The organism is Klebsiella sp. D5A (genome assembly GCF_001620885.1).
GTDB classification, from domain to species: Bacteria; Pseudomonadota; Gammaproteobacteria; order Enterobacterales; family Enterobacteriaceae; genus Klebsiella; species Klebsiella variicola.
Map to the genome: position 1 here is coordinate 115344 of NZ_LOAR01000013.1, position 56032 is coordinate 171375.

Genomic DNA, 56032 nt, shown 5'->3' on the forward strand with positions numbered 1-56032 from the left:
GGAGATTGGCGGTCTGCTGACCTTCGGCATCCCGGCGTTCAAGCTGGATAAATCGCTGCTGGCCCGGCGGCGGGCCATTTTCAGCGAGATGGGTATCCGCTTTGAGCTCAATTGCGAGGTGGGGAAAGATATCCCCATGGCGACGCTGCTGGCCGACTATGACGCGGTGTTCGTCGGCGCCGGAACTTATCGCTCCATGAAGGCGGGGCTGCCGAACGAAGAGGCCCCCGGCGTCTACGATGCGCTGCCGTTTCTTATCGCCAACACCAAACAGGTAATGGGGCTGGCGGCATCGGCTCAGGAGCCTTATATCAACACCGCCGGGCTGAACGTCGTCGTGCTGGGCGGCGGCGATACAGCGATGGACTGCGTGCGCACCGCGCTGCGTCACGGCGCCCGCCAGGTGACCTGCGCCTATCGGCGGGATGAAGCCAACATGCCGGGCTCGAAAAAAGAGGTCAAAAACGCCCGCGAAGAGGGGGCGGTCTTTGAGTTTAACGTCCAGCCGGTGACCCTGGAGCTGGACGAAAGCGGGCGGGTGAATGGGGTACGTTTTCTGCGCACCGAACTGGGCGCCCCGGACGCGGGAGGAAGACGCCGCCCGACGCCGATCCCCGGCAGTGAGTTTGTTATGCCGGCGGATGCGGTGATCATGGCCTTTGGCTTCCACCCGCACCGCATGCCCTGGCTGGAAGCGGCGGGCGTGGCGCTGGACAGTCAGGGGCGCATCAAAGCCGGCGTCGAGAGCCGTTACCGTTACCAGACCAGTCAGGAGAAGATCTTTGCCGGCGGCGATGCCGTGCGCGGCGCAGACCTTGTAGTGACGGCGATGGCGGAAGGCCGTCACGCGGCGCAGGGGATCCTGGATTATCTGGCGCTGAAAACGACGCCGCTTCACTGACGACAAACCCGGCCCCGCAGCGTAGTATGAGGGCGTCCTTTTACGCTGTGGGGTCGGTATGTCACTCAATATTCACGTCATTAAAGATAAAATCCTCTCTGAGAACTGGTTCGTACTACGCAACATGACTTATGAGCTAACGCGGGCGGACGGCAGCGTCGTGCGCCATAAGCGCGAAGTCTACGATCGCGGCAATGGCGCCACCGTACTGCTGTATAACCGCCATAAGCAGACGGTGGTCCTGGTGCGGCAGTTCCGGGTCGCCACCTGGGTCAATGGCAATCATGACGGCATGCTGATTGAAACCTGCGCCGGGCTGCTGGACAACGACGAGCCGGAAGCCTGCATTCGTAAAGAGGCGGTGGAAGAGACCGGCTACGAAGTGGGCGAGGTGCGTAAGCTGTTTGAGTTGTTTATGTCGCCAGGTGGCGTTACCGAAGTGGTGCATTTCTTTATCGCCGAGTACAGCGACGCGCAGCGAACCACCAGCGGCGGCGGGGTGGATGATGAAGCCATCGAGGTGCTGGAGCTGCCTTTTAGCCAGGCGCTGCAGATGGTCGCTGACGGTGAGATCCGCGACGGTAAGGCGGTCATCCTGCTGCAGTATCTGCAAACCTCCGGCCTGATGTCGGGGAACTCTGACAAATCCGATTGAGTAAGCGGCTGCCGTTGTCCAGGATAGGCGCCGTGGTCGGGTTTATCTGGGGTCGGGCGGTTCATGCTTTTTCGCATCATTTATTTCCTCTTTCTGGCGGTGCTGCCTTGCTCGCAGGCATGGTCGGCACCGACGCAGCAGCGCTTCAACGACTGGCAGGTCACCTGTAACAACCAAAATTTCTGCGTCACCCGTAACGTGGGGCTGCATTATGGGCTGGTGATGACCCTCAGCCGCAGCGCCGGAGCAGTGACTGACGCCAGCCTGCGTATCGAACTGGGGGGCACCGGTAATCCGGTGGCGACGCTCGCGCCGATAGCGCCGCGCCTGCTGCTGGATGGCAAACCGGTGTCCCTGACCGACAAGCGCTGGCACATTGAAGATAAGCTCATTAAAACCGCCGACAGCGTGACGATCGATGCATTTCTCCAGCAGGTTCAGGAGGGGAAAGCTCTCTCGCTGGCCAATGGCCTGCAGAGCATCTCCCTGCAGGGGTTGAAAGCGGCTCTGTTTTTTATCGACGATCGGCAAAAGCGGGTAGGCAGTGAAACGGCCTGGGTCGGCAAAGGGGAAGAGCCGCCGCTCAGCGTACCGCCGGCCCCGGCGCTGCGCGCAGTGGCGACCGCGGAAACAGCGCAGTCGCCGCTGGGGCGTGAGGAGCTCAACGATCTGATGGACTACGGTAATGAGCGGATGACCAACAGCAACTGCTCCCTCGATCCCTTCCGCCGTGAAATTCGCGTTACTGCGCTGACGGATGACAAAGTGCTGCTGATGACCAGCTGCGAATCCGGCGCGTACAACACCGTCTGGCTGGCCTGGCTGGTCTCCCGCCAGCGGCCCTATGTCGCCCGTCAGGTGCGGCTGACGCTGCCGTTTCAGCCGCCGGGCGAGGCACCGCGGGAGATCGAGCTTATCAACGCCAGCTACGATGATCGCCGCCATGAGCTGGTGACCCTGGATAAAGGCCGCGAGGCCGGCGATTGCGGGATCCAGACCCGCTGGCGTTTTGACGGCCAGCGGTTCAGTCTCTCCCGCTACGCGCAGCAGCCGACGTGTGATAACTGGCAGGGGCCAGACGCCTGGCCCACGCTGTGGATCACCCGTTAAGCACCTGCTCCGCGGTGGCGACGATATGGTCGACCGTAAAGCCAAAGAACGGAAACAGCTGCTCTGCCGGGGCGGATTCGCCATAGCCGGTCATGCCGACGATCTTGCCTTTTAAGCCGACATATTTATACCAGTAGTCCGCTATCCCGGCCTCGACCGCCACCCGCGCGCTGACGTCCGACGGCAGCACCGACTCGCGCCAGGCCTCATCCTGGGCATCAAACACATCGGTGGAAGGGAGCGAGACCACCCGCACATTCACCCCGTTCGCCAACAGTTTTTCTGCGGCCAGCACAGTGATCTCCACTTCCGAGCCGGTGGCGATGAGGATCAGGTCGGGCTTCCCGCCGGCATCTTTCAGCACGTAGCCTCCCCGGGCAATAGCCTGCACCTGTTCCGGGGTGCGCGGCATCTGCGCCAGGTTTTGCCGCGACAGGATCAGCGCCGTTGGTCCGTTCTGGCGCGCAATGGCCGCCTGCCAGGCGACGGCGGTCTCCACCTGGTCGCAGGGGCGCCAGGTGCTGAAGTTGGGCGTCAGTCGCAGACTGGCCAGCTGTTCCACCGCCTGGTGCGTCGGGCCATCTTCCCCGAGACCGATGGAGTCATGGGTATAGACCATGATCTGCCGGGCCTTCATCAGGGCCGCCATGCGCGCGGCGTTGCGGGCGTATTCCACAAACATCAGGAAGGTCGAGGTATACGGAATGAAGCCCCCGTGCAGGGCGATGCCGTTGGCCACCGCGGTCATGCCAAATTCGCGCACGCCGTAGTGGATATAGTTGCCCGCAGGATCGTCTTTAATCGATGTCGAGCCAGACCAGATGGTCAGGTTACTCGGCGCAAGATCCGCCGAACCGCCCAGCAGTTCCGGGAGATGCGGGCCGTAGGCGTTCAGCGCGTTTTGCGAGGCCTTGCGGCTGGCGATTTTCGCCGGCTCGGCCTGCAGTTTCGCCACGTAGTCGCGGGCGGTCGCGGCAAAGTCTTCCGGCAGGGTGCCATCCATGCGGCGAGTCAGCTCAGCGGCCAGCTCCGGAAACTGCTGCTGGTAGGCGGCGAATTTCTCGTTCCAGGCGTGCTCGGCTTTTTCGCCGCGCGGACGCGCATCCCAGCCCTGATAGATCTCTTTCGGGATCTCGAAGGGCGGATATTTCCAGCCCAGCTGCTGGCGGGCCAGGGCCACCTCTTTTTCGCCCAGCGCCGCGCCGTGAGACTCTTCCGACCCCGCTTTGTTGGGCGAACCGAAGCCGATGATGGTCCGACAGATAATCAGCGACGGCTTATCTTTCACCGCCTGCGCTTCCGCAATGGCCTGTTTAATGGCCTGCGGATCGTGACCATCAATGTCACCGATCACATGCCAGTGATAGGCGCGGAAGCGTTCGGCCGTATCATCGGAAAACCAGCCTTCAGTTTTGCCGTCGATGGAGATGCCGTTGTGATCGTAAAAACCGATCAGCTTACCCAGTCCGAGCGTACCGGCCAGCGAACAGGCCTCATGGGAGATCCCCTCCATCAGGCAGCCATCGCCCATGAAAACCCAGGTGTGATGGTCGATAATCTCATGACCGGGGCGGTTAAACTGTGCCGCCAGGGTGCGTTCGGCGATGGCCATGCCGACGGCGTTCGCCAGCCCCTGGCCCAGCGGGCCGGTGGTGGTCTCCACCCCGGGGGTATAGCCATGCTCCGGGTGGCCCGGCGTTTTTGAGTGCAACTGACGGAACTGCTTGAGTTCTGACAGCGGCAGATCGTAGCCGGTCAGGTGCAACAGGCTGTAGAGCAGCATCGACGCGTGGCCGTTGGACAGAATAAAGCGGTCGCGGTCCACCCAGCCAGGGTTCTGCGGATTGTGCTTGAGAAAATCGTTCCACAGCACTTCGGCAATGTCTGCCATCCCCATTGGCGCACCGGGGTGGCCGGAATTGGCTTTCTGCACCGCGTCCATACTCAGGGCGCGGATGGCGTTGGCAAGCTCTCTTCGGGACATAGTTTTCTCCGTGAGACTAAAGTGACAGTTTGGCGGCAAGCAGATCTTCCAGTTTGCGCTGATCGACGGCGAACAGGCGGATCCCCTCCGCCAGCTTTTCGACCGCCATCGGGTCCTGATTATGTTCCCAGCGGAACTCCGCCTCGCTGAGCGGCACCGGGCGCGGCAGGATCTGGCTGGCAGGGATCAGTTTGCGCACCACCGGGGCGTCGCTGGCCTGCAGCTCTTTTAACAAGGGCGGGGCGATGGTCAGCCGGTCGCAGCCGACCAGGGCGAGGATCTGTTCGGTGCGGCGGAAGCTGGCGCCCATCACGATGGTGGTGTATTTATGCTGTTTGAAGTAGTCATAGATATTGCGCACCGATTTCACCCCCGGATCTTCCTCCACCACGTAAGGATTCAGCGGCTTACGCGCCTGATACCAGTCATAAATACGCCCGACGAAAGGGGAGATCAGATAGACCCCGGCTTCGGCGCAGGCCCGGGCCTGGGCGAAGGAAAACAGCAGCGTCAGGTTGCAGTGGATGCCTTCTTTTTCCAGCGTCTCGGCGGCGCGGATCCCCTCCCAGGTGGATGCCAGTTTGATCAGGATCCGCGACTTATCAATGCCCATCTCCTGATACAGCGCCACCAGATGGCGCGCCTTCTCGATGCTCTTCTCCCGGTTGAAGGAGAGCCGGGCGTCCACCTCGGTGGAGACCCGGCCCGGAATGCTTTTGAGGATCTCCGCGCCAAAATTGACCGCCAGCTTATCGCAGGCGTGAGTCACCTGCGCTTCACGGCCGCCTCCTTGCTTTTTCGCCCAGGCGATGGCGTCGTCAATGAGTCCGCTATAGGACGCCAGGCCGGCGGCCTTCAGCAGCAGGGAGGGGTTAGTGGTGGCATCTTCCGGATGATAGTGGCGAATGGATTCGATGTCGCCGCTGTCGGCGACCACGGTGGTGAACTGCTTGATGCTGTCTAGCTGATTCATAGATAAGTCCTCCTGGAACAAGGTGTTACATGAGTGCTTGCCGGTATGCGGTATAAATAGTGATGAGGTACATAACCAAAAAGCATAGCAGACGGGGCTATTATTGGCGGCGAATCCGGGTAACATAACCGCTATAAATTGATAACAACCAGATCATAGCGATGGCCAGAGTTTGGCGGTGTTCAAAGTTTATCGCCCCGCCAGGAGGGATACTGTCTGCCACTGAAAGGTGAACGACAGGATGGTCATCACGCTTTTCCCCTACGAACGATACGTGAAAGAAAGGAATAGAAAATGGATGAGCAGTTAAAACAGAGCGCCCTCGACTTCCACGAATTTCCGGTTCCCGGAAAAATCCAGGTCTCGCCGACCAAACCTCTCGCCACCCAGCGCGATTTGGCGCTGGCCTACTCGCCGGGCGTCGCGGCCCCCTGTCTGGAAATCGAAAAAGATCCGCTGGCCGCCTACAAATACACTGCCCGCGGCAACCTGGTGGCGGTCGTCTCCAACGGCACCGCGGTGCTGGGGCTGGGGAATATCGGCGCGCTGGCCGGCAAGCCGGTGATGGAGGGCAAAGGCGTCCTGTTTAAGAAATTCGCCGGCATCGATGTGTTTGATATCGAAGTCGATGAGCTGGATCCGGACAAATTCATTAACGTCGTCGCCGCCCTCGAGCCGACCTTCGGCGGTATCAACCTGGAAGATATTAAAGCGCCGGAGTGTTTCTACATCGAGCAGCAGCTGCGCGAGCGGATGAATATTCCGGTTTTCCATGACGATCAGCATGGCACGGCGATCATCAGCACCGCGGCGATCCTCAACGGTCTGCGCGTCGTCGAGAAGAATCTGTCCGACGTGCGGATGGTGGTCTCCGGCGCGGGCGCGGCGGCGATCGCCTGCATGAACCTGCTGGTGGCGCTGGGGATGCAAAAGCACAACATCGTGGTCTGCGATTCGAAAGGCGTCATCTATAAAGACCGTGAACCGAACATGGCGGAAACCAAAGCCGCCTACGCAGTGGAAGACGACGGCAAACGTACGCTTGATGATGTGATCGACGGCGCCGACATTTTCCTCGGCTGCTCTGGCCCGAAAGTGCTGACTCCGGAGATGGTGAAGAAGATGGCGCGCGCGCCGCTGATCCTTGCCCTGGCCAACCCGGAGCCGGAAATTCTGCCGCCGCTGGCGAAGCAGGTCCGCGATGACGCCATCATCTGTACCGGTCGCTCCGACTACCCTAACCAGGTCAACAATGTGCTCTGCTTCCCGTTCATCTTCCGCGGCGCGCTGGACGTCGGCGCGACGGCGATCAACGAAGAGATGAAGCTGGCGGCGGTGCACGCCATTGCCGAGCTGGCCCATGCTGAGCAGAGCGAAGTGGTGGCCTCCGCCTATGGCGATCAGGATTTAAGCTTTGGTCCGGACTACATCATTCCGAAACCGTTCGACCCGCGGCTGATCGTCAAGATTGCCCCTGCGGTGGCGAAGGCGGCAATGGATTCCGGCGTGGCAACGCGCCCCATCGCTGATTTTGACGCCTATATCGAGAAGCTGAGCGAGTTCGTCTATAAAACCAACCTGTTTATGAAGCCTATCTTCTCTCAGGCGCGCAAAGAGCCGAAGCGCGTGGTGTTGGCGGAAGGGGAGGAGACCCGGGTGCTGCACGCCACTCAGGAGCTGGTGTCGCTGGGGCTGGCCAAACCGATTCTGGTGGGGCGCCCTAGCGTGATTGAAATGCGCATCCAGAAGCTGGGTCTGCAGATCAAGGCCGGCGTTGACTTTGAGATCGTCAATAATGAATCCGACCCGCGGTTTAAAGAGTACTGGAGCGAGTACTACCAGCTGATGAAGCGCCGCGGCATTACCCAGGAGCAGGCGCAGCGGGCGGTGATTAGCAACACCACGGTGATTGGCGCCATCATGGTTCATCGCGGTGAAGCGGATGCGATGATCTGCGGGACTATCGGCGAGTACCACGACCACTACCGCGTGGTGCAGCCGCTGTTTGGCTATCGCGACGGCGTCAGCACCGCCGGGGCGATGAATGCGCTGCTGCTGCCGAGCGGCAACACCTTTATCGCCGACACCTATGTCAATCACGATCCCTCCCCGGAAGAGCTGGCGGAGATCACCCTGATGGCGGCGGAAAGCGTGCGTCGCTTCGGTATTGAGCCGCGGGTGGCATTGCTGTCGCACTCCAACTTTGGTTCCGCCGACTGCCCGTCAGCCAGCAAGATGCGCAAAACCCTTGAACTGGTGAAGGCGAGCGCCCCGGAGCTGATGATCGATGGCGAAATGCATGGCGACGCCGCGCTGGTGGAAAGCATCCGCAACGACCGCATGCCGGACAGCCCGCTGAAGGGATCGGCCAATATTCTGGTGATGCCGAATATGGAAGCCGCCCGGATCAGCTATAACCTGCTGCGTGTCTCCAGTTCGGAAGGGGTGACCGTCGGGCCAGTGCTGATGGGGGTGGCGAAGCCGGTGCATATTCTGACGCCGATCGCCTCCGTACGCCGCATTGTGAATATGGTGGCGCTGGCGGTTGTCGAAGCGCAAACCGAACCGCTGTAATCTCGTTTTTTTCCCATTAACGCGCGGAGAGTTTTCCGCGCACAATATCAGGCAGGCCGGCGAGTAAAAACGCTGAGCCTGCCTTTTTAATTCCGCCGCATTATTATTTTCTCTCCTGAGTGATCCACTTCACCTTTTAACCCCACTTGCCGAAATTTGTTATTTGCCGCGCTGAAATACCGTCACCATGAGGACAGATTTCAGGGGGGCAATCAGTCATGGATAAAGAACGCATTATTCAGGAATTCGTACCAGGCAAACAGGTCACACTGGCGCATCTGATTGCCCACCCGGGAGCGGAGCTGGCGAAAAAGATCGGCGTACCCGAATCCGGCGCGATCGGCATTATGACGCTGACACCGGGGGAAACAGCGATGATCGCCGGCGATCTGGCGATGAAGGCCGCCGATGTGCACATCGGTTTTCTCGACCGGTTTAGCGGCGCGCTGGTGATCTACGGTTCGGTCGGCGCGGTGGAGGAGGCGCTCCTGCAGACCATCGGCGGGTTAGGCCGCTTATTAAATTATACCTTGTGCGAATTAACGAAAAGTTAATTGAGAGCGACCATGAAGCGTATTGCCATTGTCGGCGCCGTCGGTGCAGGAAAAACCACGTTATTTAATGCCCTGCAGGGAAATTATTCCCTCGCCAGAAAAACGCAGGCGCTGGAATTTAACGATCGTGGCGACATCGATACACCCGGGGAATATTTCAGCCATCCGCGCTGGTATCACGCCTTAATTACCACCCTGCAGGATGTGGACACCCTGATTTATGTCCACGCGGCCAATGATACCGAAAGTCGCCTGCCTCCCGGGTTACTGGATATTGGCAGCCGAAAGCACCTTATCGTGGCGATCAGTAAAACGGATCTGCCGGATGCCAACCTCGCCGCGGTGCGGCAGCTGCTGGACGGGATGGGGTTTCAGGCGCCGGTTTTCGCCCTCAACGGTTGCGATCCGCAAAGCGTCGCGTCGCTGGAAAATTATTTGAGTGAGCTCAGCCAAAAGGAGGAAGGGCCAGGTGAAGAAACTCATTACCGCTAACGATATTCGTGCCGCCCACGCGCGCGGCGAACAGGCGATGTCAGTTGTTCTGCGCGCCAGCATTATCACCCCGGAAGCGCGCGAAGTCGCCGAGCTGCTGGGATTCACTATCACCGAGGATGATGGCGCCGCGCCGGCGGCGACAGCGGCGGACAGCGACAAAACGGAAAGCCAGCGGATCCGCGAAACCATCCTGGCGCAGTTGCCGGAAGGCCAGTTTACCGAAAGCCTGGTGGCGCAGCTGATGGAAAAGGTGATGAAGGAGAAGCAGTCCCTGGAGCAGGAGGCGATGCAGCCAGGATTTGACTCCGTGACCGGCAAAGGCGGCATCAAAGTGATCGACGGCAGCAGCGTGAAGTTTGGCCGCTTCGACGGCGCCCAGCCGCACTGCGTTGGCTTAACGGACCTGGTGACCGACCAGGATGGCAGCAGCATGGCCGCCGGATTTATGCAGTGGGAGAACGCCTTCTTCCCGTGGACGCTGAACTACGACGAAATCGATATGGTGCTGGAGGGCGAGCTGCATGTGCGCCATCAGGGGGAAACGCTGATTGCCAAAGCAGGGGACGTCATGTTTATCCCGAAAGGCGCCAGCATCGAATTCGGTACCCCGTCGACGGTGCGCTTCCTGTACGTCGCCTGGCCGGCAAACTGGCAATCGCTATGAACGATTTCATTACCGAAGCGTGGCTCAGAGCGAATCATACGCTCAGCGAAGGCGGTGAAATCCATCTTCCTGCCGACGCTCGCCTGACGCCCTCGGCGAGGGAGCTGCTGGAAAGTCGGCATCTGCGGGTCAAATTTCTCGACCGCCAGGGGCGCCTGTTTGTCGAGGATGACGAACAGACGCCGCAGCCGGTGCATGTCCTGACCAGCCGCGACCATCCGCCCCAGGCCTGCTGCGAGCTCTGTCACCAGCCGGTGGATAAAAAGCCGGACACCCTGACCCACCTGACGGCCGATACCCTGGTGGCGAAAAACGATCCGCGGCTGGCCTTCCGTGCGGTGCTGGACAGCACCATCGCTCTGACGGTGTGGCTGCAAATTGAACTGGCGGAGTCCTGGCAGCCGTGGCTGATGGATATCCGTTCGCGGCTGGGCAACATCATGCGCGCCGACGCGCTGGAGGAGCCGCTGGCGGCGCAGTCGATAGCCGGATTCAGCGAGGGACAGTTACACCGTCTGTCCCATCAGCCGCTGCGCTTCCTGGGCCACGATCACCTGGTGCCGGAGGCCCGCCATGGGCGCGAGGTCGCGCTGCTTAATCTGCTGCGCGGCAAAGTCCGCGAGGCGGAGGTGACCGCGGCGCAGGTGTTTATCACGCCGCAATTTGCGGTCCGGCGCGCCGATATTATGCAAGCGCTCAACCGTCTCTCCAGCGCGGTCTACGTGATGATGATCCTGGGCGTGACGGATTCGCCGCCAACCCTCAGCCAGCTGCAGCAGCAGCTGGGAGGTGAAGATGATCATTGACCAATGCCGCAAACTGGCGCTGCGCGCCCCCGCCCGAGTGGTGTTCCCGGATGCGCTGGACGTCCGCGTGCTGAAGGCGGCGCATTATCTGCAGCAGCAGGGCCTGGCGCGTCCGATCCTCGTGGCCAGCCCCTTCGCACTGCGGCAGTTTGCCCTTGGCGAACGTCTGCCGCTGACCGGAGTGCAGATCATTGATCCGCACAGCAACCTGGCGATGCGCGAGGCGTTTGCCGCCGCCTGGCAGGCGCGCGCCGGCGATAAAGCGCCCGCTGACGCCGTCGACAAGCTGGCCGACCCGCTGATGTTCGCCGCGGCGATGGTCAGCGGCGGTGAGGCCGAGGTGTGTATCGCCGGGAATCTCTCGTCAACCGCCAGCGTGCTGCGCGCCGGTCTGCGCCTTATCGGCCTGCAGCCGGGGTGTAAAACGCTCTCTTCGCTGTTTCTGATGCTGCCGCAGTATGCCGGCCAGCCGCTGGGGTTTGCCGACTGCAGCGTGGTGCCGCAGCCGACGGCGGCGCAGCTGGCGGATATCGCGATTGCCAGCGCCGAGACCTGGCAAGCGATCGCTGGCGAAGCGCCGCGGGTGGCAATGCTGTCCTTCTCCACGCACGGCAGCGCCCGGCATCCCTGTGTGGCTAACGTCCAGCAGGCCACGGAGATCGTGCGTCAGCGGGCGCCACAGCTGATGGTCGATGGCGAACTGCAGTTTGACGCCGCCTTTGTACCCGACGTCGCTGCGCACAAAGCGCCCGGCAGCCCGCTGCGGGGGCGGGCCAATGTGCTGGTCTTCCCATCGCTGGAGGCGGGCAACATCGGCTACAAAATCGCCCAGCGATTGGGTGGATATCGCGCCATCGGGCCGCTGATCCAGGGCCTCGCCGCCCCGCTTCACGACCTCTCGCGAGGCTGTAGCGTAGAGGAAATTATCGAACTGGCGCTGGTGGCGTCGGTACCGCGCCAGACGGACGCAAGCCGGATCCCCGACTCGTCCACGCTGGTTGAATGAATGGTCCCCTTCAGGACCCCTTATGAGAGGAAAACACAATGGAAGCATTAGGAATGATTGAAACCCGGGGCCTGGTTGCACTGATTGAGGCCTCCGACGCCATGGTCAAAGCGGCCCGCGTCAAGCTGGTAGGCGTGAAACAGATCGGTGGCGGCCTGGTGACCGCCATGGTGCGCGGCGATGTCGCGGCGTGCAAAGCCGCCACGGATGCCGGGGCGGCGGCGGCTCAGCGTATCGGTGAGCTGGTCTCTGTACATGTCATCCCGCGCCCGCATGGCGATCTGGAAGAGGTCTTCCCGATCAGCTTCAAGGGCGACAGCAACATCTAACGGGGGAGGGGGTGCCGGAAAGTTCGGGCCGGATGAGACGTCAGGGCGTCGCTATCCGGCCATGAAAAGGCATGAATGCCGGATGGCGCTGCGCTTTTCCGGCCTGCACATCACACGCGGAGACGGACATGAAGCTGGCTGTTGTTACCGGATATGTGGTCTGCACCGTACGCCATGAAGGGCTGGCCCACGACAAACTGCTGATGGTGGAGATGCTCAATGCCCGCGGCGAACCCGACGGGCAATGCGCGGTCGCCATCGACAACATCGGCGCGGGATGCGGGGAGTGGGTGCTGCTGGTCAGCGGTAGCTCGGCGCGACAGGCGCACGCACAGGGCGCCTCTCCGGTCGATCTGTGCGTGATTGGCATCGTGGATGAGGCTGCGGCCGATGGTCAGGTGCTCTTCCATAAGTAGGGTGAAAAATCATGAATCAACAGGACATTGAACAGGTAGTGAAAGCGGTACTGCTGAAAATGAAAGACAGCAGTCAGCCTGCTGACGCCGTTCATGATAGGGGCGTTTTTGCCTCACTGGATGACGCTGTCGCGGCGGCAACGGCGGCCCAGCAGGGATTAAAGCGGGTGGCGATGCGTCAGCAGGTGATTCAGGCCATTCGTGAGGCGGGTGAAAAGCATGCCCGTGAACTGGCGGAGCTTGCGGTGACGGAGACCGGCATGGGACGCGTTGAAGATAAGTTTGCCAAAAACGTGGCGCAGGCTCGGGGTACACCAGGCGTGGAGTGTCTGACTCCGCAGGTGCTGACCGGCGATAACGGCCTGACGCTGATTGAAAACGCGCCCTGGGGGGTGGTGGCCTCGGTCACGCCCTCGACCAATCCGGCGGCGACGGTGATTAACAACGCCATCAGTCTGATTGCCGCCGGCAACAGCGTAGTCTTTGCCCCCCATCCGGCGGCGAAACAGGTCTCGCAGCGGGCGATCACCTTGCTTAACCAGGCGGTAGTGGCCGCCGGCGGCCCGGCCAACCTGCTGGTGACCGTGGCGAACCCGGATATCGACACCGCCCAGCGGCTGTTTAAGTACCCTGGCATCGGCCTGCTGGTGGTGACCGGCGGCGAAGCAGTGGTCGAGGCGGCGCGCAAACATACCAACAAACGCCTGATTGCCGCCGGGGCCGGCAACCCGCCGGTGGTGGTGGATGAGACCGCCGATCTGCCGCGCGCCGCGCAAGCGATCGTCAAAGGCGCCTCGTTTGATAACAACATCATCTGCGCCGACGAGAAGGTGCTGATCGTGGTCGATAGCGTCGCCGACGAACTGATGCGCCTGATGGAAGGCCAGCAGGCGGTGAAACTCACGGCGGCGCAGGCCGAACAGCTCCAGCCGCTGCTGCTGAAAAATATCGACGAGCGCGGCAAAGGCACGGTCAGCCGCGACTGGGTCGGCCGCGATGCGGGCAAAATCGCCGCGGCGATTGGCCTGCAGGTGCCGGCGCAAACCCGCCTGCTGTTCGTGGAAACCCCTGCCAGCCATCCGTTTGCGGTGACTGAACTGATGATGCCGGTGCTGCCGGTGGTGCGGGTGGCGAACGTCGAGGAGGCCATCGCCCTGGCGGTGCAACTGGAAGGCGGCTGCCACCATACGGCGGCGATGCACTCGCGCAATATCGACAACATGAACCAGATGGCGAATGCCATCGACACCAGCATCTTCGTCAAAAACGGGCCGTGCATCGCCGGGCTTGGGCTGGGCGGTGAGGGCTGGACCACCATGACCATCACCACCCCAACCGGGGAAGGGGTAACCAGCGCGCGGACCTTCGTTCGTCTGCGCCGCTGCGTGCTGGTGGATGCGTTTCGAATCGTATAAGGGATGAACATGGCGCACGACGAACAACGCTGGCTTTCGCCGAGACTGCAAAAAGCCGCTGCCCTGTGTAACCAGGCGCCCGCCGCCAGCGAGTCGCCGCTGTGGCTGGGTATCGATTTAGGTACCTGCGACGTGGTGTCGATGGTGGTCGACCGTGATGGCCAGCCGGTTGCGGTATGTCTTGACTGGGCCGATGTGGTGCGCGACGGCATCGTCTGGGACTTCTTCGGCGCCGTCACCCTCGTGCGCCGTCATCTCGCGACCCTCGCAAAGCAGCTGGGCTGCCGCTTTACGCATGCGGCGACCTCGTTTCCGCCCGGCACCGATCCGCGCATTTCGATCAACGTCCTGGAGTCCGCCGGGCTGGAGATCAGTCATGTGCTGGATGAGCCCACCGCGGTGGCGGATCTGCTGCAGCTCGATAATGCCGGGGTGGTGGACATCGGCGGCGGCACCACCGGGATCGCCATCGTTAAACAGGGCAGGGTGACGTATTCGGCGGATGAAGCCACCGGCGGACACCATATCTCCCTGACTCTGGCCGGGAATCGCGGCATCGGGCTGGAAGAGGCTGAGCAGTACAAGCGCCGCCATGCCGGAGAGATCTGGCCGGTAGTGAAACCGGTGTACGAGAAGATGGCTGAGATTGTCGCCCGACATATTACCGGACAAGGGATTGGTGATTTGTGGCTGGCAGGCGGCGCCTGCATGCAGCCGGGCGTCAGGGCGCTTTTTTGCCAATGTTTCCCGACGCTGAAGGTGCATTTACCCCGGCACAGCCTGTTTATGACCCCGCTGGCAATCGCCAACAGCGGGAGGGAAAAAGCGGAGGGGATCTATGCAAGCTGAACTGCAGACGGCGCTGTTCCACGCCTTCGATACGCTGAATCTTCAGCAAGTGAAAAGCTTCAACGTTCCGCCGGTGACGCTGCACGGCGTCGGCGCGCTGGCGGCCTGCGGCCCGCAAGCGCAGGCCCGGGGCCTGAAGCATCTGTTTGTCATGGTTGACCGTTTTCTCCATCAGGCGGGAATGACCGCCGGGCTGGAGCGTAGCCTGGCGATGAAAGGGGTTGCCATGACCCTCTGGCCCTGTCCCGCCGGCGAACCCTGCGTCACCGATGTCTGCGCTGCGGTCGCCCAGCTGCGGGACGCGCGCTGCGACGGCGTGGTGGCCTTCGGCGGCGGCTCGGCGCTGGATGCGGCGAAAGCGGTGGCGCTGCTGGTCGCCAACCCTGAGCAGACGCTGGGGGAGATGACGGAGCACAGCGAATTACAGCCACGTCTGCCGCTGATCGCAGTGCCGACCACCGCCGGCACCGGGTCAGAAACTACCAACGTGACGGTGATTATTGATGCGGTAAGTGGACGCAAACAGGTGCTGGCGCATGCCTCGCTGATGCCGGATGTGGCGATCCTCGACGCCGCCCTAACTGAGGGCGTTCCCCCGTCTGTCACGGCGATGACCGGGATTGATGCGCTGACCCACGCCGTCGAGGCCTACAGCGCCCGTCACGCCACGCCGTTTACCGACAGTCTGGCGATGGGGGCGATAGCCATGATCGGCGAAGCGCTGCCGAAAGCGGTGGGCTGCGGCCAGGATCTGGCGGCGCGGGAGAACATGCTGCTGGCCTCCTGTATGGCGGGGATGGCGTTTTCCAGCGCCGGGCTGGGGCTATGCCATGCCATGGCGCATCAGCCGGGGGCGGCGCTGCATATTCCGCACGGTCTGGCCAACGCCATGCTGCTGCCAACGGTGATGGGCTTCAACCGTATGGTATGCCGGGGGCGCTTCAGCCAGATCGGCCGGGCGCTGACCGGCAGGAAAACCGATGACCTTGAGGCAATCGCCGCCGTGCGCGAACTGATTGCGGAAGTCGGTCTGACGATGCGGCTGTCGGATGCCGGCGCGACGCCCGCGCACTACGCCACCTGGGCACAGGCGGCGCAGGACGACATCTGTCTGCGCACCAATCCACGCACCGCCACCCGGGAGCAGATTATCGAGCTGTACGCGGCGGCGCAATAAATGCGGATTTTCCCGGAGGCGTGTGGCTGTGGCTTTCCCGGCTCGCGCTGCGCTTAGCCGGGCTACAGGATCACAGCCGTCTGCTATGCCGTAGCCCGGGTAAGGCGTTCACGCCGCGACCCGGGAAAGTTCCCCGAGTGCGGCTAATGTCCCCGTATTCACAGTATCTACCAATCATAAATGACAGGGAGTAAGGGCTATGGGAATTAACGAAATCATCATGTACATCATGATGTTCTTTATGCTGATTGCCGCCGTGGACAGGATCCTGTCGCAGTTCGGCGGCTCGGCGCGCTTTCTCGGCAAACTGGGGAAAAGCATTGAGGGATCCGGCGGTCAGTTTGAAGAAGGGTTTATGGCGATGGGCGCGCTGGGCCTGGCGATGGTCGGGATGACCGCCCTGGCGCCGGTGCTGGCCCATCTGCTCGGTCCGGTGATTATCCCGCTGTATGAGATGCTCGGCGCCAACCCGTCGATGTTTGCCGGCACGCTGCTGGCGTGCGACATGGGCGGTTTCTTCCTCGCCAAAGAGCTGGCGGGCGGCGACGTGGCGGCCTGGATGTACTCGGGCCTGATCCTCGGCTCCATGATGGGGCCGACCATTGTGTTCTCCATTCCGGTGGCGCTCGGCATTATCGAACCTGCCGATCGCCGCTGGCTGGCGCTCGGCGTGCTGGCGGGCATTGTCACTATTCCTATCGGCTGTATCGCCGGCGGTCTGGTGGCGATGTATTCCGGGGTGGAGATCAACGGCCAGCCGGTAGCGTTTACCTTCGCGCTGATCCTGATGAATATGATCCCGGTGATCATCGTCGCCGTGCTGGTGGCGCTGGGGCTGAAGTTCATTCCGGAAAAAATGATCAACGGCTTCCAGATCTTCGCCAAATTCCTCGTGGCGCTGATCACCATCGGCCTGGCGGCGGCGGTGATCAAGTTCCTGCTCGGCTGGGAGCTGATCCCAGGACTCGACCCGATCTTTATGGCGCCTGGTGACCAGCCCGGCGAGGTGATGCGCGCCATCGAAGTCATTGGCTCTATCTCCTGCGTGCTGCTCGGCGCTTACCCGATGGTGCTCCTGCTGACCCGCTGGTTTGAAAAGCCGCTGATGCGTGTCGGTAATCTCCTCAAAATCAACAATATGGCTGCCGGCGGCATGGTCGCTACCCTCGCGAACAATATCCCGATGTTCGGCATGATGAAGCAGATGGATACCCGCGGAAAAGTGATCAACTGCGCCTTCTCAGTGTCAGCGGCGTTCGCCCTCGGCGACCATCTCGGTTTTGCGGCGGCCAACATGAACGCCATGATCTTCCCGATGATCGTCGGCAAGCTGGTCGGCGGCGTTACCGCGATTGGCGTGGCGATGCTGCTGGTGCCAAAAGATGAAAACGTACCGGCGCCTGCCAACACCGAAGCGGAGGCGCACTCGTGAACACGCGCCAGCTGTTGAGCGTCGGTATTGATATCGGCACCACCACCACGCAGGTGATCTTCTCGCGCCTCGAGCTGGTGAACCGCGCGGCGGTCTCCCAGGTGCCGCGCTACGAATTCATCAAACGCGACATTAGCTGGCAAAGCCCGGTCTTTTTTACGCCGGTTGATAAGCAGGGAGAACTGAAAGAGGCCGAGCTTGAGGCGCTGATTCTGGCTCAGTACCGGGCCGCCGGGATTGCCCCGCAAGCGGTGGACTCCGGGGCGATCATCATCACTGGTGAAAGCGCGAAAACCCGCAATGCCCGCCCGGCGGTGATGGCGCTCTCGCAGTCGCTGGGCGATTTTGTCGTCGCCAGCGCCGGGCCGCACCTGGAGTCGGTCATTGCCGGACACGGCGCCGGGGCGCAGACCTTGTCCCGGCAGCGGATGTGCCGGGTGCTTAATATCGATATTGGCGGCGGTACCTCGAACTATGCCCTGTTTGACGCCGGTAACCTCAGCGCCACCGCCTGCCTCAACGTCGGCGGCCGCCTGCTGGAAACCGACGCTCAGGGGCGCGTGGTCCACGCGCACTCGCCAGGACAGCGGATTGTCGATGCGGTATTCGGCCCGGGAACCGATGCTTTATCGTTGACTGCGGGTCAGCTGGCGCAGGTGGCGCGCCGGATGGCGGGGCTGATCGTTGAGGTGATCGACGGCAGGCTCTCACCGCTGGCGCAGGGGCTGATGCAAACCGAAGTACTGCCTGCGGGTGTTCAGCCGGAGGTGATTACTCTTTCCGGCGGAGTGGGGGAGTGCTACCGCCATCAACCCGCCGATCCTTTCTGTTTTTCCGATATCGGGCCGCTGCTGGCCACGGCCCTGCACGAGCATCCGCGCCTGCGTGAAATGAACGTGCAGTTTCCGACGCAAACCGTGCGCGCCACGGTGATTGGCGCCGGGGCGCATACGCTGTCCCTGTCCGGAAGCACCATCTGGCTGGAGAGGGTTCAACTGCCGCTGCGTAATCTGCCGGTGGCTATCCCGCAGGATGCCGCCGATCTGCCGAACGCCTGGCGGCAGGCGCTGACGCAGCTCGATCTGGCCCCCGAGGCGGACACTTACGTGCTGGCGCTTCCCGCTGCGCTACCGGTGCGCTACGCCACCTTACTGACCGTAATTGACGCCCTGCTGGCGTTTGTCGCCCGCTTTCCCAATCCGCGTCCGCTGCTGCTGGTGGCCGAGCAGGATTTTGGCAAAGCGCTGGGCATGCTGCTGCGGCCGCAGCTTCCACACCTTCCGCTGGCGGTCATCGATGAGGTGAGCGTCCGGGCGGGGGACTATATCGACATTGGTACGCCTCTTTTTGGCGGATCGGTTGTGCCGGTGACGGTGAAATCACTCGCATTTCCTTCCTGAGGGAACGACTTATGAAACTAAAGACCACATTGTTCGGCAATGTTTATCAGTTTAAGGATGTTAAAGAGGTGCTGGCGAAAGCCAACGAACTGCGTTCGGGAGATGTGCTGGCGGGCGTGGCAGCGGAGAGTTCGCAGCAGCGCGTGGCCGCCAAGCAGGTGCTCTCCGATATGACGGTGGCCGATATCCGCAATAACCCGGTGATCCCCTATGAGGAGGATTGCGTGACGCGCCTGATCCAGGATGACGTGAACGAAACCGCCTATCAGCGGATCAAACACTGGACCATCAGCGACCTGCGCGAATACGTGCTCAACGACGAGGTCACCAGCGACGATATCGCGTTTGTCCGCAAAGGGCTGACCTCCGAGGTGGTGGCGGCGGTGGCCAAGATCTGCTCCAACGCCGATCTGATCTACGGCGGCAAAAAAATGCCGGTGATCAAAAAAGCCAATACCACCATCGGTCTGCCGGGGACCTTTAGCTGCCGCCTGCAGCCGAACGATACCCGCGACGACGTGCAGAGTATTGCCGCGCAAATCTACGAAGGGCTCTCCTTCGGCGCGGGCGACGCGGTGATTGGCGTCAACCCGGTCACTGACGACGTGGAGAACCTGAGTCGCGTGCTGGATACGGTGTACGGGGTGATCGACAAGTTTTCCATCCCGACCCAGGGCTGCGTGCTGGCGCACGTCACCACCCAGATCGAAGCTATCCGCCGCGGCGCGCCGGGGGGGCTTATCTTCCAGAGCATCTGCGGCAGCGAAAAAGGGCTAAAAGAGTTCGGCGTCGAACTGGCGATGCTCGATGAAGCGCGGGCGGTGGGAGCGGAGTTTAACCGCATCGCCGGGGAGAACTGTCTTTACTTTGAAACCGGGCAGGGCTCGGCGCTCTCCGCGGGCGCTAACTTCGGCGCCGACCAGGTGACGATGGAAGCGCGTAACTATGGCCTGGCGCGGCACTACGATCCGTTCCTCGTCAACACCGTGGTGGGCTTTATCGGGCCGGAGTACCTCTATAACGACCGACAAATTATTCGCGCCGGGCTGGAAGACCACTTTATGGGCAAGCTGAGCGGCATCTCGATGGGCTGCGACTGCTGCTACACCAACCATGCCGATGCCGATCAGAACCTCAACGAAAACCTGATGATCCTGCTGGCGACCGCTGGCTGCAACTACATCATGGGCATGCCGCTCGGCGACGACATCATGCTCAACTACCAGACTACCGCCTTCCACGATACCGCGACCGTGCGCCAGCTGCTGGGTCTGCGTCCGTCACCGGAGTTCGAAGGCTGGCTGGAACGGATGGGCATTATGGCAAATGGTCGTCTGACCAAACGGGCGGGCGATCCGTCACTGTTCTTCTGATGACGCGGGGATGACACATCATGGATCAAAAACAGATTGAAGACATTGTACGCAGCGTAATGGCGTCAATGGGACAGCCACAGACACAGCCAGAGGCCCCCGTAGCGACGACGCCGGCCTGCCACGCTGCCGCGTGCGCCACCGACGCAACAGTGGAAAGCTGCGCGCTGGATCTGGGCTCTGCGGAAGCGAAAGCCTGGATTGGCGTACAACATCCGCACCGCGCCGAAGTGCTGACCGAACTGAAACGCAGCACCGCAGCGCGCGTTTGCACCGGTCGCGCCGGTCCGCGTCCGCGCACCCTCGCGTTGCTGCGCTTCCTGGCGGATCACTCGCGCTCGAAAGATACGGTGCTCAAAGAGGTGCCGGAGGCGTGGGTGAAAGCGCAGGGGCTGCTGGAAGTGCGTTCGGAAATCAGCGACAAAAATCGCTACCTGACGCGCCCCGATCTGGGACGCCGTCTCAGTCCGGAGGCCATCGATGCGCTGAAGGCGCAGTGCGTGATGGAACCGGATGTGCAGGTGGTGGTGTCCGATGGCCTGTCGACGGATGCCATCACCGCCAACTACGAAGAGATCCTGCCGCCGCTGCTTGCCGGCCTGAAACAGGCGGGTCTGAAGGTCGGGACGCCGTTCTTCGTGCGCTATGGCCGCGTCAAGATTGAAGATCAGATCGGCGAGATCCTCGGCGCGAAGGTGGTGATCCTGCTGGTTGGCGAGCGCCCGGGACTTGGCCAGTCAGAGAGCCTCTCCTGCTACGCGGTGTACTCCCCGCGGGTGGCGACCACCGTCGAGGCCGACCGGACCTGTATCTCCAATATTCACCAGGGCGGCACCCCGCCGGTAGAAGCCGCCGCGGTGATCGTGGATTTAGCCAAACGCATGCTGGAGCAGAAAGCCTCCGGTATCAACATGAGCCGTTAAGGAGGCATCATGCCCGCATTAGATTTGATTCGACCCTCGGTCACTGCCATGCGCGTCATTGCCTCGGTGAATGACGGTTTTGCCCGGGAGCTTAAATTACCGCCACATATACGTAGCCTCGGACTCATCACGGCAGATTCTGATGACGTGACGTATATTGCCGCCGATGAAGCGACAAAGCAGGCGATGGTGGAGGTGGTCTATGGCCGCTCCCTGTATGCCGGAGCGGCTCACGGCCCGTCGCCTACCGCCGGTGAAGTGCTGATTATGCTCGGCGGCCCGAACCCGGCGGAAGTTCGCGCCGGGCTGGATGCCATGATGGCGCATATTGAAAGCGGGGCGGCGTTCCAGTGGGCTAACGACGCGCAAGATACCGCGTTTCTGGCGCACGTGGTGTCGCGTACCGGCTCTTATCTTTCATCGACCGCTGGCATCGCGTTGGGCGATCCGATCGCTTATCTGGTGGCGCCGCCGCTGGAGGCGACGTACGGCATCGATGCGGCGATGAAGTCTGCCGACGTTCAGCTGGTGACCTACGTCCCGCCGCCGTCGGAAACCAACTATTCGGCCGCCTTTTTGACGGGAAGTCAGGCCGCCTGTAAAGCCGCCTGCAACGCCTTTACCGATGCCGTTCTCGATATTGCCCGTCATCCTGTTCAGCGTGCGTAACGGAGGGAGCGATGATCAATGCGCTGGGATTGCTGGAAGTGGAGGGCATGGTCGCCGCTGTAGACGCCGCGGATGCCATGCTCAAGGCGGCCAATGTGCGCCTGCTCAGTCATGAAGTGCTCGACCCCGGCAGATTGACGCTGGTGGTGGAGGGGGATCTGGCGGCCTGTCGTGCCGCGCTGGATGCCGGAAGCGTAGCGGCGGAGCGAACCGGATGTGTGATCAGCCGTCGGGAAATCGGCCGTCCGGAAGAGGATACCCAGTGGCTGATCGGCGGTTTTCAGCCACCGCCGCCAGCGCCCCTGCCGCCTGCTGACCCGGCATCATCGGAAGCGTTACTGACGCTGCTGGCATCAGTTCGTCAGGGCATGACGGCCGGCGAGGTCGCCGCGCATTTTGCCTGGCCGCTGGATAAGGCCCGCCAGGCGCTGGATCAGCTCTTTTCCGCAGGGACGCTACGCAAACGCAGTAGCCGCTATCGTCTCAAAAATCCATAACCTGTCGGAGGTGCCGGGAGCGGCTTGCCCCCGGCTTTAACGATTATGAAAAAGCGTCGTTCTGCAAATTTGCACCATCTCTGTTGCGAGGCGTTACCTGAAAATACCCGGCTGACGCCCCAGGTTGAAATTGACAATATTCATCAACGACACACAACCGATGTGTATGAGCACGCCCTGACCATTACCGCCTGGCAACAGATTTACGATCAGCTGCATCCGGGGCAGTTTCGCGGCGAGTTTACCGAAATTCTGCTCGATGAGATCCAGGTCTTTCGCGAATATACCGGGCTGGCGCTGCGCCAGTCCTGCGTGGTCTGGCCGAACTCCTTTTGGTTTGGTATTCCGGCGGCGCGGGGAGAGCAGGGGTTTATCGGTTCGCAGTGCCTGGGCCGGGCAGAAATCGCCACCCGTCCCGGCGGTACGGAGTTCGAGCTCAGCACACCGGATGATTACACCATCCTCGGTGTGGTGATTTCAGAGGAGGTGATTTCTCGCCATGCCAGTTTCCTGCACCACCCGGAGCGAGTGCTGCATATGCTACGCAACCAGTCAGCGCTGGCAGTTCGGGAGCCGCATAAGGCCGCGCTGTGGGGGTTTGTGCAGCAGGCGCTGGCCACCTTCAGCGAGCATCCGGATACCCTTCATCAGCCTGCGGTGCGCAAGGTGCTGCGGGATAATCTGTTGCTGGCGATGGGGACGATGCTGGAAGAGGCGCAGCCGATGGTGAGCGCGGAGAGTATCAGCCACCAGAGCTACCGCCGCCTGCTGGCGCAGGCCCGCGAATATGTGCTGGAAAACAGCGCGGAGCCGCTAACCGTTCTCGACCTGTGCCAGCAGCTGTACGTCAGCCGTCGCACCCTGCAAAACGCCTTCCATGCGATTCTGGGGATTGGCCCCAACGCCTGGCTCAAACGGATCCGTCTGAACGCCGTACGCCGGGAGCTGATAAGTCCCTGGTCAGAGCGGGAGACGGTCAAGGAGGCGGCCATGCAGTGGGGATTCTGGCATCTGGGGCAGTTCGCCACCGACTATCAGCAGCTGTTTGCTGAGAAACCGTCGATGACGCTGCATCATCGCCTGCGCCAGTGGGTGTGAGCGAAGCGACGCCGCTGCCGGGTGGCCAGCCGCCATCCGGCCGTTACAGCCAGTCGCGCACCTGAATAAACTCGCTCAGCGCCGCCTCGGGGCTGCCGGGCTCGGGCTGATAATCATATTCCCAGCGCACCAGCGGCGGCATCGACATCAGAATCGACTCCGTACGCCCGCCGGTCTGCAGGCCGAACAGGGTGCCGCGGTCCCAGACCAGATTGAACTCGACGTAGCGGCCGCGGCGATAGAGCTGAAAGTGGCGCTCGCGCTCGCCGTACGGCGTGGCTTTTCGGCGTTCGACGATGGGTAAATAGGCGTCAGCATAGCCGTTCCCGACCGCCTGCATAAAGGCGAAGCAGTGGTCAAAATCCGGGGTATTCAGGTCGTCAAAGAACAGACCGCCGATACCGCGCTGCTCCTGGCGGTGCTTGAGATAGAAGTAATCATCGCACCATTTTTTATAGCGCGGATAGACGGCTTCGCCGAACGGCAGACACAGATCGCGGGCGGTACGATGCCAGTGGACGGCATCCTCTTCAAAGCCGTAGTAAGGGGTTAAATCGAAGCCGCCGCCGAACCACCACACCGGGTCGGCGCCAGGCTTTTCGGCAATAAAGAACCGCACGTTGGCATGGCTGGTGGGCACATAGGGGTTCAGCGGATGAACCACCAGCGAGACGCCCATGGCTTCAAAGCTGCGTCCGGCCAGCTCCGGGCGATGGGCCGTTGCCGAGGCGGGCATCGCATCGCCATGGACGTGAGAGAAGTTAACCCCGGCCTGTTCGAACACGTTGCCGTCGCGCAACACCCGGCTGCGCCCGCCGCCACCGCCTTCCCGCTGCCAGGCGTCTTCAATAAACGGTGCGCCATCGACAGCGCTCAGCTGCTGGCAAAGGTTGTCCTGGAGCTGGAGCAGAAAAGTTTTAACCTGCGCGGCATCGGGTTTCATTAACGTCTCTTCGAATGGGCTTTCTGGTTATCGAACCAGTGGAAATAGCTGATAATGCCGTTGGCAATCGCGGTGGCGATTTTCTGCCGGAAAGCGGTGGTGCCGAGCAGTTTCTCCTCGTTCGGGTTGGTGATAAACGAGGTTTCCACCAGCACGGACGGAATGGACGGCGACTTCAGCACCACGAACGCCGCCTGCTCGGTATTGCGGCTGTGCAGCTTATGCACCGGTTTGATCTTTTTCAGGATATGCGAGCCCAGCGTCAGGCTGTTTTTAATGGTGTCGGTCTGCACCAGATCGAACAGCACCTGCTGCAGCAGATGATCTTTATCGGTCGCTTTCTTACCGGCAACTTCATCGGCGCGGTTTTCGCGGTCGGAGAGGTATTTTGCCATGGCGCTACTGGCGCCGCGGTTTGACAGCGCAAACACCGAGGCGCCGGCGGCGCTCGGGTTGGTGAAGCCGTCGGCATGGATCGACATAAACAGATCGGCGCCGTGCTGATGGGCAATCTCCACGCGGTCGTACAGCGGGATAAAGGTATCGCCGGTGCGGGTCAGGCGGGCGTCGATGCCGTTGCTGCGCAAAATGCTGCGCACGTTCTTAGCGATCGCCAGCACCACATGCTTCTCTTTCGAACCGTTATGGCCGATAGCCCCGGTGTCGATACCGCCGTGGCCCGGGTCGAGCATCACAACGCGGCGGGCGCCGGCTTTTTTAGCGGCGGGTTTGCTGTGTCCATTTGATGTTTTCAGTGGCTGCTCTTTTGCGCTGACCTGTGCGGCGACGCCACTCAGCGTCATCGCAGCCAGCCCGGCTTTCAGCACCTGACGGCGCGAAGCAAGTATTTTTAAGGGTTTAAAAGTGCTCATTCGGCCTGAATTGTAAACAAGTGATGTCCAATGTTATATCGTATCGCGTTTGCCGTTACGACCATTCAAAATAAGAATTGTTTTACTTTTCATTTCAATACATGACAAAGTCATATTATGCCATTTTTTGTCGCTGATTTCGCCTGATATTGGCTATCAGTTATATTCGCGCCATAATCACTGTTTTTAACCGTCAATGGTGGGGAATACCATGGAGATTCGCGTTTTTCGCCAGCAGGATTTCGAAGAGGTTGTGACGCTGTGGGAGCGCTGCGATCTGCTGCGCCCGTGGAACGATCCGGAGATGGATATTGAGCGCAAGCTGAATCATGACGTCAGCCTGTTTCTGGTGGCGGAAGTGAATGGCGAAGTGGTCGGCACGGTGATGGGCGGATATGACGGTCATCGCGGATCGGCCTATTATCTCGGCGTCCATCCGGAATATCGTGGCCGGGGTATCGCGAACGCGCTGCTCAACCGGCTCGAGAAAAAGCTGATTGCCCGCGGCTGCCCGAAAATCAACATTATGGTTCGTGAAGACAACGACGTGGTGCAGGGAATGTATGAGCGGCTGGGCTATGAATACGCCGATGTCCTGACCCTGGGCAAGCGTCTGATCGAAGATGAAGAATACTGAGTTTATCCCCGCCGATTTTGATGCCCATGGCCGTCTGCGCCTGCCTTTGCTCTTCTGGTGCGTGCTGTTGTTGCAGGCCCGCACGTGGGTGCTGTTTTTGATGGCCGGCGCATCGCGCCAGCAGGGCGACGCGATTCTTAATCTGTTCTATCCCGATCACGACCGCTTCTGGCTCGGTTTACTCCCCGGCGTGCCGGCGGTGCTGGCCTTTCTGCTTAGCGGCTACCGTCAGCGCCTGCCGCGCGCGTGGCGGGCGATGCGCTGGCTGCTGGTGCTATCGCAATTGCTGCTGTTGCTGTGGCAGCCGATGCTATGGCTGAGCGGCGAATCTCCCTCCTCGCTGACCATCGGGCTGCTGGTGGCGGATGGTTATGCCCTGTGGTGGCTGTTAACCAGCCGTCGCCTGGGCGCCTGTTTTCGCCAGACCACCTTTTAAGGGCACTTTTTGCCGATCGTGAACTCCAACATGCGTTGAATGACTCAGAAAGGATTGTGATATGAAATCGCTACGTTTAATGCTCTGTGCGCTTCCGCTGGCGCTGACCGGCTGCTCCACGATGAGCGCAGTCAACTGGTCGGCGGCCTATCCGTGGAACTGGTTTGGCGCTTCTACCGAGGTGACCGAGCAGGGGGTGGGTAAACTGACGGCTTCCACGCCGCTCAATGAACAGGCTATTAGCGATGCGCTGGGGAGCGACTACCGTTTACGCAGCGGGATGAAGACCGATAAGGGCAATATCGTCCACTATTTTGAAGCGCTGAAAGACAACAGCGTGGCGCTGACCATCAATGGCGACAACGGTACCATCAGCCGGATTGACGTGCGTGATGCCGAAATCAAAACCGCCAGCGGCGTGAAAATCGGCACACCGTTTAGCGACCTGTACAGCAAAGCCTTCGGCAACTGCCAGAAAGGCAGCAATGACAATGGCGCGGTCGTCGAGTGTCAGGCCGAGGGGAGCCAGCATATCAGCTATGCCTTTACCGGCCACTGGAGCGGCCCGGACGAGCTGATGCCCTCCGACGATACGCTGAAAAACTGGAAGGTCAGCAAAATTATCTGGCGTCGCTAAATTGATCTGAAGAGACACGATGGCCCTGAAAAACAGTTACAATGGCGCGTTAGCAACGCGACAGCGTTGTAGTTGCATCATTTCAGGAGGAGCGATGTCTCAGGTTCAGAGCGGCATTTTGCCGGAACATTGCCGCGCGGCGATTTGGATTGAAGCCAATGTCAAAGGGGACGTTAACGCCCTGCGCGAAGCGAGCAAAAATTTTGTCGATAACGTGGCCACCTTCCAGGCTAAATTCCCCGACGCCAAACTCGGGGCGGTGGTGGCGTTCGGCAATAACGTCTGGCGTCAGCTGAGCGACGGCGAAGGGGCGGAAGAGTTAAAAGATTTTCCGGTCTATGGCAAAGGGCTGGCGCCGTCCACCCAGTATGACCTGCTGATTCATATTTTATCCGCCCGCCATGAAGTTAACTTCTCGGTGGCGCAGGCCGCGATGGCCGCCTTTGGCGACGCTATCGACGTGAAAGAAGAGATCCACGGTTTCCGTTGGGTGGAAGAGCGTGACCTCAGCGGCTTTGTCGACGGCACCGAAAACCCGGCGGGGGAAGAAACCCGCCGCGAAGTGGCAGTCATTAAAGACGGTGTGGACGCGGGCGGCAGCTACGTGTTCGTCCAGCGCTGGGAGCATAATCTCAAACAGCTGAACCGCATGAGCGTACCGGATCAGGAGATGATGATCGGCCGTACCAAAGAAGCCAACGAAGAGATAGATGGCGACGAGCGTCCGGTCACGTCGCACCTGAGCCGCGTGGACTTAAAAGAAGATGGCAAAGGGCTGAAAATCGTCCGTCAGAGCCTGCCGTACGGCACCGCCAGCGGCACCCATGGTCTCTATTTCTGCGCCTACTGCGCGCGCCTGTATAACATCGAGCAGCAGCTGCTGAGCATGTTCGGCGATACCGACGGCAAACGCGACGCGATGCTGCGCTTCACCAAACCGGTGACCGGCGGTTATTACTTCGCGCCGTCGCTGGAGCGTATCCAGGCGCTGTAATTTCCCCCCTCACCCTAACCCTCTCCCCAGGGGGGAGAGGGAACCGTTCGGTGCGGTTATGGAATCTGCGTGCGGACTCTCTTTCTCCCTCTCCCTCAGGGAGAGGGGCGGGGTGAGGGCATCGGCGACTCAAGCGCTTCAAGTATTCTCTGCATCACCGCATCTTCATACTCTTCAAACTCATTATTCCAGAAGCGTAAAACCCGCCATCCCTGGCTCTGTAGCCAGCGGCTGCGGCGAACATCGTAGGCACGCCTCTCATCGTGTTGGCCGCCGTCCAGTTCAATCGCCAGCCGTGTTGCGCAGCAGGCAAAATCGAGAATATAGGGACCAACGGGATGCTGGCGGCGAAACTTATAGCAAGCAAAATGGCGGTTGCGCAGTCAGTACCCTGGTCGACGTTCTGTTGGCGTTAAGCTACGTCTGAGCTGACGAGCAAATATCTGTGTGTTTTTCATATAAACACAGTGCACGCCTGGCTGCCGTTTGTCACAATGACACGTCTAATCTGCGAGCCGCTTTCAGCAAAGCTTTGCCAGTTGCTTATTCTCTTTTCGACTTCCAAATCGCCAAACGGTATATAAAACCGTTACTCCTTTCGTACCCGTTATAAATATGATGATCATCAGAAAATGTTCAACGTTGATAAGGGTGCGCAATGGCCGTTAAATCACTGAAAAAAGGATATCTGGCGCTGGCGGCTTCCATGCTGCTGGCCGCGCAGGCGCAGGCGACGGAGCTGCTGAACAGCTCCTATGATGTCTCCCGCGAGCTGTTTGCCGCCCTTAACCCGCCTTTTGAGCAGCAGTGGGCGAAGGACAATGGCGGGGACACGCTGACGATTAAGCAGTCGCATGCCGGTTCATCCAAGCAGGCGCTGGCTATTTTGCAGGGCCTGAAGGCGGACGTGGTCACCTACAACCAGGTGACGGACGTGCAGATCCTGCATGACAAAGGCAACCTGATCCCGGCCGACTGGCAAAGCCGCCTGCCGAACAACAGCTCACCGTTCTATTCGACGATGGGTTTCCTGGTGCGTAAAGGCAACCCGAAAAACATTCATGACTGGAACGATCTGGTTCGCTCTGACGTCAAGCTGATTTTCCCGAACCCGAAAACCTCGGGTAACGCCCGATACACCTACCTGGCGGCATGGGGCGCGGCGGATAAAGCCGACGGCGGCGATAAAGCCAAAACCGAACAGTTTATGACCCAGTTTCTGAAGAACGTCGAAGTCTTTGATACCGGCGGACGCGGGGCGACCACCACTTTTGCTGAACGCGGCCTGGGCGATGTGCTGATTAGCTTCGAATCGGAAGTGAACAATATTCGTAAGCAGTATGAGGCGCAGGGATTTGAAGTGGTGATCCCGAAAACCAACATTCTGGCGGAGTTCCCGGTGGCATGGGTGGATAAAAACGTCAAAGCCAATGGCACGGAAAAGGCGGCGAAAGCCTACCTGAACTGGCTCTACAGCCCGCAGGCGCAAACCATCATTACCGACTACTACTACCGGGTAAACAACCCGAAAGTGATGGACGCCCTGAAGGATAAATTCCCGCAGACCGAGCTGTTCCGCGTAGAGGACAAGTTTGGCTCCTGGCCTGAGGTGATGAAAACCCACTTCGCCAGCGGCGGCGAACTGGACAAACTGCTGGCGGCGGGGCGTAAGTAATGTTTGCTGTGTCGTCCAAGCGCGTGCTGCCGGGCTTTACCCTGAGCCTCGGCACCAGCCTGCTGTTTGTCTGTCTGATTTTGTTATTACCGCTCAGCGCGCTGGTGATGCAGCTGGCGCAGATGAGCTGGGCGCAATACTGGGATGTGATCACCAACCCGCAGGTGGTGGCGGCCTATAAGGTGACGCTGCTGTCGGCGTTTGTAGCCTCTATTTTTAACGGCGTCTTTGGTCTGCTGATGGCCTGGATCCTCACTCGCTATCGTTTTCCGGGCCGCACGCTGCTGGATGCCTTAATGGACCTGCCGTTTGCGCTGCCGACGGCGGTAGCCGGTCTGACCCTGGCCTCGCTGTTTTCGGTGAACGGTATTTACGGGGAATGGCTGGCGAAGTTCGATATTAAAGTGACCTATACCTGGCTCGGCATCGCCGTGGCGATGGCCTTCACCAGCATCCCGTTCGTGGTACGTACCGTGCAGCCGGTGCTGGAGGAGCTGGGACCCGAGTATGAGGAAGCGGCGGAAACGCTGGGCGCCACGCGCTGGCAGAGTTTCCGCAAAGTGGTGCTGCCGGAGCTGTCGCCGGCGCTGCTGGCGGGCATTGCCCTGTCGTTTACCCGCAGCCTCGGCGAGTTTGGCGCGGTGATTTTTATCGCTGGCAACATCGCGTGGAAGACAGAGGTGACCTCGCTGATGATCTTTATTCGTCTGCAGGAGTTTGACTATCCGGCGGCGAGCGCGATCGCCTCGGTGATCCTGGCCGCCTCACTGCTGCTGCTCTTTTCCATCAATACCCTGCAGAGTCGCTTTGGTCGACGCGTGGTAGGTCACTAATGGCGGAAGTTACTCAATTGAAACGCTACGACGCGCCCCGCATCAACTGGGGGAAATGGTTTCTGATTGGCGTCGGGATGGTGGTCTCCGCCTTCATCCTCGTCGTGCCGATGCTCTATATCTTTATCCAGGCCTTCAGCAAAGGGCTGATGCCGGTGCTGGAAAACCTGGCCAACCCGGACATGCTGCATGCCATCTGGCTGACGGTGATGATTGCGTTGATTACCGTACCGGTGAACCTGGTGTTCGGTACGCTGCTGGCCTGGCTGGTGACACGTTTTACTTTTCCCGGCCGCCAGCTGCTGCTGACGTTACTGGATATCCCGTTCGCCGTCTCGCCGGTGGTGGCCGGTCTGGTGTATCTGCTGTTTTATGGCTCTAACGGCCCGCTGGGCGGCTGGCTTGATGCGCATAACCTGCAGATCATGTTCGCCTGGCCGGGCATGGTGCTGGCGACCATCTTTGTCACCTGTCCGTTTGTGGTGCGCGAGCTGGTGCCGGTGATGATGAGCCAGGGCAGTCATGAAGATGAAGCTGCGGTGCTGCTGGGCGCTTCCGGCTGGCAGATGTTCCGTCGGGTGACGTTGCCGAATATTCGCTGGGCGCTGCTGTATGGCGTGGTATTGACCAACGCCCGCGCCATCGGCGAATTTGGCGCAGTGTCGGTAGTCTCCGGTTCGATTCGTGGAGAAACGCTGTCGCTGCCGCTGCAAATTGAACTACTGGAGCAGGATTACAATACCGTCGGCTCGTTTACCGCTGCGGCCCTGCTGACGTTAATGGCTATTCTGACCCTGTTTTTAAAGAGTATGTTGCAATGGCGTCTGGCCAATCAGAAAGAACGCGCGCAACAGGAGGGAAATCATGAGCATTGAGATTGCCAATATTAAGAAATCGTTTGGTCGCACCCAGGTGCTGAATGATATCTCGCTGGATATCCCTTCCGGACAAATGGTTGCGCTGCTGGGGCCCTCGGGCTCCGGAAAAACCACCTTGCTGCGAATTATCGCCGGGCTGGAGCATCAGACCAGCGGTCATATCCGCTTCCACGGCACCGACGTCAGCCGGATGCACGCCCGCGACCGTAAAGTGGGTTTCGTCTTCCAGCACTATGCGCTGTTCCGTCATATGACGGTGTTCGATAACATCGCCTTTGGCCTGACCGTGCTGCCGCGCCGTGAACGACCCAATGCGGCGGCGATTAAAGCCAAAGTGACCAAACTGCTGGAGATGGTGCAGCTAGCCCATCTGGCTGATCGCTATCCGGCGCAGTTGTCCGGCGGCCAGAAACAGCGTGTGGCGCTGGCGCGCGCCCTGGCGGTGGAGCCGCAAATTCTGTTGCTGGATGAACCCTTCGGCGCGCTGGATGCGCAGGTGCGTAAAGAGCTGCGCCGCTGGCTGCGTCAGCTGCATGAAGAGTTAAAATTTACCAGCGTGTTCGTCACCCACGATCAGGAAGAGGCGCTGGAAGTTGCTGACCGGGTGGTGGTGATGAGTCAGGGCAACATCGAACAAGCCGATGCCCCGGAGCGCGTGTGGCGTGAACCGTCGACCCGTTTCGTACTGGAGTTTATGGGAGAAGTAAACCGCCTGCAGGGCATTATCCGCGGTGGACAGTTCCACGTTGGCGCGCACCGCTGGCCGTTAGGCTATACCCCAACATACCAGGGGCCGGTGGATCTGTTCCTGCGTCCGTGGGAAGTGGACATCAGCCGCCGGACCAGCCTGGATTCCCCGCTGCCGGTGCAGGTCCTGGAAGCCAGCCCGAAAGGGCACTACACCCAATTAGTCGTTCAGCCTCTGGGGTGGTATGACGAACCGCTGAGCGTGGTGCTGGCGGGCGATGAGGCGCCGTCCCGCGGCGAACGGCTGTTCGTTGGCCTGCAAAACGCGCGCCTGTATAACGGTACCGAGCGTATCGAGCCGCGCGGCGAGCTTGCTCTGGCGGAGTCGGCCTGATAGCTTATTGAGCAGGTCTATCGCCCGGTAAGGCTACGCTTTCCGGGCCTGGAGTTTTTACGCGTCTTGTAGGCCGGGTAAGCGAAGCGCAACCCGGCTTTTTTATTGAGTAAAAATCGTGAATACACTCGAACACACCATCGGCAATACCCCTCTGGTCAAGCTTCAGCGTCTGGGTCCGGACAACGGCAGTGAAGTTTGGGTCAAACTCGAAGGCAATAATCCGGCCGGCTCGGTGAAAGACCGCGCCGCGCTGTCAATGATCGTCGAAGCGGAAAAGCGCGGCGAAATTCAGCCCGGCGACGTGCTGATCGAAGCGACCAGCGGTAACACCGGTATTGCGCTGGCGATGATCGCCGCGCTGAAAGGCTATCACATGAAGCTGCTGATGCCTGACAACATGAGCCAGGAGCGCCGGGCGGCGATGCGTGCCTACGGCGCCGAGCTGATTCTGGTCACTAAAGAGCAGGGAATGGAGGGGGCCCGCGACCTGGCCCTTGAGATGGCGCAGCGCGGAGAGGGCAAACTGCTCGATCAGTTTAACAACCCGGATAACCCCTACGCCCACTACACTACCACCGGGCCGGAAATCTGGCAGCAGACCGCGGGACGTATCACCCACTTTGTCTCCAGCATGGGGACCACCGGCACCATTACCGGCGTATCGCGCTTTTTGCGCGAACAGAGTAAACCGGTGGCCATTGTCGGCCTGCAGCCGGAAGAGGGCAGCAGTATTCCCGGGATCCGTCGCTGGCCGGCAGAGTATATGCCGGGGATCTTTAACGCTTCGCTGGTGGATGCGGTGCTGGATATTCATCAGCAGGATGCCGAGAATACCATGCGTCAGCTGGCGGTGCGGGAAGGCATTTTCTGCGGGGTCAGTTCCGGCGGCGCGGTGGCGGGCGCGTTACGCATTGCCCGTGAAAATCCTGGCGCGGTGGTGGTGGCGATCGTCTGCGATCGCGGCGATCGTTACCTTTCCACCGGCGTGTTCGGCGAAGAACATTTTAGCCAGGGGGCTGGCATTTAATCATCAAGCAGGTCGGTGCCGTAGGAGTTATCGACCGTACACAGCCAGCGCTCGCCCTGCTTCTGAAAGACATAGGTGGCGCGCCGTGTGACCTGGGATATCCCGTCCGCCGTCGGGATATCCAGCCGGGTCTCCATAATCACCAGCGCATTGCCGCCGCCTTCAATAACCTCCATTTTCCCCTGAGTCACCACCAGTCGGTGCTGGAAATAGTCGGCAATGGCGATAAAGGCTTTGCGGATATTCTCTTTCCCTCTGACCACCATGCCCGGTTTGACGACCAGCGCGGCGTCTTCTGCGTAATAGGCCATCAGGGTATCGTAATCTTCCTGTGAGATAGCGCGGTCGCAGGCTTCAATGACCGCCTTCAGTGCCAGGTCAGTGTGATGCATCTCTGGTGCTCCTTCTTGTGAGCGATTTGTCCGCCGCCGGGACTGTTTTATTCGTCCGGGCGAGCAGGGTATGCAGGTAAGACTGTGCCTGCTTTCGTTTACTTTTTCATTAGTTTATCGGCAGCTGCCATCACTCACCTGTGCGGCAGATGCTTCAACATGCCGAATGATACGGCCTGCATCAGGGTTGGTTTAAGACCAGCGCAATATCAGCCGCCAGGCGGGAAATCTCAGCATCACTCAGACGGCCCAGCGACAGGCGCAGCCCGTGCGCAGGCGTTCGGACACCAAATATTTCCCCCTCCCGGACCAGCCAGCCGGCGCGGGCCAGGCGTAAGGCGTAGGGCTGGCTCGCCGCTGGCAGCGGCAGCCAGAAATTGAGTCCATCGCCAGGCGTAGCATGGCTGTGGCCGTGCCGGGCCAGCGCCGCCGCCAGTTTCTCATTCTGCTGGCGATAATGACGACGGGTCTCCGTCATCGAGGCGATAAACGCCTCATCGGTCAGACAGGCCAGCGTCAGGTCCTGCAGCAGATGGCTGACCCACTGGCTGCCGGCGTTAAGCCGCAGGCGCAGCGCCGCTGAGGTATCGGCATCGCTGGCGATAAAGGCCAGCCGCAGGTCTGGCCCGAGGGTTTTTGACATTGAGCGCACCAGCGCCCAGCGTTGCGTACTTGCAGGAAGAGGGGAGTGCCATGGCGTGGCCGACAGCAGGGCAAAATGGTCATCAACAATCGCCAGTACCTGCGGATAGCGGGCCAGCACCTCCCGCAGGGCATGCGCCCGGGTTTCCGTCAGGCTACAGCCGGTAGGATTATGCGCGCGCGGGGTTAAGATCACCGCCCGTGCGCCGTTGCGTAACGCCTCCTCCAGGCCGTCAGGATCCATCCCCTCAGCATCCACCGCCACCGGGCAGGGGGTAAAGCCGGCGTAACGCACCATATTGATGCTGCTGAGAAAACAGGGATCTTCGACCACCACGCCGTCGCCGGGCAGCAGCAGAGCGCACAGCAGACGCTCCAGGGCGTCAATCGCTCCGCTGGCGAGATTCACCGCAAAGGGAACCGCTATCTCTTTGGCAAACCACGCCTCGGCCCATTGACCAAGCCGCGGCTCGATGGGAGCATCGCCATACAGGCGTGGTGTGCGGGCAAGCTGGCCCAGATAACGGGTTAATTCAGGCAGTCTGGCGGGGTCCGGATTGCCGCTGGAGATATCGTTCAGCGGCGTCGTTGGGTCACCGCCCTCCAGCGCCGGCAGCGGATCCCGTGCTTTAATGGCCGTGCCGTTTCGTCCCTGGCTGACGGCCAGCCCGGAGGTGACCAGCCGTTTATAGGCGGCGGCGACGGTATTGCGATTCACCTCCAGCTGGCTGGCGAGCTCGCGTACCGGTGGCAGAACCTCTCCGGGCCGCAACCCACCGCTCTGCACCAGATGGCGGATATGATCGAAGATATCGCTGGCGGTTTTTCCGGTAAACATTATTGACCTATGACAAAATGAAATTTAGCATAGGACGAATCATAATCAGTGCGTGACCCGCTGTCCAGCGGGGGGAGAAAAGATGGGCCAGCAAGATGACATACAATCAGTGCTCTTTCACGACACAAGCCGGGCGTCGGAAGTCGATATCGTCGCTGTGCAGTCCCAGGTAGTCTATGGCAGCGTTGGCAACAGCATCGCGGTTCCGGCCATTAAACAGCACGGTTTGCGCGTGCTGGCGGTGCCGACGGTACTGTTCAGCAATACGCCCCATTATGAGACGTTCTATGGCGGCATTATTCCGGAGGAGTGGTTTGTTGGGTATCTGCAGGCGCTGGAGGAACGCGATGCGTTGCGCGAACTGCGTGCAGTGACCACCGGCTATATGGGCAACGCCGTGCAAATCGAACGTCTGGCACAGTGGCTGACGCGGGTGCGGGCCCGCCATCCCGGGCTGTGCATTCTGGTGGATCCGGTCATCGGCGATGTCGACAGCGGCATCTACGTTAAGGCTGAGATCCCGGACGCCTATCGTCAGCATCTTCTGCCACTGGCGCAAGGGATCACCCCCAATCTGTTTGAGCTGGAAACGCTGAGCGGCCAGCGCTGTCGCAATCAGCAGGAGGCGGTCGCCGCGGCGCGAAGCCTGCTGTCAGATACCCTCAAATGGGTGGTGATCACCAGCGCGCCGGGAGAGGCGCGTTCGACGATAAATGTGCTGGTGGTGACGGCCGATGCGGTGGAGGTGGTGGCCCACCCGCGGGTGGAAACGGACCTGAAGGGAACGGGCGATCTGTTCTGTGCAGAGCTGGTGAGCGGTCTGCTCACCGGCCTGGCGCTGGGGGCGGCGACGCAGGCTGCCGCCCGGCGCGTGCTGGAGGTCATGAACTGGACTGCCGCGCAGGGGTGTGACGAACTGATCCTGCCGCCACGGGAGAAAAACTGATGAAAAGCTATCGGTTAGTGATCCGCCAACAGGGGCGTATTGTCGGTCATTTTGATACCACAGGGGAGGCGGCGCTGGAGGATGCCTGCGTAGCGCGGTCGCTGTTCGGCCTGGCCGGAGGGTACCAGTGCGATCTGCTGGTCTCTGACAGTGAGCGTCGTATTCTGGAGAGCACGCCGGAGGGATTGCGCATCTTGTCCCGGGAGAAGTGCTATCAGCCGGTGACCAGCGCGATATAAAAAAATGGCGCCTTTCGGCGCCATTTTTATGCAGCAAGCATTACTTCTTGATGCGGATAACCGGGGTTTCACCCACAGTCACGCTACCGGACAGTTTGATCAGCTCTTTGATCTCGTCCATGTTGGAGATAACCACCGGCGTCAGGGTAGACTTGGCTTTCTCTTCCAGCAGCGGCAGATCGAATTCGATAACCGGGTCACCGACTTTCACGCGCTGGCCTTCTTCAGCGATACGCTTGAAGCCTTCGCCTTTCAGTTCAACGGTATCAATACCGAAGTGAACGAACAGCTCGATGCCGCTATCAGATTCAATAGAGAACGCATGGTTGGTTTCGAAAATTTTACCAATGGTACCGTCTACCGGCGCGACCATTTTGTTGCCGGTCGGTTTGATGGCAATCCCATCGCCCACAATTTTTTCCGCAAAAACCACATCCGGCACGTCTTCGATGTTGACGATCTCACCGGAGAGGGGAGCAATAATCTCAATAGTTCCGGTGTCTTTCTTGTCATCAGAAACCAGAGATTTCAATTTATCAAACAAACCCATGATCTTCTCCTAAGCAGTAATTTGGGCCGCGCATCTCTTGGATTAGCAGATTGTTTTTTCTTCAATGAACTTGTTAACCAGCGTCATTAACTCGTCCGTTGTCGGTTGAGCAAGAGCCTGCTCTGCTAATACTTTCGCATCTTCGAAGTTCGTATTACGAATAATCTTCTTGATGCGCGGGATGGAAATGGCGCTCATAGAGAATTCGTCCAGCCCCATACCCAGCAACAGAAGTGTAGCACGTTCATCGCCCGCAAGCTCACCGCACATGCCAGTCCATTTACCTTCAGCGTGAGAAGCATCAATAACTTGCTTAATCAGATTCAGTACAGACGGTGACATCGGCTGGTAAAGATGTGAAATCATATCATTACCACGGTCAACTGCCAGAGTATATTGCGTTAAATCATTGGTGCCGATACTAAAGAAATCAACTTCTTTGGCCAGATGACGAGCAATGGTCGCCGCAGCCGGTGTTTCCACCATCACGCCGATCTCAATGGATTCGTCAAATGCTTTACCTTCGTCACGCAGTTCCTGTTTGTAGATTTCGATCTCTTTCTTCAGCGCACGCACTTCTTCAACAGAGATGATCATCGGGAACATAATGCGCAGTTTACCGAAAGCGGAGGCACGCAGGATGGCGCGCACCTGATCGCGCAGGATTTCTTTACGATCCATCGCGATACGCACGGCACGCCAGCCGAGGAACGGGTTCTCTTCTTTCGGGAAGTTCATGTACGGCAGCTCTTTGTCGCCGCCAATGTCCATGGTACGCACGATAACGGCCTGAGAGCCACAGGCTTCAGCCACCGCTTTATAGGCCGCAAACTGCTCTTCTTCAGTTGGCAGCGCGTCACGGTCCATGAACAGGAATTCGGTACGATACAGGCCAACGCCTTCGGCGCCGTTGCGCTCAGCACCTTCGACATCGCGAACGGTACCAATGTTGGCGCAGACTTCAACCTGATGGCCGTCGAGGGTAATCGCCGGCAGATCTTTCAGTTTCGCCAGTTCGGCTTTTTCTTCCGCAACCTGAGCCTGCAGATTACGCAGCGCTTCAATTTGCTCGTTAGACGGGTTGACCAGAACCTGGTTGTTCACCGCGTCGAGAATCAGATAATCGCCGTTTTTCACCTGCGCCGTGATGCTGCCTGTGCCCACGATGGCCGGCAGTTCCAGGGAACGCGCCATGATGGAGGTGTGAGAGGTACGGCCGCCCGCGTCGGTGATGAAGCCCAGCACTTTTTTCAGGTTCAGCTGTGCGGTTTCAGACGGGGTCAGATCGGCGGCGACGAGGATGACTTCATCCTGAATCGCGCTCAGATCGATAATCGACAGACCAAGGATGTTGCGCAGCAGGCGCTTACCGATGTCGCGTACGTCAGCCGCACGTTCTTTCAGGTATTCATCGTCCAGCTCTTCCAGGGCAGTGGCCTGACCTTCGATAACTTCATTGGCTGCCGCGTCGGCAGTCATGTGCTTATCTTTAATCAGGGCTATGATTTCCTGCTCAAGCTCCTCATCTTCCAGCAGCATGATATGCCCTTCGAAGATGGCTTCTTTTTCTTCACCGAAAGTTTCACCAGCTTTGGTTTTGATGACCTCCAGCTGGGCGGAGGCCTTGGCGCGGCCGCTCAGGAAACGTTCGACTTCCTGATCAACCTTATCGGCAGAAATTTTCTTCCGGTCGATGACAATTTCATCTTCCTTCAGCAGCAGTGCTTTGCCGAAGGCGATACCCGGGGATGCTAAAATGCCTGAAATCATAACCCTACCTTACTTGTGACTGATATGAAAAAGAACCCGTGAACTTACTCGAGTTCAGCCATCAGTTTAACCAGATGCTCAACAGCTTTCTGCTCATCTTCGCCTTCAGCGGAGAGGGTCACTACGGTGCCCTGGGTCAGGCCCAGAGTCTGCAGTTTGAACAGGCTTTTGGCGCTGGCGCTTTTGCCGTTGGAGGTTACAGTGATCTCAGAAGTGAAGCCTTTAGCTTCTTTAACAAACTGAGCAGCAGGGCGGGTGTGCAGACCGTTCGGAGCGGTAATGGTAACTTCTTGCTGGAACATTATATTTCCCCAACTTATAGGTTTAGTGTTGTGGACCTAAAGTCTAGTCTAACGACTCGACTTTAGCCTGTATTGTTAGCGCCGGCGTTACGTTTCCGGCCTTGGCGTCGGCAGCGCCTGGCGCTGCGAAGACCTGCGGGCCATTGACGTCTAGCACGTCATTAAACATTATGCCGCGAAAGGAAGACTTGAACCAAATCATAAAATCGATTCAGCTGGCGGAAATCCTCTTCTGAATAATTTCGCGCATCAAAATAAATGTGCTGGTTAAATACCAGACCCTACGAGGTGAATCAATGCCAGGAGGGGTAAAACTTTGACGTATGCCACAAAAAAGCACCTGAAAAGGTGCTTTTTTACACATTATTTACAAGCTGGCACTACTGTTGCAGTTCTTTCTCAGTGAAGAGATCGGCGAACAGCGCGGTGCTTAAATAACGCTCACCTGAGGAAGGCAGGATAACCACAATATTCTTATTGGTAAAGGCCTCATCTTCCTGCAGCTTCAGCGCGGCGGCAACAGCGGCCCCGGAAGAGATACCCGCCAGGATGCCTTCTTCTTCCATCAGACGGCGCGCCGTGGAGATAGCTTCCTCGTTGGTAATGCCGATCACTTTGTCCACCAGCTTCAGATCCAGGTTGCCAGGAATGAAGCCGGCGCCGATGCCCTGAATTTTGTGCGGGCCCGGCTTGAGCTCTTCACCCGCCAGCGCCTGGGAGATGACCGGCGAATCGGTCGGTTCGACCGCGACGGTGATCAGATCTTTTTTGCCCTTGGTGTTTTTAATGTAGCGGCTGACGCCGGTCAGCGTACCGCCGGTGCCTACGCCAGAGATAAAGACGTCCACCTGACCATCGGTGTCTTCCCAGATTTCCGGGCCGGTGGTCTTTTCGTGGATTTCCGGGTTAGCCGGGTTGCTGAACTGCTGCAGCAGCAGGAATTTTTCCGGGTTGCTGGCGACGATCTCTTCCGCTTTCTGAATAGCGCCTTTCATGCCTTTTGCGCCTTCGGTCAGTACCAGGTTGGCGCCCAGCGCTTTCAGCAGTTTGCGGCGCTCAATGCTCATGGTTTCCGGCATGGTTAGCGTTAGCTTGTAGCCGCGGGCCGCCGCCACGTAGGCGAGGGCGATACCGGTGTTGCCGCTGGTCGGTTCGACCAGTTCCACGCCAGGTTTCAGAACGCCGCGCTTTTCAGCATCCCAGATCATATTGGCGCCGATACGGCATTTTACGCTAAAGCTCGGGTTACGAGATTCTACCTTTGCCAGGATACGGCCGTTACCAATGCGGTTCAGTCGTACCAGCGGCGTGTGACCGATAGTCAGGGAGTTGTCTTCAAAAATCTTACTCATGGCCCGTCCTTAACTGTATGAAATTTGGGGGTACGGCATCAGCATACCCGCTTAAAGAATATGCGGAAGTAAGGATTTAGCATATCTATATGCGGAAGGGAAATAATGATAAGCGAGAAGGAATAAGCGAGATATAAGGAGCGGCCTCAGCCGCTCCCGGGGTGAACATGTTGGGGCTATTTCCAGACCGCGTGTTTATCGCGATAACAATCGACCCACATTGCGGTGGCGCCGCAGATGGCCACTGGCAGGATCACCAGGTTTAACACCGGGATCATGGTAAACAGACTGGTGAGCGCCCCAAACTGCATATTCATCACTTTGCGGCTGCGCAGCGCTTCGCGCATGGTCCTGAAGGGGACCTTGTGATTATCAAAGGGGTAATCGCAGTATTGAATCGCCAGCATCCATGCGCTGAACAGGAACCAGAGTACCGGGGCCACCGTCTGGCCAACGCCGGGTATAAAGTAGAGCAGCAACAGCACGATGGCGCGGGGCAGGTACCAGGCCAGCTTCTGCCACTCACGTTTCATGATGCGCGGAATATCCTTCATGATGCCAAAGACGCCGACGTCCGGCGGGGTGGCGCCAGTCAGACGCGCTTCAAGTTGTTCCGCCAGCAGGCCGCTGAACGGCGCAGCTATCCAGTTGGCGATAGTCGAAAAGAAGTAACCAAACACCAGCAGAATCGAGAGCACCACCACCGGCCACAGCAGGTAATTTAGCCACTGCAGCCAGTCCGGCACATGGCTCATCAGCGAGGGGATCCAGCTGTCGAGACGGGTAAATAGCCACCAGAAGGCTCCGCCCATCAGCAGCACGTTAACCAGCAAAGGCAAAAAGACATAACGCCGTATGCCAGGCAGCCCGATGAGTTTCCAGCCCTGCGAAAAATAATAAACGCCGCTACGCGGGGTCGGTGCGGATGATGAAACCATAGCCAGGCAATGCTCCTTTTTTAACATCCAGTGTGAATGCTCGCTTATTTTATCGGGTCGCCAGACAATAACCAGTTAGGAAATGTTCGAAAAAACAGCAAAAAGCACGATTTAGTTCATCTTTATGTGGTGAAAGCGACCGACGCACTTGCACTTGAGGTAATCGGCAAATACTCTTAGTGAGTAAATGTTTGCCGTGGTGGCAAGGTGTTAGAACAACAGAGAATATAATGATGCAGGATTTGCGTCTGATATTAATCATTGTTGGCGCGATCGCCATAATCGCTTTACTGGTACATGGTTTTTGGACCAGCCGTAAAGAACGTTCTTCGATGTTTCGCGATCGCCCACTGAAACGTATGAAGTCGCGCGACGATGAGTCGGAAAACGAAGACTTTGATGATAATGTTGAAGGCGTAGGTGAAGTCCGCGTTCATCCGGTCACTCACGCCCCGCACGGCGCGCATGGGGAGCATGAAGCCCCTCGTCAGGCGCCGCAGCACCAGTACCAGCCGCCTTACGAGCGCCAGATGCAGCAGCCTGTGCGTCCTGATGAACCGGTTCGCCAGCCGCAGCAATCGCCGCGCCAGGCCCCGGTTCAACCGCAGGGACAGCAGCCTGTGCCGCATGCGGCTCCGCAGCCTGGCTGGCAACAGCCGCAGCCCGCGCAGCCGTCCGTGCAACCCCAACATCAGCCGCAGCCCGTTGTGCAGCAGCCCGTCGCACCGCAGCCGGTGACGCCGACCGTTGCCCAGCCGCAGCCAGCCGCCCCGCAGCAGCCTGTGCCACAGCCTGTTGCCGCGCCGCAGCCCGCCGTGGTCGAGCCGCAGCCGGTAGAGCCGCAGCAGCCTGCCGCGCCGCAGCCGAAAGAGCGTAAAGAGACGGTCATTGTGATGAACGTCGCCGCCCATCACGGCGCACAGCTTAACGGCGAGGTGCTGATCAACAGCATCCAGCAGGCCGGCTTCAAGTTTGGTGAAATGAATATTTTCCACCGCCATCTGAGTCCGGATGGCAGCGGCCCGGTACTGTTCAGTCTGGCCAACATGGTGAAGCCGGGGACCTTCAATCCGGACAGCATGGCGGATATGATGACCCCTGGGGTGACTATTTTTATGCAGGTCCCTTCCTACGGTGATGAACTGCAGAACTTCAAGCTGATGCTGCAGTCTGCGCAGTATATCGCCGATGAAGTGGGCGGTGTGGTGCTTGACGATCAGCGTCGCATGATGACGCCGCAAAAACTGCGTGAATACCAGGATCGTATTCGCGAAGTGAAAGACGCGAACGCCTGACGTCCCGCGTTATCTCAACTCCTTCTCAACCCCCGCCTGTCGGGGGTTTTTTATCATTGATGGTGTGATATGGAACCGATCGAACAACAACTGACTGAACTGCGAACCACGCTTCGCCATCATGAATATCTGTACCACGTTATGGACGCACCGGAAGTGCCCGATGCGGAATATGACCGCCTGATGCGCGAGCTGCGCGAGCTGGAGAGTCAACATCCGGAGCTGATTACCCCGGACTCGCCGACTCAGCGGGTGGGGGCGGCGCCACTAACTGCCTTCAGCCAGATCCGCCATGAAGTGCCGATGCTGTCGCTGGATAACGTGTTTGATGAAGAGAGCTTTCTCGCCTTCAACAAGCGGGTACAGGATCGCCTGAAAAGCACTGACGATCTCACCTACTGCTGCGAGCTTAAGCTCGACGGCCTCGCGGTGAGTATTCTCTACGAAAACGGCGTACTGATGCAGGCCGCGACCCGCGGCGACGGTACCACCGGCGAGGATATTACCTCCAATGTGCGAACCATTCGCACTATCCCCCTCAAGCTGCATGGCGAGAATATCCCGGCACGTCTTGAGGTGCGTGGTGAGGTTTTCCTTCCGCAGGCCGGGTTTGAAAAAATCAATGAAGAAGCGCGCCGCACCGGCGGAAAAGTGTTTGCTAACCCGCGTAATGCGGCGGCGGGTTCGCTGCGCCAGCTCGATCCGCGCATCACGGCGAAGCGACCGCTTACTTTCTTCTGCTACGGCGTTGGCGTGCTGGAGGGCGGTGAGCTGCCGGCCAGCCACTCGGCCCGTTTGCAGCAGTTCAAAGCATGGGGACTGCCGGTGAGCGATCGCGTCACCCTGTGTCATACTCCCGAGGAAGTGCTCACTTACTATCGTAAAGTCGAGGAAGATCGTCCTCATCTGGGCTTTGACATTGATGGCGTGGTGATCAAAGTCGATTCGCTGGCGCTGCAGGAGCAGTTGGGTTTTGTGGCCCGCGCGCCGCGCTGGGCCGTGGCCTTTAAGTTCCCGGCACAGGAGCAGATGACTTTCGTCCGGGATGTGGAGTTCCAGGTAGGGCGCACCGGGGCGATCACGCCAGTGGCGCGCCTGGAGCCGGTCCATGTCGCCGGCGTGCTGGTGAGCAATGCCACCCTACATAACGCCGATGAAATCGAACGCTTAGGTCTGAAAATCGGCGACAAGGTAGTGATTCGTCGGGCAGGCGATGTGATCCCGCAGGTGGTCAATGTGGTGCTTTCCGAGCGTCCGGCGGATGCCCGGGATGTTGTCTTCCCGACCCACTGCCCGGTATGTCAGTCCGACGTTGAGCGAGTGGAGGGCGAGGCGGTAGCCCGCTGTACGGGCGGCCTTATCTGCGGCGCGCAGCGTAAAGAGTCGCTTAAGCACTTCGTCTCCCGTCGCGCGCTCGACGTTGACGGCATGGGTGACAAGATCATCGACCAACTGGTGGAGAAAGAGTATGTCCATACGCCGGCGGATCTGTTCCGCCTGAGCGCCGGGAAACTCACCGGGCTGGATCGGATGGGGCCGAAGTCCGCGCAAAATGTGGTCAATGCTTTGGAAAAAGCCAAAGAGACGACCTTCGCACGCTTCCTCTACGCTCTGGGTATTCGCGAGGTAGGCGAAGCGACAGCGGCGGCCCTGGCGGCGCATTTCGGCACTCTTGAAGCCCTGGAGCAGGCTTCCATTGAGGAGCTGCAAAAGGTCCCTGATGTTGGCATCGTGGTTGCCACCCATACCTTCAACTTCTTTGCCGAAGAGAGTAACCGCGATGTCATCGCGCAGCTGCTGGCCGAAGGCGTTCACTGGCCGGCGCTAGTCGTGGTGAAGGCGGAAGAGATTGATAGCCCTTTTGCGGGTAAAACCGTGGTCCTGACCGGCAGCCTGAGTCAGCTATCGCGGGATGACGCCAAAGCGCGTCTCGTCGCGCTGGGGGCGAAGGTGGCAGGCAGTGTGTCGAAGAAAACTGACCTGGTGATTGCCGGCGAAGCGGCGGGTTCTAAGCTGGCGAAAGCGCAGGAGCTGGGCATTGAGGTGATTGACGAAGCCGAAATGATGCGTCTGCTGGGAGAATAACGTGGATAAAGCGCAGCTGGTCGAAATAGCCAATACTGAGATGCCGTTCGGTAAATACAAGGGACGTCGTTTAATCGATGTCCCGGAAGAGTATTTACTGTGGTTTGCGCGTAAGGATCAGTTTCCTGCCGGCCATCTCGGCGAGCTGATGGCGTTGACCCTGCTGATTAAAACCGAGGGGCTGAGCGATCTGGTTCAGCCCCTGAAGAAAGCGCGTTAAGCTTTGGCGGCGTTGGCCTTTTCCTCAGCGAGACGCGCATCGGTTTGCTGCTTGTAGCGCCGCGCCAGCACCGCGCAGACCATCAGCTGGATTTGGTGGAAGATCATCAGCGGCAGCACCATGATACCGAGGATGGAGGTTGGGAAGAGAATATTGGCCATCGGGATGCCGTTGGCCAGACTCTTTTTCGAACCGCAAAAGACGATGGTAATCTCATCGGCTTTGTTAAAGCCGCAGCGGCGGGCGACGAACACGTTAACGGCGATGACAATGGCCAGCAGCACCAGGCTGACCACCACGATAAACAGCAGCGATCCCAGACCGACTTTATGCCAGATGCCATTCACCACTGCCTCGCTAAAGGCGGAGTAAACCACCAGCAGAATCGAGGTCTGGTCGGTCTTACCAATCCACTTCTTATGCTTCGCCACCCAGTTGCCGATCCACGGCCGTGATAAGTGACCGAGTACGAAAGGCAGCAGCAGCTGCAGCATGATTTTACCGACCTGCTCGAGGCTGCCGCCTGCGCCATGAAGGTTCATCAGGACGCCCACCAGCAGCGGTGAAACAAAGATCCCCAGCAGGCTGGAGGCCGAGGCTGAGCACACCGCCGCCGCGACGTTGCCTCCGGCCAGCGAAGTAAAGGCGATAGCGGATTGCACGGTGGCCGGCAGAATGCACAGATAGATAAAGCCGCTGTAGAGCATCGGATCGACATTCACCGGCGCCCACCAGGCAAACAGAACCCCGAGTACCGGGAAGAGTATAAAGGTGCTGCACATCACCCACAGATGCAAACGCCAGTGGCTGCCGCCGGCGATAATCGCTTCCCGGGAGAGTTTAGCGCCGTGCATAAAAAACAGCAGGGCAATGGCGGCGGTGGTCAGATGTTCAAAGAAGGGAACGAAAGCGCCACGGGCGGGGAAGAATGAGGCCAGCAGGACAACGGTGACCAGGGTTGCCGTAAACGGATCGAGAATGCGGAAAAGTTTCATAAACGCTCCTGAAAAGAGATGCGCTATTGTGCTTTTTTTCATTTGAGAAATAAAATTGATTTATTGCATCTATTCATGAATAAAAAAGATGAATTACTCTCTGCGTCAGTTAAAAGTATTCGTCACCGTCGCCCGGGCCAGAAGCTTCAGCCGGGCAGGGGAGATGATTGGCTTAAGTCAGTCGGCCGTCAGCCATAGCGTCAAAGAGCTGGAGCATCAGACCGGCGTTCGGTTACTCGACCGTACCACTCGCGAAGTCGTGCTCACCGAAGCGGGTCAGCAGCTGGCGGGGCGGCTGGAGCGTTTGCTCGATGAGTTGACGATTACCCTGCGCGACGCCGGGCGCGTCGGCCAGCAGATGAGCGGTACCGTCAAGGTCGCCGCCAGTCAGACGATTTCCGCCCACCTGATTCCGCAGTGTATTGCTCACAGCAACCGTCGTTATCCTGATATCGATTTTGTGTTGCACGATCGGCCCCAGCAGTGGGTGCTGGAGAGTATTCGCCATGGGGAAGTGGATTTCGGCATTGTGATCGACCCCGGCCCGGCGGCAGATCTGCAGTGTGAAGTGGTCCTGGCGGAACCTTTTTTGCTGCTTTGCCGGGAGGATCATCCTTTTGCCGGCCTGACGGAGGTGCCGTGGCAAGCGCTGCAGGATGAGAGACTGATCCTGCAGGACTATGCCTCCGGCAGCCGTCCGCTGATTGATGCGGCCCTTAGCCGGCTGGCTATCCGGGCGAACATTGTGCAGGAGATTGGTCACCCGGCAACGCTGTTTCCGATGGTAGAATCGGGAATTGGCATCAGCGTTCTGCCGGCACTGGCGCTGCCGTTACCGCAGGGGAGCCATCTGACGGTGAAGCGGCTGACCCCGGTGATGGAGCGGCAACTGATGCTGGCATGCCGGAAAAATCGCTCGCTGTCGACCGCCGCTCAGGCGTTATGGGAAATTGTGCGTGAAGAAGGGGCAAATTTAACCGCTGCGAGGGTGGAAGATCCGCTGTATCAGCGCTGACAGGGGGAGTGCTGCGGGGGAACTCGCGGCAAGACCGCAAACTGCGCATAGCAAAAAGGCGCCTTTAGGGCGCCTTTTTACATTGGTGGGTCGTGCAGGATTCGAACCTGCGACCAATTGATTAAAAGTCAACTGCTCTACCAACTGAGCTAACGACCCGAAGTGGTGGGTGATGACGGGATCGAACCGCCGACCCCCTCCTTGTAAGGGAGGTGCTCTNGGTACTTCACATTTTGACAGAAAATCCAGCTGGCGAGAAAGTGGTGGGTGATGACGGGATCGAACCGCCGACCCCCTCCTTGTAAGGGAGGTGCTCTCCCAGCTGAGCTAATCACCCACTTCTCAATTTTCTGTTCTACACGGCGGAGACTACGTTAAGTAGTGGTGGGTGATGACGGGATCGAACCGCCGACCCCCTCCTTGTAAGGGAGGTGCTCTCCCAGCTGAGCTAATCACCCCCGCTGTGTGGAGTCGCATTATAGGGAGAGTTGAAAATGAGTCAACGCCTTTTCTAAAGAATTCGTTCGTTCGTCGTAAAATTAAACAAAGCGATCGTAAAACCGGCGGCGTAGCATGATTTATAAACAAAAATGGCAAACCGTGACGTTCCGACGGGATCAACATTGAGGAATCAGCCCACGGTGTTAGAATATTGACCCATAATTTCCACCGGACATTGCCGGCTATCGGCATCTTTATTAAACGTAAGGCCAATTCATGAAAATCAAAACTCGCTTCGCGCCAAGCCCAACAGGCTATCTGCACGTTGGCGGTGCGCGTACTGCTCTCTATTCCTGGCTTTTTGCTCGTAACCACGGCGGTGAGTTTGTGCTGCGTATTGAAGACACCGATCTCGAACGCTCCACCCCGGAAGCAATTGAAGCCATCATGGATGGCATGAACTGGCTGAATCTGCAATGGGATGAGGGCCCTTATTACCAGACCAAACGTTTCGACCGTTATAACAACGTGATCGATGAGATGCTGGAAGCTGGCACCGCTTATAAATGTTATTGCTCGAAAGAGCGTCTGGAAGCGCTGCGCGAAGAGCAAATGGCGAACGGTGAGAAGCCGCGTTACGATGGCCGCTGCCGCCATAGCCACGAGCATCATGCCGACGATGAGCCGTGCGTGGTGCGTTTCGCCAACCCGCAGGAAGGGTCGGTGATCTTTGACGATCAGATCCGCGGACCTATCGAGTTCAGCAACCAGGAGCTGGACGATCTGATCATTCGTCGTACCGATGGTTCCCCGACCTATAACTTCTGCGTGGTGGTAGATGACTGGGATATGGCGATCACCCATGTGATCCGTGGTGAAGATCATATCAACAACACACCGCGCCAGATCAACATCCTCAAAGCGCTGAATGCGCCGGTGCCGGTTTACGCCCACGTGTCGATGATCAACGGCGATGACGGTAAAAAACTGTCCAAACGCCACGGTGCGGTGAGCGTGATGCAGTATCGTGACGATGGCTACCTGCCGGAAGCGCTGCTTAACTATCTGGTACGTCTGGGGTGGTCCCATGGCGATCAGGAGATCTTCACCCGCGAAGAGATGATCGAGTTCTTTTCGCTGGGGGCGGTCAGCAAATCCGCGAGTGCGTTCAACACCGACAAACTGCTGTGGCTGAACCATCACTACATCAATACGCTGCCGGCGGAATACGTGGCGACGCATCTGCAGTGGCACATCGAGCAGGAAAATATCGATACCCGTAATGGCCCACAGCTGGCCGAGCTGGTGAAACTGCTGGGCGAGCGTTGCAAAACGCTGAAAGAGATTGCTCAGAGCTGCCGCTACTTCTATGAAGAGTTCGCTGAGTTCGACGCCGATGCGGCGAAGAAACATCTGCGTCCGGTGGCGCGTCAGCCGCTGGAAGTGGTTCGCGACAAGCTGGCGGCGATCGGCGACTGGACAGCGGAAAACGTCCACCATGCAATTCAGGCAACCGCTGATGAGCTGGAAGTCGGCATGGGTAAAGTCGGCATGCCGCTGCGCGTGGCGGTTACCGGGGCAGGGCAGTCTCCTGCGCTTGACGTCACCGTCCACGCTATCGGTAAATCCCGTAGCGTTGAGCGTATCAACAAAGCGCTGGCTTTTATCGCTGAACGTGAAGGTCAGGCGTCCTGATTGGGACGTGGATGAAACAACGGCAGGGTTACCCCTGCCGTTTTTTTTGTCTGTTACACCGGGCTGGCGATGCCGAGGCGGGCAAGAAAGCCGCTAATCCCTTCCCGGGCCAGCAGATCGCGAAGCTGTAGCTGTTCGGCCGGAGTCATCAGTTGCAGGGTTTCCGTGATTTGCCGCCAGACCACGTCAGCCTCATTGACCAGATAAGCGCCGGGCGATTCCGCCAAATGATTGTCGGTAAACAGATGGCGCCTGGCAGGCGCATTGGTCAGAAATTCGAGCACCGGTTTGTCGATGACCACCAGTCGCGCGCGTCCTCCTTTGACGCCGGGTATCGCTTCCGTGCGCCATTTTTGCTGGCGAACCCAGCGATTGATCGTTTGTCTGGCCAGTCCCAGGCAGTCGGCGAGCTCTGCGGGTGTCATTTTATCTTTCAGTTTCATCATGCTTTACCGATCGCGGATCCCTAACCGAAGCAGTAACCCGGTGATCCCTTCGCGCAGCAACAGCGACATCAGCTGCTTCTGCTCGCTGGGAGTGAGCTCTTTGCTAAGGGTCAGCAGCAGCGATTCCAGATCGCTGTCGTGGGTAGAATAGGCGCCTGGTGTCTCTGCCACGCGCTGAGCGCTGCGGATAAACTCCCTGACTTGCTCATTGACATGGACCAGCCGCGCTTTGCCACCCTGGACGCCAGGCCGCGGAGAGGTTTGCCAGCCTTCTTTCCGCACCCACTTATTGATAGTTTGCCGGCTGTAGCCGGTCAGGTGGGCGATTTCTTCAGGTGTCATTCGTTCCTTGAGCATACTATTTCCTGAGTAAATGTATGGGAATTAGCTGCCCATGTTATAGCATCCTTTTACGTGAAAAAGTGACCTGTTTAACTTCTGGCTGCGATAAGGCTCGCAATGTCAGCAAGTTGCCTGCTTTTTCAGCGATTGAATTGCGAAGGATAATTTTGCCGTTGACACCTGAGCGAGGAATTCATATTATGCCGCCCGTCAACACGACACGCTTTACGTTACGGGGCTATAGCTCAGCTGGGAGAGCGCTTGCATGGCATGCAAGAGGTCAGCGGTTCGATCCCGCTTAGCTCCACCAAATTCTGCACCCAGCAGATTTGGTTCGTAAAGAGGTCCTGTGGGGCTATAGCTCAGCTGGGAGAGCGCTTGCATGGCATGCAAGAGGTCAGCGGTTCGATCCCGCTTAGCTCCACCAAAATTCAGAACCCTCGCCTCGGCGGGGGTTTTTGTTTTTAGCTGTTTTCATGTAAAGCACTTTCTGGTTAAGTCAGTTAATCTCCAGCTATTAAAATCGAAAGTAATTTCAGACTTTTTCCTGATAATTCACCTTGCCTGCCCTAAATAAGCAACATAACATTTCCCCATTAAACGTAATGAGGTTGCCGGAGTTTTAATTAACAATAATGCTTGATAAAATTAACATTAATATCAAAAAAACTCTGTTGGCCTTTCTCGTCAGTTTAGTCGCTATTCCGCTGGCTCGTTTTATTTCACCGCAAACGGTTATTGATGGCAATCTTATTTATATTGCCTGGCTGCCAATCAGCGTGATGTTTTCTGTTATTTTTATCTTTGGCCGCTATGCGATCGCACCATTAATTCTCGCGTTTGCCATTACCAATAGCTTTCTCATTGAATTAACGCTGTCACAGGCGCTTATTCTGCTCTTTTGTCAGCTGTTTGCTGTGTTTGTCTCCTGCGCTGTTTTACGCCTGATGGTGGGCAAGCGCTGGCGGTGTGGCCCCACGGCGAAACATATGGGGGCGCGGATCTTCTGGGGCGGCTTCTTCGCGCCGGTACTGTTGAAAATCACCATGTACCTTGCCGGGCAATATTTTGCGTTTCCATTATCTATTACCAGTTACTTTGGTAGTATGCCGTTGATTTATACCGTAATAGATATCCAAAGTTTAATCAGCGCGGCATTAATTTTTACGACGTTTCTTTATTATCCAATGCGGATGATTATCAGTCCGCACTATGCCCGACGTTTCTGGCGTCAGGAATGTTTACCATGGCTGGCACCCAAACATCGTTCTTTTACCCTATATTGGTTTATCTCGCTGGCGCTTTTATTAACTTTACTGTGTGCGCCGTATCAGTCTGAATTTATTGCCGGTTATTTAGTTCCGGTGATATTTATTGTCTACTTTATCGGGATTAGCCGGATTGGTCATGCGCTGCTGCGTATTTCATGGTCTGTCTCAGCCTTTTTGCTGGTGGTGTATAATAAAAACTTTCTCCAGGGCGTCCAAAGCGAGTATTCATTATCCTTTGTGCTGTCGGTCCTGATCTCCTTCACTATCTGTTTGTTTTATATGGCAGACACCTATGCCCGCAGCGATCGCAATAAACGCCGCTGGCGTAGCCAGGCGGAAGAGGATCCGCTGACGGGCTTACCTAATCTGCGCGCGCTGGTGAGCCATTTACAGAGTAGTCCTCTGCAGGCTATCTGCAGCTTGCGTATCGATAATCTCGATTTTCTTAGCCGACATTATGGGCTAATGATGGGGGTGGACTGTAAACGGCAAATCATCCGGGCGCTTCAGCCGCTGTTGGGGGCAACGGATAAAGTCTTCCAGGTTCCCGGCAGCGAATTGATCCTCGTGCTTGACGGGCCGGACCCTGCGGCGCGGCTAAACCATATGGTCGCCATCCTCAACCACAAAAAGTTCAGCTGGCATAATCAGCCGCTGGATCTTGAGTTTGGCGCGGCATGGAGCCGTGATGACGGTCAGGGTGAGACGCTGCACCAGATGCTGGGCCAGCTCAGCTGGCTTTCCGAACAGGCGGGCAGTGAACGCCGGGTACTGGCGTTGGATGAGGAGCAGGAGCTGGTGGTGGATCAAACCACCGAGCAGGTACGCCTCCTGATGCGCGTCAAGCAGGTTCTCAAAGAGCGGGCGCTGGTGCTCTATGCGCAACCGATTCAAAACGCGGAGGGGGAGGGCTATCATGAGATCCTCACGCGCATGCGCTGTGGCGATAGCGTCATTATGCCGGATCAGTTTATTCCGCTGATTGTGCAGTTTAACCTCAGCCAGCGTTTTGACATGCTGGTGCTGGAGACCCTGTTCAGTTCGCTCCATCAGCATCCCGGCCAGCGGTTCTCGGTCAACCTGCTGCCTTCAACCCTGATGCAAAAGGATAGCGCGGCGCAGATTATCGCGCTCTTTCAACGCTATCGCATTTCGCCAGATCTTATCACCATTGAGGTGACCGAAGAGCAGGCTTTCTCCAATGCCGACACCAGCCAGCAAAATCTCGACGCGCTGCGCGCGTTTGGCTGCGCTATCGCCATTGATGACTTTGGCACCGGTTATGCGAACTATGAACGACTGAAGCATCTGCAGGCCGATATCATTAAGATTGACGGCTGCTTCGTCCGCGATATTCTGACGGACCCGCTGGACGCCATTATGGTGAAATCGATTGTCGAAATGGCGCGGGCGAAACAGATGAGCGTGGTGGCGGAATATGTCGAAAGCGAACCGCAAAAAGCGCGCCTGCTGGAACTGGGCGTGAATTATCTGCAGGGTTACCTGGTCGGTAAGCCTCAGCCGTTGGGCGAATGACGGGTAAAAAAAAGCCGGGCGTTGCCCGGCTCAGATGACAGGCGCCTGTTACAGAACCAGTGCCGCAATCGAAGCGGACAGCACGCTAACCAGCGTGGAGCCGTAGACCAGCTTCAGACCGAAGCGAGAAACCACGTTACCCTGTTCTTCGTTCAAGCCTTTGATCGCCCCGGCGATGATGCCGATAGATGAGAAGTTGGCGAAGGAGACCAGGAAGATAGAGATAATGCCTTCCGCACGCGGAGAGAGCGTCGAGGCGATTTTCTGCAGATCCATCATGGCGACGAATTCGTTGGAGACCAGCTTGGTGGCCATAATACTGCCCACCTGCAGCGCTTCGCTTGCCGGCACACCCATCACCCAGGCAACCGGGTAGAAGATATAGCCGAGGATCCCCTGGAAGGAGATGCTGTAGCCGAACCAGCCGGTCACGGTGGCGAACAGGGCGTTCAGGGCCGAGATCAGTGCGATGAAGCCGATCAGCATCGCCGCCACGATAATCGCGACTTTAAAGCCCGCCAGAATGTACTCGCCCAGCATTTCGAAGAAGCTCTGGCCTTCGTGCAGATTCGACATCTGCAGATTTTCTTCGCTCTCTTCCACGCGGTACGGGTTAATCAATGACAGAACGATAAAGGTGCTGAACATGTTGAGCACCAGCGCCGCGACGACATACTTCGGCTGCAGCATGGTCATGTACGCGCCTACGATCGACATCGACACGGTGGACATCGCCGTCGCCGCCATGGTGTACATGCGGTTGCGCGACATTTTGCCGAGAATATCTTTATAGGCGATAAAGTTTTCCGACTGACCGAGGATCAGCGAGCTCACGGCGTTGAAGGATTCCAGCTTGCCCATGCCGTTGATTTTCGACAGAACGGTACCGATGGCGCGGATGACAATCGGCAGGATACGAATATGCTGCAAAATACCGATCAACGCGGAAATGAAGACGATAGGGCACAGAACCTTAAGGAAGAAGAAGGCCAGACCTTTATCGTTCATGCTGCCGAACACGAAGTTTGTCCCTTCGTTGGCAAACCCGAGAAGCTTTTCAAACATCTCAGAGAAGCCTTTCACAAAACCCAGACCAATATCGGAGTTCAGGAAGAACCAGGCCAGCAGGACTTCGATGACAAGCAGTTGAACAACATAACGAATACGGATCTTTTTACGGTCGTGACTGACCAACAGGGCCAGTATAGCCACCACAACGATCGCGAGGACAAAATGCAAGACGCGGTCCATAGTTGCTCCAAATATGAGGCAGGTTAAATTTCCGTGCACATTCTATGCAACGGCTTTAAAGAAAACGAGATCAATTGCACACTATTGCAAGGAACTGTGACCAATGGCAAAAATAGTGATCAAACATCCACTTTTGTTATGTTACGTAAAGGTTTTAAAAGTTGCATTCTTGTACTACTCTTAGTACTGGGCACGCTCTCGTGTTCTAACGCCCGTTTCTCATTTCCGGCCAGCTATTGTTCCCGCCTATCACAGCAATCATTATCTCCATTTTAAATGAACTTGATAATCATTCGCATTTTGATAGCATGAAACATAGCAAAGGCTATATTTCCAGAGGCAGAAGATGACTAGCAGTCGCGTTGAGAATAGCAGTAGTCGCGCCGCGCGCAAGGTGAAGCTCGCCCTCATGGGGCCCGCTTTCGTCGCTGCCATTGGCTATATCGACCCCGGTAATTTCGCCACTAACATTCAGGCTGGCGCCAGCTTTGGCTATCAGCTCCTGTGGGTGGTGGTATGGGCCAACCTGATGGCGATGCTGATCCAGGTGCTCTCTGCCAAACTGGGCATTGCCACCGGCAAAAATCTGGCCGAGCAGATCCGTGACCATTACCCGCGCCCGGTGGTGTGGTTCTATTGGGTGCAGGCGGAAATCATTGCGATGGCCACCGACCTGGCTGAATTTATCGGCGCTGCGATTGGCTTTAAGCTGGTACTGGGCGTGTCGCTTCTGCAGGGGGCGGTGCTGACCGGGGTGGCGACCTTCCTGATCCTGATGCTGCAGCGGCGCGGGCAAAAGCCGCTGGAGAAGGTGATCGGCGGGCTGCTGTTGTTTGTCGCTGTGGCCTATGTCGTGGAGTTGATCTTTTCTCAGCCCGCGCTGGCCCCCCTGACAAAAGGGCTGGTGATCCCTACGCTGCCCAACGGCGAGGCGGTATTCTTAGCCGCCGGGGTACTGGGGGCGACCATTATGCCGCACGTTATCTACTTACATTCCTCGCTTACCCAGCATCTGCACGGCGGTACGCGGAAAGAACGCTATAACGCGACCCGCTGGGATGTGGCGATCGCCATGACCATTGCCGGGTTTGTCAACCTGGCGATGATGGCGACCGCCGCGGCGGCATTCCATTTCAACGGCCATACCGGCGTCGCCGATCTCGATCAGGCTTACAGAACGCTGGAGCCACTGCTGAGCCACGCGGCGGCGACCATCTTTGGTCTGAGCCTGGTCGCTGCAGGTTTATCATCGACGGTAGTGGGTACCCTGGCAGGGCAGGTCGTCATGCAGGGGTTTATCCGCTTTCATATTCCGCTGTGGTTTCGCCGGGCGGTCACCATGCTGCCGTCGTTTGTGGTGATCCTGCTGGGGCTGGATCCTACGCGTATCCTGGTGATGAGTCAGGTGCTGCTGAGCTTTGGTATTGCGCTTGCTCTGGTGCCGCTGCTGATATTTACCAGCAATGCGCAACTGATGGGCGACCTGGTGAATACCCGCTGGGTGAGAGTCACTGGCTGGGTGATTGTCGCCATTGTGGTGAGTCTGAACGGCTGGTTAATTGTGGGATCGCTGCTCGGCGTGGCGTAGTTCTTGACCCGCGCTGGTTAAAGCAAAGGGGAGCCAATGGGCTCCCCTTTTCGTCTGTTAGTGATGACCATGGCCATGGCCACGTCCGCCCGGGCCTCGTCCCCAGCCGCCGCGGTGGTCGTCGCGGTCGCTCCAGCCAGCACGATAGCCGCGCTCCCAGGCTTTATTTTTACCCTTGTCCCAGCCGCGGTGCCAGCCGTTGTCATGTCGATGCCAACGGTTATCACGCCATTCATAGTGACGACGCCAGTAATCACGGTCGCGCCAGCCGCCACCGTCCCAGTAGTTACCGTAATTGTCACGATCGCCTATTTGTAATTTTACCGATGGCAGCAGGGTGATTTCACCAGCGTTAGCGACTAGTGGCGCTGCGGCCAGCAGTACTGCTGCCAGAATCAGTGACCTGAACATACTCTTCTCCTTCACGATCGGGGCCGTAAGCGGCCTGTTAACCTGATATTACGGGCCGGTAAAGACCCGCCGCATCGGACGAACTCCGAAAGCGCAGAAAAGAGCACTTTTTGCTAAAGTAACATTTGCTTTACAGCGCAAGGATGGCGTCGATGG

General features: G+C 58.5%; 56 protein-coding genes, 5 tRNA genes and 1 pseudogene (2 of these 62 only partly in view). 41 read left to right on the forward strand and 21 right to left on the reverse strand.

What is annotated here, in order from left to right; genetic code table 11:
- From aegA to AS136_RS18960, 3 genes are all read left to right on the forward strand, one after another.
- Positions 1–901, forward strand: partial view of a formate-dependent uric acid utilization protein AegA gene (aegA, locus tag AS136_RS18950; protein WP_048293512.1) — the 3' end only. It extends 1082 nt beyond the left edge of the window; only the last 901 of its 1983 coding nucleotides appear in the window; its start codon lies off the left edge, out of view; its stop codon occupies positions 899–901.
- Between the two features lie 58 nt (positions 902–959).
- Positions 960–1556, forward strand: coding sequence for a GDP-mannose pyrophosphatase NudK (gene nudK, locus AS136_RS18955; protein WP_002913754.1), 597 nt, complete (start codon positions 960–962; stop codon positions 1554–1556).
- A gap of 63 nt (positions 1557–1619) precedes the next feature.
- Positions 1620–2666, forward strand: a complete 1047-nt coding sequence (locus AS136_RS18960; protein ID WP_012540917.1) for a DUF1176 domain-containing protein — start codon at positions 1620–1622, stop codon at positions 2664–2666.
- On the opposite strand, the gene tkt is transcribed toward AS136_RS18960, so the two are convergent.
- On the reverse strand, positions 2656–4650 hold the full coding sequence (tkt, locus tag AS136_RS18965) for a transketolase (RefSeq protein WP_008803842.1): 1995 nt from the start codon (positions 4648–4650) through the stop codon (positions 2656–2658). The two genes, AS136_RS18960 and tkt, sit on opposite strands and share 11 nt — an antisense overlap.
- A 16-nt stretch (positions 4651–4666) precedes the next feature.
- Positions 4667–5623, reverse strand: a complete 957-nt coding sequence (tal, locus tag AS136_RS18970) for a transaldolase (RefSeq protein ID WP_063266904.1) — start codon at positions 5621–5623, stop codon at positions 4667–4669.
- Positions 5624–5917: 294 nt separating this feature from the next.
- On the opposite strand from tal, the gene maeB reads away from it, so the two are divergent.
- From maeB to eutR, 18 genes are all read left to right on the forward strand, one after another.
- Complete coding sequence (maeB, locus tag AS136_RS18975) at positions 5918–8197, forward strand: NADP-dependent oxaloacetate-decarboxylating malate dehydrogenase (RefSeq protein ID WP_008803844.1); 2280 nt, start codon at positions 5918–5920, stop codon at positions 8195–8197.
- 218 nt (positions 8198–8415) lie between these two features.
- Positions 8416–8751 carry an ethanolamine utilization microcompartment protein EutS gene (gene eutS, locus AS136_RS18980; RefSeq protein ID WP_002913729.1) on the forward strand — a complete coding sequence of 112 codons (336 nt, stop codon included), beginning with the start codon at positions 8416–8418 and terminating at the stop codon, positions 8749–8751.
- A 12-nt stretch (positions 8752–8763) separates the two neighbouring features.
- A complete protein-coding gene (eutP, locus tag AS136_RS18985) occupies positions 8764–9243 on the forward strand; it encodes an ethanolamine utilization acetate kinase EutP (RefSeq protein ID WP_012540920.1) in 480 nt (159 codons plus the stop codon).
- Complete coding sequence (gene eutQ, locus AS136_RS18990) at positions 9221–9910, forward strand: ethanolamine utilization acetate kinase EutQ (protein WP_008803846.1); 690 nt, start codon at positions 9221–9223, stop codon at positions 9908–9910. Before eutP ends, eutQ begins: the two co-directional genes overlap by 23 nt.
- Positions 9907–10716: an ethanolamine utilization cob(I)yrinic acid a,c-diamide adenosyltransferase EutT gene (eutT, locus tag AS136_RS18995; RefSeq protein WP_012967464.1), complete on the forward strand. Its 810-nt coding sequence runs from the start codon at positions 9907–9909 to the stop codon at positions 10714–10716. Before eutQ ends, eutT begins: the two co-directional genes overlap by 4 nt.
- A complete protein-coding gene (pta, locus tag AS136_RS19000) occupies positions 10706–11722 on the forward strand; it encodes a phosphate acetyltransferase (RefSeq protein ID WP_012540923.1) in 1017 nt (338 codons plus the stop codon). Before eutT ends, pta begins: the two co-directional genes overlap by 11 nt.
- A gap of 38 nt (positions 11723–11760) precedes the next feature.
- Entirely contained in the window at positions 11761–12051 is a 291-nt protein-coding gene (gene eutM / locus AS136_RS19005; RefSeq protein ID WP_000387720.1) for an ethanolamine utilization microcompartment protein EutM, read from the forward strand.
- Positions 12052–12179: 128 nt separating this feature from the next.
- On the forward strand, positions 12180–12467 hold the full coding sequence (gene eutN, locus AS136_RS19010) for an ethanolamine utilization microcompartment protein EutN (RefSeq protein WP_012540924.1): 288 nt from the start codon (positions 12180–12182) through the stop codon (positions 12465–12467).
- Between the two features lie 11 nt (positions 12468–12478).
- Positions 12479–13882, forward strand: coding sequence for an aldehyde dehydrogenase family protein (locus AS136_RS19015; RefSeq protein WP_016161620.1), 1404 nt, complete (start codon positions 12479–12481; stop codon positions 13880–13882).
- Between the two features lie 9 nt (positions 13883–13891).
- Entirely contained in the window at positions 13892–14731 is an 840-nt protein-coding gene (gene eutJ / locus AS136_RS19020) for an ethanolamine utilization protein EutJ (protein ID WP_050887461.1), read from the forward strand.
- Positions 14721–15908, forward strand: a complete 1188-nt coding sequence (gene eutG / locus AS136_RS19025; protein ID WP_016161619.1) for an ethanolamine utilization ethanol dehydrogenase EutG — start codon at positions 14721–14723, stop codon at positions 15906–15908. Before eutJ ends, eutG begins: the two co-directional genes overlap by 11 nt.
- A 199-nt stretch (positions 15909–16107) precedes the next feature.
- Positions 16108–17340, forward strand: coding sequence for an ethanolamine utilization protein EutH (gene eutH, locus AS136_RS19030; RefSeq protein ID WP_008803853.1), 1233 nt, complete (start codon positions 16108–16110; stop codon positions 17338–17340).
- Positions 17337–18740 (forward strand): ethanolamine ammonia-lyase reactivating factor EutA, encoded by a 1404-nt coding sequence (eutA, locus tag AS136_RS19035; RefSeq protein ID WP_023323082.1) that lies wholly within the window; start codon positions 17337–17339, stop codon positions 18738–18740. The genes eutH and eutA overlap by 4 nt, the downstream gene beginning before the upstream one ends.
- 11 nt (positions 18741–18751) lie before the next feature.
- Positions 18752–20113 carry an ethanolamine ammonia-lyase subunit alpha gene (gene eutB, locus AS136_RS19040; protein ID WP_012967470.1) on the forward strand — a complete coding sequence of 454 codons (1362 nt, stop codon included), beginning with the start codon at positions 18752–18754 and terminating at the stop codon, positions 20111–20113.
- 20 nt (positions 20114–20133) lie between these two features.
- Positions 20134–21036, forward strand: a complete 903-nt coding sequence (gene eutC, locus AS136_RS19045) for an ethanolamine ammonia-lyase subunit EutC (protein WP_023323081.1) — start codon at positions 20134–20136, stop codon at positions 21034–21036.
- A gap of 9 nt (positions 21037–21045) precedes the next feature.
- Positions 21046–21705, forward strand: a complete 660-nt coding sequence (eutL, locus tag AS136_RS19050) for an ethanolamine utilization microcompartment protein EutL (RefSeq protein ID WP_008803857.1) — start codon at positions 21046–21048, stop codon at positions 21703–21705.
- An 11-nt stretch (positions 21706–21716) separates the two neighbouring features.
- Entirely contained in the window at positions 21717–22202 is a 486-nt protein-coding gene (gene eutK / locus AS136_RS19055) for an ethanolamine utilization microcompartment protein EutK (protein ID WP_008803858.1), read from the forward strand.
- A 45-nt stretch (positions 22203–22247) separates the two neighbouring features.
- Positions 22248–23300: an HTH-type transcriptional regulator EutR gene (gene eutR, locus AS136_RS19060; RefSeq protein ID WP_016161617.1), complete on the forward strand. Its 1053-nt coding sequence runs from the start codon at positions 22248–22250 to the stop codon at positions 23298–23300.
- 43 nt (positions 23301–23343) lie between these two features.
- Here eutR and hemF read toward each other — a convergent pair whose 3' ends face one another.
- A complete protein-coding gene (gene hemF / locus AS136_RS19065; RefSeq protein WP_023298048.1) occupies positions 23344–24243 on the reverse strand; it encodes an oxygen-dependent coproporphyrinogen oxidase in 900 nt (299 codons plus the stop codon).
- A complete protein-coding gene (gene amiA / locus AS136_RS19070) occupies positions 24243–25115 on the reverse strand; it encodes an N-acetylmuramoyl-L-alanine amidase AmiA (RefSeq protein WP_008803861.1) in 873 nt (290 codons plus the stop codon). Before amiA ends, hemF begins: the two co-directional genes overlap by 1 nt.
- A gap of 211 nt (positions 25116–25326) precedes the next feature.
- On the opposite strand from amiA, the gene AS136_RS19075 reads away from it, so the two are divergent.
- The 4 genes from AS136_RS19075 to AS136_RS19090 all read left to right on the forward strand — a co-directional run bounded on the left by AS136_RS19075 (position 25327) and on the right by AS136_RS19090 (position 27819).
- Positions 25327–25752 carry a GNAT family acetyltransferase gene (locus tag AS136_RS19075; RefSeq protein ID WP_002913637.1) on the forward strand — a complete coding sequence of 142 codons (426 nt, stop codon included), beginning with the start codon at positions 25327–25329 and terminating at the stop codon, positions 25750–25752.
- Positions 25739–26188: a DUF2919 domain-containing protein gene (locus AS136_RS19080; protein ID WP_008803862.1), complete on the forward strand. Its 450-nt coding sequence runs from the start codon at positions 25739–25741 to the stop codon at positions 26186–26188. Before AS136_RS19075 ends, AS136_RS19080 begins: the two co-directional genes overlap by 14 nt.
- 61 nt (positions 26189–26249) lie before the next feature.
- On the forward strand, positions 26250–26825 hold the full coding sequence (locus tag AS136_RS19085; protein ID WP_008803863.1) for an RpoE-regulated lipoprotein: 576 nt from the start codon (positions 26250–26252) through the stop codon (positions 26823–26825).
- A gap of 94 nt (positions 26826–26919) precedes the next feature.
- Positions 26920–27819: a Dyp-type peroxidase gene (locus AS136_RS19090; RefSeq protein WP_023323080.1), complete on the forward strand. Its 900-nt coding sequence runs from the start codon at positions 26920–26922 to the stop codon at positions 27817–27819.
- A 95-nt stretch (positions 27820–27914) separates the two neighbouring features.
- On the opposite strand, the pseudogene AS136_RS27135 reads toward AS136_RS19090, so the two are convergent.
- Positions 27915–28277, reverse strand: a pseudogene (locus AS136_RS27135) (endonuclease domain-containing protein).
- A gap of 200 nt (positions 28278–28477) precedes the next feature.
- On the opposite strand from AS136_RS27135, the gene cysP reads away from it, so the two are divergent.
- From cysP to cysM, 5 genes are all read left to right on the forward strand, one after another.
- Entirely contained in the window at positions 28478–29494 is a 1017-nt protein-coding gene (cysP, locus tag AS136_RS19095; RefSeq protein WP_008803866.1) for a thiosulfate/sulfate ABC transporter substrate-binding protein CysP, read from the forward strand.
- Positions 29494–30327 carry a sulfate/thiosulfate ABC transporter permease CysT gene (cysT, locus tag AS136_RS19100; protein ID WP_002913626.1) on the forward strand — a complete coding sequence of 278 codons (834 nt, stop codon included), beginning with the start codon at positions 29494–29496 and terminating at the stop codon, positions 30325–30327. The genes cysP and cysT overlap by 1 nt, the downstream gene beginning before the upstream one ends.
- On the forward strand, positions 30327–31202 hold the full coding sequence (cysW, locus tag AS136_RS19105) for a sulfate/thiosulfate ABC transporter permease CysW (protein ID WP_008803867.1): 876 nt from the start codon (positions 30327–30329) through the stop codon (positions 31200–31202). The genes cysT and cysW overlap by 1 nt, the downstream gene beginning before the upstream one ends.
- Positions 31192–32286: a sulfate/thiosulfate ABC transporter ATP-binding protein CysA gene (gene cysA, locus AS136_RS19110; RefSeq protein WP_012540937.1), complete on the forward strand. Its 1095-nt coding sequence runs from the start codon at positions 31192–31194 to the stop codon at positions 32284–32286. Before cysW ends, cysA begins: the two co-directional genes overlap by 11 nt.
- Before the next feature lie 118 nt (positions 32287–32404).
- Complete coding sequence (gene cysM, locus AS136_RS19115) at positions 32405–33316, forward strand: cysteine synthase CysM (RefSeq protein ID WP_012540938.1); 912 nt, start codon at positions 32405–32407, stop codon at positions 33314–33316.
- On the opposite strand, the gene AS136_RS19120 is transcribed toward cysM, so the two are convergent.
- Positions 33313–33708 carry a YybH family protein gene (locus AS136_RS19120; RefSeq protein ID WP_008803870.1) on the reverse strand — a complete coding sequence of 132 codons (396 nt, stop codon included), beginning with the start codon at positions 33706–33708 and terminating at the stop codon, positions 33313–33315. The two genes, cysM and AS136_RS19120, sit on opposite strands and share 4 nt — an antisense overlap.
- A gap of 181 nt (positions 33709–33889) precedes the next feature.
- On the reverse strand, positions 33890–35188 hold the full coding sequence (gene ptsJ / locus AS136_RS19125; protein ID WP_023323079.1) for a MocR-like B6 salvage transcription factor PtsJ: 1299 nt from the start codon (positions 35186–35188) through the stop codon (positions 33890–33892).
- An 82-nt stretch (positions 35189–35270) separates the two neighbouring features.
- Between ptsJ and pdxK the strand changes: the two genes are divergently transcribed.
- Positions 35271–36134: a pyridoxine/pyridoxal/pyridoxamine kinase gene (gene pdxK / locus AS136_RS19130; RefSeq protein WP_012540940.1), complete on the forward strand. Its 864-nt coding sequence runs from the start codon at positions 35271–35273 to the stop codon at positions 36132–36134.
- On the forward strand, positions 36134–36373 hold the full coding sequence (locus AS136_RS19135; protein ID WP_012540941.1) for a hypothetical protein: 240 nt from the start codon (positions 36134–36136) through the stop codon (positions 36371–36373). The genes pdxK and AS136_RS19135 overlap by 1 nt, the downstream gene beginning before the upstream one ends.
- A gap of 40 nt (positions 36374–36413) precedes the next feature.
- Here the strand turns inward: AS136_RS19135 and crr are convergent, their stop codons facing one another.
- The 5 genes from crr to cysZ all read right to left on the reverse strand — a co-directional run bounded on the left by crr (position 36414) and on the right by cysZ (position 41285).
- On the reverse strand, positions 36414–36923 hold the full coding sequence (crr, locus tag AS136_RS19140; RefSeq protein WP_008803873.1) for a PTS glucose transporter subunit IIA: 510 nt from the start codon (positions 36921–36923) through the stop codon (positions 36414–36416).
- Between the two features lie 42 nt (positions 36924–36965).
- Positions 36966–38693 (reverse strand): phosphoenolpyruvate-protein phosphotransferase PtsI, encoded by a 1728-nt coding sequence (ptsI, locus tag AS136_RS19145; protein ID WP_008803874.1) that lies wholly within the window; start codon positions 38691–38693, stop codon positions 36966–36968.
- A 44-nt stretch (positions 38694–38737) separates the two neighbouring features.
- Positions 38738–38995: a phosphocarrier protein Hpr gene (gene ptsH, locus AS136_RS19150; RefSeq protein WP_002913505.1), complete on the reverse strand. Its 258-nt coding sequence runs from the start codon at positions 38993–38995 to the stop codon at positions 38738–38740.
- A gap of 380 nt (positions 38996–39375) precedes the next feature.
- A complete protein-coding gene (gene cysK, locus AS136_RS19155; RefSeq protein ID WP_012540942.1) occupies positions 39376–40347 on the reverse strand; it encodes a cysteine synthase A in 972 nt (323 codons plus the stop codon).
- Between the two features lie 176 nt (positions 40348–40523).
- Positions 40524–41285 (reverse strand): sulfate transporter CysZ, encoded by a 762-nt coding sequence (gene cysZ, locus AS136_RS19160; RefSeq protein ID WP_008803876.1) that lies wholly within the window; start codon positions 41283–41285, stop codon positions 40524–40526.
- A gap of 230 nt (positions 41286–41515) precedes the next feature.
- Between cysZ and zipA the strand changes: the two genes are divergently transcribed.
- From zipA to AS136_RS19175, 3 genes are all read left to right on the forward strand, one after another.
- On the forward strand, positions 41516–42580 hold the full coding sequence (zipA, locus tag AS136_RS19165; protein WP_044649661.1) for a cell division protein ZipA: 1065 nt from the start codon (positions 41516–41518) through the stop codon (positions 42578–42580).
- 69 nt (positions 42581–42649) lie between these two features.
- Positions 42650–44665: an NAD-dependent DNA ligase LigA gene (gene ligA, locus AS136_RS19170; protein WP_063266905.1), complete on the forward strand. Its 2016-nt coding sequence runs from the start codon at positions 42650–42652 to the stop codon at positions 44663–44665.
- Between the two features lies 1 nt (position 44666).
- Positions 44667–44885 carry a DUF3820 family protein gene (locus AS136_RS19175; protein WP_002913440.1) on the forward strand — a complete coding sequence of 73 codons (219 nt, stop codon included), beginning with the start codon at positions 44667–44669 and terminating at the stop codon, positions 44883–44885.
- On the opposite strand, the gene AS136_RS19180 is transcribed toward AS136_RS19175, so the two are convergent.
- Positions 44882–45880, reverse strand: a complete 999-nt coding sequence (locus tag AS136_RS19180) for a bile acid:sodium symporter family protein (protein ID WP_008803879.1) — start codon at positions 45878–45880, stop codon at positions 44882–44884. The genes AS136_RS19175 and AS136_RS19180 overlap by 4 nt on opposite strands.
- Before the next feature lie 88 nt (positions 45881–45968).
- Between AS136_RS19180 and AS136_RS19185 the strand changes: the two genes are divergently transcribed.
- Positions 45969–46895, forward strand: a complete 927-nt coding sequence (locus AS136_RS19185; RefSeq protein WP_008803880.1) for a LysR family transcriptional regulator — start codon at positions 45969–45971, stop codon at positions 46893–46895.
- A gap of 83 nt (positions 46896–46978) precedes the next feature.
- Here AS136_RS19185 and AS136_RS19190 read toward each other — a convergent pair.
- From AS136_RS19190 to AS136_RS19200, 3 genes are all read right to left on the reverse strand, one after another.
- Positions 46979–47054 (reverse strand) — tRNA-Lys (locus tag AS136_RS19190).
- A 102-nt stretch (positions 47055–47156) separates the two neighbouring features.
- Positions 47157–47232 (reverse strand) — tRNA-Val (locus tag AS136_RS19195).
- Between the two features lie 45 nt (positions 47233–47277).
- Positions 47278–47353, reverse strand: a tRNA-Val gene (locus AS136_RS19200).
- 259 nt (positions 47354–47612) lie between these two features.
- On the opposite strand from AS136_RS19200, the gene gltX reads away from it, so the two are divergent.
- Complete coding sequence (gene gltX, locus AS136_RS19205; RefSeq protein ID WP_008803881.1) at positions 47613–49031, forward strand: glutamate--tRNA ligase; 1419 nt, start codon at positions 47613–47615, stop codon at positions 49029–49031.
- A 53-nt stretch (positions 49032–49084) separates the two neighbouring features.
- Here gltX and AS136_RS19210 read toward each other — a convergent pair whose 3' ends face one another.
- On the reverse strand, positions 49085–49477 hold the full coding sequence (locus AS136_RS19210; RefSeq protein ID WP_012967480.1) for a MerR family transcriptional regulator: 393 nt from the start codon (positions 49475–49477) through the stop codon (positions 49085–49087).
- Positions 49478–49480: 3 nt separating this feature from the next.
- Complete coding sequence (locus AS136_RS19215) at positions 49481–49834, reverse strand: YfeC-like transcriptional regulator (protein ID WP_008803883.1); 354 nt, start codon at positions 49832–49834, stop codon at positions 49481–49483.
- 219 nt (positions 49835–50053) lie between these two features.
- On the opposite strand from AS136_RS19215, the gene AS136_RS19220 reads away from it, so the two are divergent.
- The 3 genes from AS136_RS19220 to AS136_RS19230 all read left to right on the forward strand — a co-directional run bounded on the left by AS136_RS19220 (position 50054) and on the right by AS136_RS19230 (position 52626).
- A tRNA-Ala gene (locus AS136_RS19220) sits at positions 50054–50129 on the forward strand.
- 41 nt (positions 50130–50170) lie between these two features.
- A tRNA-Ala gene (locus tag AS136_RS19225) sits at positions 50171–50246 on the forward strand.
- A gap of 208 nt (positions 50247–50454) precedes the next feature.
- A complete protein-coding gene (locus AS136_RS19230) occupies positions 50455–52626 on the forward strand; it encodes an EAL domain-containing protein (RefSeq protein ID WP_023340589.1) in 2172 nt (723 codons plus the stop codon).
- Between the two features lie 48 nt (positions 52627–52674).
- Here AS136_RS19230 and nupC read toward each other — a convergent pair whose 3' ends face one another.
- The gene (gene nupC / locus AS136_RS19235) at positions 52675–53877 is read right to left on the reverse strand and encodes a nucleoside permease NupC (RefSeq protein WP_012540950.1); all 1203 of its coding nucleotides are present in this window, start codon (positions 53875–53877) and stop codon (positions 52675–52677) included.
- 346 nt (positions 53878–54223) lie between these two features.
- Between nupC and AS136_RS19240 the strand changes: the two genes are divergently transcribed.
- Complete coding sequence (locus AS136_RS19240) at positions 54224–55465, forward strand: Nramp family divalent metal transporter (RefSeq protein WP_012540951.1); 1242 nt, start codon at positions 54224–54226, stop codon at positions 55463–55465.
- 57 nt (positions 55466–55522) lie between these two features.
- Here the strand turns inward: AS136_RS19240 and AS136_RS19245 are convergent, their stop codons facing one another.
- Both AS136_RS19245 and mgrA read right to left on the reverse strand, forming a co-directional pair.
- A complete protein-coding gene (locus AS136_RS19245) occupies positions 55523–55876 on the reverse strand; it encodes a DUF2502 domain-containing protein (RefSeq protein ID WP_008803887.1) in 354 nt (117 codons plus the stop codon).
- A gap of 130 nt (positions 55877–56006) precedes the next feature.
- Positions 56007–56032: the final stretch of an L-glyceraldehyde 3-phosphate reductase gene (gene mgrA, locus AS136_RS19250; RefSeq protein WP_008803888.1), read on the reverse strand. 967 nt of this gene lie beyond the right edge of the window; 26 of the gene's 993 nt are visible here — the last part of the coding sequence; its start codon lies beyond the right edge, outside the window — the gene reads right to left on this strand; it ends in the stop codon at positions 56007–56009.

Bases quoted from the DNA above. Each gene is read 5' to 3' on its own strand.
- AS136_RS19085 (WP_008803863.1), top strand. From the start codon at position 26,250: ATGAAATCGCTACGTTTAATGCTCTGTGCGCTTCCGCTGGCGCTGACC.
- eutR (WP_016161617.1), top strand. From the start codon at position 22,248: ATGAAAAAGCGTCGTTCTGCAAATTTGCACCATCTCTGTTGCGAGGCG.
- AS136_RS19090 (WP_023323080.1), top strand. From the start codon at position 26,920: ATGTCTCAGGTTCAGAGCGGCATTTTGCCGGAACATTGCCGCGCGGCG.
- eutS (WP_002913729.1), top strand. From the start codon at position 8,416: ATGGATAAAGAACGCATTATTCAGGAATTCGTACCAGGCAAACAGGTC.
- ptsH (WP_002913505.1), bottom strand. From the start codon at position 38,995: ATGTTCCAGCAAGAAGTTACCATTACCGCTCCGAACGGTCTGCACACC.
- gltX (WP_008803881.1), top strand. From the start codon at position 47,613: ATGAAAATCAAAACTCGCTTCGCGCCAAGCCCAACAGGCTATCTGCAC.
- eutN (WP_012540924.1), top strand. From the start codon at position 12,180: ATGAAGCTGGCTGTTGTTACCGGATATGTGGTCTGCACCGTACGCCAT.
- eutB (WP_012967470.1), top strand. From the start codon at position 18,752: ATGAAACTAAAGACCACATTGTTCGGCAATGTTTATCAGTTTAAGGAT.
- AS136_RS19240 (WP_012540951.1), top strand. From the start codon at position 54,224: ATGACTAGCAGTCGCGTTGAGAATAGCAGTAGTCGCGCCGCGCGCAAG.
- tal (WP_063266904.1), bottom strand. From the start codon at position 5,623: ATGAATCAGCTAGACAGCATCAAGCAGTTCACCACCGTGGTCGCCGAC.
- amiA (WP_008803861.1), bottom strand. From the start codon at position 25,115: ATGAGCACTTTTAAACCCTTAAAAATACTTGCTTCGCGCCGTCAGGTG.
- pdxK (WP_012540940.1), top strand. From the start codon at position 35,271: ATGGGCCAGCAAGATGACATACAATCAGTGCTCTTTCACGACACAAGC.
- AS136_RS19180 (WP_008803879.1), bottom strand. From the start codon at position 45,880: ATGAAACTTTTCCGCATTCTCGATCCGTTTACGGCAACCCTGGTCACC.
- cysK (WP_012540942.1), bottom strand. From the start codon at position 40,347: ATGAGTAAGATTTTTGAAGACAACTCCCTGACTATCGGTCACACGCCG.
- AS136_RS19075 (WP_002913637.1), top strand. From the start codon at position 25,327: ATGGAGATTCGCGTTTTTCGCCAGCAGGATTTCGAAGAGGTTGTGACG.
- AS136_RS19215 (WP_008803883.1), bottom strand. From the start codon at position 49,834: ATGCTCAAGGAACGAATGACACCTGAAGAAATCGCCCACCTGACCGGC.
- AS136_RS18960 (WP_012540917.1), top strand. From the start codon at position 1,620: ATGCTTTTTCGCATCATTTATTTCCTCTTTCTGGCGGTGCTGCCTTGC.
- AS136_RS19080 (WP_008803862.1), top strand. From the start codon at position 25,739: ATGAAGAATACTGAGTTTATCCCCGCCGATTTTGATGCCCATGGCCGT.
- nudK (WP_002913754.1), top strand. From the start codon at position 960: ATGTCACTCAATATTCACGTCATTAAAGATAAAATCCTCTCTGAGAAC.
- cysZ (WP_008803876.1), bottom strand. From the start codon at position 41,285: ATGGTTTCATCATCCGCACCGACCCCGCGTAGCGGCGTTTATTATTTT.
- eutL (WP_008803857.1), top strand. From the start codon at position 21,046: ATGCCCGCATTAGATTTGATTCGACCCTCGGTCACTGCCATGCGCGTC.
- nupC (WP_012540950.1), bottom strand. From the start codon at position 53,877: ATGGACCGCGTCTTGCATTTTGTCCTCGCGATCGTTGTGGTGGCTATA.
- AS136_RS19135 (WP_012540941.1), top strand. From the start codon at position 36,134: ATGAAAAGCTATCGGTTAGTGATCCGCCAACAGGGGCGTATTGTCGGT.
- eutK (WP_008803858.1), top strand. From the start codon at position 21,717: ATGATCAATGCGCTGGGATTGCTGGAAGTGGAGGGCATGGTCGCCGCT.
- eutJ (WP_050887461.1), top strand. From the start codon at position 13,892: ATGGCGCACGACGAACAACGCTGGCTTTCGCCGAGACTGCAAAAAGCC.
- cysT (WP_002913626.1), top strand. From the start codon at position 29,494: ATGTTTGCTGTGTCGTCCAAGCGCGTGCTGCCGGGCTTTACCCTGAGC.
- maeB (WP_008803844.1), top strand. From the start codon at position 5,918: ATGGATGAGCAGTTAAAACAGAGCGCCCTCGACTTCCACGAATTTCCG.
- cysA (WP_012540937.1), top strand. From the start codon at position 31,192: ATGAGCATTGAGATTGCCAATATTAAGAAATCGTTTGGTCGCACCCAG.
- ptsI (WP_008803874.1), bottom strand. From the start codon at position 38,693: ATGATTTCAGGCATTTTAGCATCCCCGGGTATCGCCTTCGGCAAAGCA.
- hemF (WP_023298048.1), bottom strand. From the start codon at position 24,243: ATGAAACCCGATGCCGCGCAGGTTAAAACTTTTCTGCTCCAGCTCCAG.
- AS136_RS19245 (WP_008803887.1), bottom strand. From the start codon at position 55,876: ATGTTCAGGTCACTGATTCTGGCAGCAGTACTGCTGGCCGCAGCGCCA.
- ligA (WP_063266905.1), top strand. From the start codon at position 42,650: ATGGAACCGATCGAACAACAACTGACTGAACTGCGAACCACGCTTCGC.
- eutH (WP_008803853.1), top strand. From the start codon at position 16,108: ATGGGAATTAACGAAATCATCATGTACATCATGATGTTCTTTATGCTG.
- eutT (WP_012967464.1), top strand. From the start codon at position 9,907: ATGAACGATTTCATTACCGAAGCGTGGCTCAGAGCGAATCATACGCTC.
- AS136_RS19015 (WP_016161620.1), top strand. From the start codon at position 12,479: ATGAATCAACAGGACATTGAACAGGTAGTGAAAGCGGTACTGCTGAAA.
- AS136_RS19120 (WP_008803870.1), bottom strand. From the start codon at position 33,708: ATGCATCACACTGACCTGGCACTGAAGGCGGTCATTGAAGCCTGCGAC.
- AS136_RS19230 (WP_023340589.1), top strand. From the start codon at position 50,455: ATGCTTGATAAAATTAACATTAATATCAAAAAAACTCTGTTGGCCTTT.
- ptsJ (WP_023323079.1), bottom strand. From the start codon at position 35,188: ATGTTTACCGGAAAAACCGCCAGCGATATCTTCGATCATATCCGCCAT.
- cysW (WP_008803867.1), top strand. From the start codon at position 30,327: ATGGCGGAAGTTACTCAATTGAAACGCTACGACGCGCCCCGCATCAAC.
- pta (WP_012540923.1), top strand. From the start codon at position 10,706: ATGATCATTGACCAATGCCGCAAACTGGCGCTGCGCGCCCCCGCCCGA.
- crr (WP_008803873.1), bottom strand. From the start codon at position 36,923: ATGGGTTTGTTTGATAAATTGAAATCTCTGGTTTCTGATGACAAGAAA.
- eutM (WP_000387720.1), top strand. From the start codon at position 11,761: ATGGAAGCATTAGGAATGATTGAAACCCGGGGCCTGGTTGCACTGATT.
- eutC (WP_023323081.1), top strand. From the start codon at position 20,134: ATGGATCAAAAACAGATTGAAGACATTGTACGCAGCGTAATGGCGTCA.
- eutP (WP_012540920.1), top strand. From the start codon at position 8,764: ATGAAGCGTATTGCCATTGTCGGCGCCGTCGGTGCAGGAAAAACCACG.
- AS136_RS19185 (WP_008803880.1), top strand. From the start codon at position 45,969: ATGAATTACTCTCTGCGTCAGTTAAAAGTATTCGTCACCGTCGCCCGG.
- zipA (WP_044649661.1), top strand. From the start codon at position 41,516: ATGATGCAGGATTTGCGTCTGATATTAATCATTGTTGGCGCGATCGCC.
- cysP (WP_008803866.1), top strand. From the start codon at position 28,478: ATGGCCGTTAAATCACTGAAAAAAGGATATCTGGCGCTGGCGGCTTCC.
- AS136_RS19210 (WP_012967480.1), bottom strand. From the start codon at position 49,477: ATGATGAAACTGAAAGATAAAATGACACCCGCAGAGCTCGCCGACTGC.
- tkt (WP_008803842.1), bottom strand. From the start codon at position 4,650: ATGTCCCGAAGAGAGCTTGCCAACGCCATCCGCGCCCTGAGTATGGAC.
- eutG (WP_016161619.1), top strand. From the start codon at position 14,721: ATGCAAGCTGAACTGCAGACGGCGCTGTTCCACGCCTTCGATACGCTG.